This window comes from Streptantibioticus rubrisoli, assembly GCF_024436055.1.
Taxonomy (GTDB): Bacteria; Actinomycetota; Actinomycetes; order Streptomycetales; family Streptomycetaceae; genus Streptantibioticus_A; species Streptantibioticus_A rubrisoli.
In genome coordinates this window covers 1-56,902 of sequence record NZ_JANFNH010000032.1, presented here as the reverse complement: position 1 = coordinate 56,902, position 56,902 = coordinate 1, and the positions used below count along the sequence as shown (strand labels likewise).

The following is a 56,902-nucleotide window of genomic DNA, read 5'->3' as shown; positions in this document are numbered from 1 at the left end:
CGCGGCTGCGCCCGGACAACCGGGCGGTACTGATCTACGAACCGACCGGGCGCGAGGGCGCCCCGGAGGGACCCGAGGGCCCGACCGTCGGTCCCGTCGAGGAAGACGGCGAGGAAGCCCGATGACCAACGCCACCCAGTCCACCATGACGTTCCACCCGCAGCCGCAGGGCGGCCAGGCCAAGCCGTGGGCCTTCCCGGCCCCCGAGCGCGGCGCGCTGCCCAACGGCCTGACGGTGCTGCACTGCCACCGGCCCGGCCAGAAGGTGATCGCGGTCGAGGTGCTGCTGGACGCCCCGCTGGACGCCGAGCCCGCCGGTCTGGACGGCGTGGCCACCATCATGGCCAGGGCGTTCTCCGAGGGCACCGACACCCTCACCGCGGAGGAGTTCGCGGCCGAACTGGAGCGCTGCGGCGCCACGTTGGACGCGCACGCCGACCACCCGGGGGTACGGGTACAGCTCGAAGTACCGGCGTCCCGGCTGGAGAAGGCGCTCGGCCTGCTGGCCGACGCGCTGCGCGCGCCCGCCTTCCCCGACAGCGAGGTCGACCGGCTGGTGAAGAACCGGCTGGACGAGATCCCGCACGAGATGGCCAACCCGGCCCGCCGCGCCGCGGTCGCGCTGTCCGGCGAGCTGTTCCCGGCCGACTCCCGGATGTCCCGTCCACGGCAGGGCACCGAGGAGACGGTGGCCAACATCGACTCCGCGGCGGTGCGCGCCTTTTACACCGCACACGTCCGCCCGGCCACCGCGACCGCCGTCATCGTCGGCGATCTGACCGGAATCGATCTTGACGCGGTGCTCGCCAGGACACTCGGCGCCTGGAGCGGTGCCGCCGCGGCGCTCCGCCGGATGCCGCCGATCACCGCGGACGACACCGCCCGGGTGGTGATCGTGGACCGGCCGGGCGCGGTGCAGACCCAGATGCTCATCGGCCGCATCGGACCGGACCGGCACGACATGGTGTGGCCCGCGCAGGTGCTCGGCACGTACTGCCTGGGCGGCACGTTGACCTCGCGGCTCGACCGGGTGCTGCGCGAGGAGAAGGGCTACACCTACGGGGTGCGGGCTTTCGGCCAGGTGCTGCGCTCGGCGCCGGACGGATCGGGCGCCTCGCTGCTGGCGATCAGTGGTTCGGTCGCCACCGATGTGACGGCTCCGGCGCTCGCCGACACCTGGCAGGTGCTGCGCACCCTCGCCAAGGACGGGCTGACCGACGAGGAGCGGGACGTGGCGGTGCAGAACCTGGTCGGGGTGGCGCCGTTGAAGTACGAGACCGCCGCCGCGGTCGCCGACACCCTCGCGGACCAGGTCGAGCAGTACCTGCCGGACGACTTCCAGGCCCGGCTGTACGAGCGGCTGGCCGCGACCGGCACGGTGGAGGCGACGGCCGCCGCGGTCAACGCCTTCGCACCGGACCGCCTGGTGGTGGTGCTGGTCGGCGACGCTTCGGTGATCGAGGCTCCGGTACGGGAGTTGGGCATCGGCCCGGTCTGCGTGATCCGCGGCTAGCGCCGCTTGGCGCACCCGCCGTCCGACCTGCCCCGAGGGTGCGGGACGGCGGGTGCGAGAATTCGCCGAATTCATCCCGGCCGCCGGTGCCGCCGCCACTGTGGAATACAGTTTGGGAATGGTGACCGGCAAAACGCGATCGGAAGTGGACGGTACCGGTGAGGCGGTGCGGCGTATTTCCGCGCGCACGGTGTGCTCCGCGATCCGGGACGACATCGTCAGCGGGTTCTTCGCTCCCGGCGGCCGGCTGACCGAGGAGTTGCTGGCCAAGCGGTACGGGGTGTCCCGGGTGCCGGTGCGCGAGGCGCTGCGCACCCTGGAGTCGGAGGGCTTCGTGCGCACCCGCAGGCATGTGGGCGCCACCGTGGCCGAGCCCACCGAGCAGGAGGCGGGCGACCTGCTGGAAATGCGGGCGCTGCTTGAGCCGTTGGGCGCCGCGCGGGCCGCTCAGCGGCGTACCCAGCAGCAACTGCGGGTGCTGAGTGGGCTGGTGCGGCTGGGGCAGGAGCGTTGCAGGGAAGGGCAGTTGTCGGATCTGCCCGCGCTGGACGGCTGGTTCCACGAGACGCTGGCCCAGGCCTCCGGCAGCCCTGGACTCGCCTCGCTGCTCACCCAGTTACGGCGGAAGATCTCCTGGATGTACGCGGTGGAGCAGGCCGGGCGGGCCGCCTCCGGTTGGGAGGAGCACGCGGCGATCACCGACGCGGTGGCCCGTCGCGACGCGGCGCGGGCGCGCGAGACGGCCGCCGCGCACGTGGCCGGGGCGGCCGCCGCGCTCCGGCTGAAACGCGCTGTACACACAGGACGCGATCGCATTTAACAATCGTCCCGTATACAACTTCTGGGGAATTGCGCGACCGATGGTTTCCGGCTGCTTTCCGGTTTCCCCGTGGATATGCGAAGGGCGGTGCCGGGTATCCGAACGGATACCCGGCACCGCCGCGCCGCGCATTGGGCGGGGAAAATCTCAGACGGTTTCCGGCAGCTCGTCCAGGCCCTCGGCGACCAGCTTGGACAACCGGTCCAACGCCGCCTCCGCGCCCTCGGCGTCGGAGGCCAGCACGATCTCCTCGCCGCCCTGCGCGCCCAGCCCGAGCACGGCGAGCATGGAGGCGGCGTTGACCGGGGTGCCGTCGGCCTTGGCGATCGTGATCGGCACGCCGGCGGCGGTCGCGGCGCGGACGAAGATCGACGCGGGGCGGGCGTGCAGGCCCTCGGCCCAACCGACGTTGACGCGGCGCTCAGCCATGGTTCAACCCTTCTGATGACTCCGGTTGTCTAGACCAGTTAACCACGGCCGTGCGGATGCCGGACGCCTCCCCGGCGCGCCGTCTTCCCGATCGCCGGCCGCGGCGGCGCCGAACCGGGCCGATCGGCCTACCCTTGCGCCCATGGAGACCTCGCACACCCCGGCCTACCCCGTCCACTGGGAGGCGGACGTGGTGCTGCGCGACGGGGGGATCGCCCACATCCGGCCCATCACACCCGACGACGCACAGCGGCTGGTCAGCTTCTACGAGCAGGTTTCCGACGAGTCGAAGTACTACCGCTTCTTCGCCCCCTACCCCCGGCTTTCCGACCGGGACGTGCACCGCTTCACCCACCACGACTACGTCGACCGGGTGGGCCTGGCGGCCACGGTGGGCGGCGAGTTCATCGCCACCGTCCGCTACGACCGGCTGGACGACGGCGTGGCCGAGGTGGCGTTCCTGGTCCAGGACGCCCACCAGGGCCGAGGCGTCGCCTCCGCGCTGCTGGAGCACATCGCGGCGGTCGCCCGGGAGAACGGCATCCGCCGCTTCGACGCCGAAGTGCTGCCCGCCAACCGGAAGATGATCAAAGTCTTCACGGACGCGGGCTACACCGCCGAGCGCAGCTTCACCGACGGCGTGGTCCGCCTGGAACTCGACCTGGAGCCCACCGAGGCGTCGGTCGCGGTGATGCGCGCCCGCGAGCAGCGCGCCGAGGCCCGCTCCGTGCAGCGGCTGCTGGCCCCCCGCGCGGTCGCCGTGGTCGGCACCGGGCGGGCCGAGGGCGGGGTCGGCCGCGGCCTGTTGCGCAACCTGCTCGCCGCGGGCTTCACCGGCCGCCTGTACGCCGTCAACCGCAACTTCCCGCAGGGCATGGACACCCTGGAACCGGAAGGCGTCCCCGCGTACCGCTCGGTGGCCGCCATCGGCCAGCCGGTGGACCTGGCGGTCCTGGCGGTGCCCGCCCAGGCGGTGCCGGAGGCCGTGGCGGACTGCGGGGTACGCGGAGTGCAGGGACTGCTGGTGGTGGCAGGCGGCTACGCCGAGTCCGGCCCCGAGGGACGGGACCGGCAGCGCGCCCTGGTCCGCCAGGCCCGCTCCTACGGGATGCGGGTCATCGGGCCGAACGCGTTCGGCCTGCTCAACACCGCCCCCGCGGTACGGCTGAACGCGACCCTGTCACCGGAGGCGCCCGCCGCCGGGCGGCTGGGGCTGTTCACCCAGTCCGGCGCCATCGGCATCGCCCTGCTGTCCGGACTGCACCGGCGCGGCGCCGGACTCGGCGGCGTCTCCACCTTCGTCTCGGCGGGCAACCGCGCCGACGTGTCCGGAAACGACCTGCTCCAGTACTGGCACGACGACCCGGACACCGACGTGGCGCTGATGTACCTGGAATCCATCGGCAACCCGCGCAAGTTCACCCGGCTGGCGCGCCGCACCGCCGCCGTCAAACCCGTCGTCGTGGTCAAGGGCGCCCGGCACTCCGGCGCCCTTCCGTCCGGCCACACCGTCCCCGTCACCCGCATCCCGGACACCACCGTCTCAGCGCTGCTGCGGCAGGCCGGGATCATCCGGGTCGACACGGTGACCGAACTCCTGGACACCGGAGTGCTGTTGGCGCACCAGCCGCTGCCAGCGGGCGACCGGGTCGCCATCCTCGGCAACTCCGAGTCGCTGGGCCTGCTCGCCTACGACGCCTGCCTGAGCGCCGGACTGCGCCCGGCGCCACCGCGCGACCTGACCACCGCCGCCGCACCCGGGGACTTCCACGGCGCACTGACCCAGGCCCTGGCCGCCGACGACGTGGACGCCGTCGTGGTCACCGCCATCCCACGGGTCGGCGCGGTCGACGCCGACGACCCGGACTCGGGCGACGACCCGGCGCTGGCGGCGGCGCTGCGCACCGCCGCAGGGGGCGCGGGCAAGCCGGTGGCCGTGGTCCAGCTCGCCCTGGACCGGCTCGCCGACCGGCTGGGCGGGGCAGCGCCCCAGGGCACACCCGCCGCACCCCGGATCCCCGCCTACCCGGCCGCCGAGCGGGCGGTACGGGCACTGGCCGAGGCGGTGCGCTACGCACGCTGGCGCCGGGAGGACGCGATCCCCGGCCGGGTGCCCGAACTCGACGGCATCGACGAGGCGGCGGCCAGGGCGGACGTCGACCGGCTGCTGGATGCCACCGAGCCCGCGGGCGGCCGGGGCGTCACCCTGGACGACGCGGTCGGGCGCGCGCTGCTCGGCCGGTACGGCATCGAGGTACGGGCCGCGCTGCCCGCCCCCGACGCCGACGGCGCGGTCGAGGCGGCCCGGCTGCTGGGCTACCCGGTGGCGCTCAAGGCCACCGCCCCCCACCTGCGGCACCGCGCCGACCTCGGCGGGGTCCGGCTCGACCTCGCCGGGGAGGGCGAACTGCGGCGCGCCTACCAGGAGTTGACCCGGCGGCTGGGACGACCCGAGGAGGTGCTGCCGGTGGTGCAGTCCATGGCGCCGCGCGGCGTCGACACCGTGGTGCGGGCCGCCGTGGACCCGGCCGCTGGTTCGGTGCTCTCCTTCGGCCTCGCGGGCGCCGCCTCCGAGCTGCTCGGTGACCTCGCGCACCATCTGGTGCCGGTCACCGACCGGGACGCCGCTCAGCTGGTGCGCGGCATCAAGGCGGCGCCCATGCTGTTCGGCTGGCGCGGCGCGGAGCCCGCCGACACCGCCGCCCTGGAGGAGACGCTGCTGCGGGTCTCCCGGCTGGTCGACGACCTGCCCGAGGTGGTCTCGGTACACCTCGAACCCGTCGTCGTGGCCAGCCGCGGGCTCGGGGTCAGCGTGCTCGGCGCGACGGTACGGCTGGCGCACCCCCCGGCCCGTACCGACCTGGGGCCGCGCGCACTGTCGTCTCTGTGACGGTGCGGCCGACACTAAGATGGTGGCCATGGCGAAGACCGGTACGACGACTCAGGGGCTGCGCGCGGCGATCGAGCGCAGCGGCTACTACCCGGCGCTCGTGGCGGAGGCCGTGGAGGCCTCGGTCGGCGGGGAACCGGTGGTGGCGTACCTGGTCAACCAGGAAACCACGTTCGACGCCAACGAGGTGCGACGCCACGTCACCGTCCTCGTCCTGACCCCCACCCGCTTCCTGGTCAGCCACACCGACGAACAGGGCGCCGACGACAGCTCGCCCACCCCGTACGCCACCACCTCCACCGAGTCGGTGAAGATAGGCCGGATCTCGTCCGTGGTGGTCAGCCGGGTGGTGGCCAACCCCGAGTCGTACACCCCCGGCACGCTGCCACGCGAGGTGGTGCTCACCATAGGGTGGGGCGCCGTCAGCCGTCTGGATCTGGAGCCCGCCGCCTGCGGCGACCCCAACTGCGACGCGGACCACGGCTTCACCGGGTCCTCCACCGCCGACGACCTCTCGCTGCGGGTCAGCGAGGCGGGCGACGGACCGGAGGCGGTGCGCCAGACGCTCGCCTTCGCCCAGGCGCTTTCCGAGGCCACCGCCGCCACCAGTGCGGCGCAGCGCTGATGGCGCAGCCCGCCGCGACCGGCCAGCACGGTTACCCCGCGCCGCTCGACATCCGTACCGCCCCCGCACCCCGTTACGGCACGGCCGCCCTCGCCGACCTGCTGCCCGCACTGGCCCGCGGCCTTTCGGTGCCCGGCGTCCCGGCCACCGCCCTGGAGCTGACGCCCGCCGACCGGGTGTGCGTCTTCCTGGTGGACGGCATGGGCTGGGAGCTGCTGAAGGCCCACCCGGACGAGGCGCCCTTCCTGACCTCGCTGCTCGGCACCTCGCTGGGCGGCTCCGGAACGCCGCTCACCGCCGGTTTCCCGTCCACCACCGCCACCTCGCTGGCGTCGGTGGGCACCGGACTGCCCCCGGGCGCCCACGGCCTGGCCGGGTACACGGTCGCCGTACCCGGACAGCACCAGCTGATGAACCAGTTGCGCTGGCAGCCGTGGACCGACCCGTACCAGTGGCAGCCGTACCCCACGGTCTTCCAGCTCAGCGACGCCGCCGGGGTCGCCACCTGCCAGGTCTCCGCACCGGCGTTTGAGCACACCCCGCTGACCCAGATCGCGCTGTCCGGCGGAACGTTCCACGGCAGGCTCACCGGTGAGGAGCGGATGGACCTCGCCGCCGACCGGCTGGCCGCCGCGGACCGTGCGCTGGTCTACACGTACTACAGCGAACTCGACGGCATGGGGCACCGGCACGGTGTCGACTCCGACGCCTGGCGCGGCCAGTTGATGATGGTCGACCGCCTGGCGCAGCGGCTCGCCGAGCAACTCCCGCCGCGCTCCGCGCTGTACATCACCGCCGACCACGGAATGGTCGACATCCCCTTCGACCCCGAGTCGCGGATCGACTTCGACGAGGACTGGGAGCTGCGCGCGGGCGTCGAGCTGCTCGGCGGCGAGGCACGCGCCCGCCATGTCTACGCGGTGCCGGGCGCCGCCGCCGATGTGCACGCGGTGTGGAGCGAGGTGCTCGGCGACCGGATGTGGGTGGCCACCCGTGAACAGGCCATCGCCGCCGGGTGGTTCGGGCCGCGCGTCGACGAGCGGGTGCACGGCCGGATCGGCGACGTGGTGGCGGTGGCCCGGGACGACATCGCGGTGGTCGCCACCCGCAACGAGCCCGGGGAGTCCTCGATGGTCGGCCTGCACGGCTCGCTCGCGCCGGTGGAACAGCTCGTACCGCTCCTCGAAGTCCGCTCCTGATCCGGCGCCTCCCACCACGCGGACGGGGGCCGGGTCGGCTTCCCGCCAGGCCTCCTGCCCAGGCTCCGCCGACCCCTGCCAACCTCCTCTTCTCGAAAGGCTCGTGGCTGCTCCATGTCCGAACTGGTGTATTTCTGCGGGACCATGGACTGCGGCAAGAGCACGCTCGCGCTGCAGATCGAGCACAACCGCTCGGCGCGCGGTCTTGAGGGACTGATCTTCACCCGTGACGACCGCGCGGGCGCAGGGGTGCTCTCCTCCCGTCTGGGGCTGTCCACCAAGGCGGTTGAGGCCACCGACGACCTCGATTTCTACGGCTACGTGGTGGGTCGGCTGTCCGGCGGCGGGCGCGTCGACTACGTGATAGCCGACGAGGCGCAGTTCTTCACCCCCGAGCAGGTCGACCAACTCGCCCGGGTGGTGGACGACTTGGAGCTGGACGTCTACGCGTTCGGCATCGCCACCGACTTCCGCACCCGGCTCTTCCCGGGATCGCAGCGGTTGATGGAGCTCGCCGACCGGATCGAGGTGCTCCAGGTCGAGGCGCTGTGCTGGTGCGGCGCCCGGGCCACCCACAACGCCCGCACCGTGGACGGCCGGATGGTGGTGGAGGGCGCCCAGGTCGTGGTGGGCGATGTCAACCAGGCGTGCGGCGAGGTGGGTTACGAGGTGCTGTGCCGCCGTCACCACATTCGCCGGATGACGGCCGCCACGGCCCGCGCGGCGGCGTTGTCGCCGGACGTGCTGCCCGTGGAACAGGCGTAGCAGACCTCGGCGTTGGCGGGCGCGGCGGGCTCGGTGCCGCAGTACACGACACGGGCCAGCCTTACGGTTCGGTGGTCCTCACCACCGAGAACCACGCGCCCTGCGGGTCCTCGACGGTGGCCAGGCGGCCGTACGCCGCGTCGTGCGGGCCGCGCAGCACCCGTCCGCCCAACTCCACCACGCGGCGCGCCGCCTCGTCGGTGTCCGCCACCGCGAAGTAGGTCATCCAGTGCGGTCCGCGGTCGCGTGGCACCGCCTGGCCGACGCCGTGGATCCCGGCCACCGGACGGCCTTCCAGCAACAGTGTCGACCGGTCCAGGTCGGCGGAGACCAGGGTTCGCGACTCGTAGCCGAAGACCGCGGCGTAGAACTTGCCGACGGTGGACGACTCGCGGGTGATCAGCTCGTTCCAGGCCAGCGTCCCCGGCTCGCCCACCACCCCGACGCCCAGGTGGGTGTTGGGCTGCCAGACCCCGAACACCGCGCCGCTCGGGTCCGCGGCGATCGCCATCCGCCCCGCCTCGTCGTCGGCGTCCAACGGCCCGACGGCGACGGTGCCCCCGCAGCCGCGGATCAGTTCGCAGGTGGCGTCGGTGTCCCGCGAGCACAGGTAGGTGGTCCAGGCGACGGGCAGGTCACGGCCGACGGGACCCTCACCGATCCCGGCGACCAGGCGGCCCTCCCGTACCGCCCGGACGTACGGCCCGAAGTGCTTGGGGCCGGGCTGGAACTCCCAGTCGAACAGACTGCCGTAGAACTCCTCGGCCACGGGCAGGCTGCGCACCAACAGGCTGACCCAGCAGGGCGTGCCCTGGGGGCGCCGGGCCGATACGTCGGTCATCGGATTCTCTCCTCGCGCGACGGTTAGCGGGGGACGAGCCAGAGAAGATGCTGTCACCACTGGGCCCGTTGCGCGCCCCCACCGCGCCGCTACCGCGCCGTGCCGCACGGAGAATGACCGATTGGTCATCTCTTGTACGAGGCGCGACCGTTGCCGCCGTTCGACGGTTGGGCGCCCCGGCCGCGGGCCGGGGACAATGGCGGCATGGATGCCATCATCTCAGCGGCGGAGCTGCTCAGCGCCCTCGACGACCTGACGATCCTCGATGTGCGCTACCAGCTCGGCGGCCCGCCCGGACGGCCGCAGTACGAGGCGGGGCACATCCCCGGCGCCCGCTATGTCGACCTGGACGCCGAACTCGCCGGTCCGCCCGGGGCGCACGGCCGCCACCCGCTGCCGGACCTGGAGGTCTTCACCACCGCGATGCGCCGTGCCGGGGTGTCGGACGACCGGCCGGTCGTGGTCTACGACGGTGGGCAGGGCTGGGCGGCGGCCCGCGCCTGGTGGATGCTGCGTTGGGCCGGGCACCGGGACGTACGGGTGCTGGACGGCGGTCTGCCCGCCTGGACCGGTCCGCTGGAGACCGGCGAATCCCGGCCCGCCGGGGGCGACTTCACCGCCCGGCCGGGCGCGCTGCCGCTGCTGACCGCCGAGGACGCCGCGGCGCTGGCCAGCACCGGCGTGCTGCTCGACGCCCGGGCGGCGGAGCGGTACCGGGGTGAGGTCGAGCCGATCGACCCGGTGGCGGGGCACATCCCGGGGGCGGTGAGCGCCCCCACGGCCGAGAACATCGCCGAGGACGGCCGGTTCCGCTCACCCGACGAGCTGGTCAAGCGCTTCGCCGCCCTGGGCGTCGAGCAGGGCACCGAGGTGGGCGTCTACTGCGGCTCGGGCGTCTCAGCCGCCCAGCAGGTACTGGCCCTGGCGGTAGCGGGCATTCCGGCGGCCCTGTACGTGGGCTCCTGGAGCGAGTGGTGCCACGACCCCACCCGCCCGGTATCCACGGGCCCCACGCCGTAGCGGCCCCCAGTCACCGCCACGGCGGCACGCAATCGACCGCCCCTCGTCCTGTCCGGCCACGGCGGCGCGTTGTCCCCCTGCTCCGCCGCGACGGCGCGCAGCCACACACAAATGTGCCCGGCGGTATCGAACTATCCGCAACGCAACGGAAGATCCGCCGCCGTGGCGGGTAACGGGGCCGATGTCATGCCCCGATCCCGCCGCGACGGCGCGCAACCACACACAAACGTGCTCGGCGGTCTTGAACTACCCGCAGCCCAACGGAAGCCACCACGACGGCACGCAACCGGCCCGATACCGCCTATGCCGCCGGGGCTGCCGCGCAACCAGACGCGACCTGTCCGGCAAGCCGAACTACCCGCAGCCCAACGGAAGCCGCCACGCGGCACGCAACCGGCACCCGGTGACTAGCGCGCGCAAGGCGCGCGCTAGTCCTGCTTCTTGCGCCGACTGCCGAAGACGATCTCGTCCCAACTCGGCACCGTGGCCCGCCGTCCCGGACGCACCCCGTCCGCCTCTGCCTGGCGGTCGGTGGTGCCGACCAGCCGCTCGCGGTGACCGGCCACCGAACGCGGCATCAGCACGTCCGCGTAGGCGGAACCGGCGCCCGCGCTGGCCGCCGGTGCGGGCGGCGCCTCCTCCTCGGCCGCGGGCTCGTCCTCCTGCCCGGAGGCGGACGCCGCCTCGGAACCGGTGGACACGCCCGGCACCACCATGTCGCCGCGGAAGCTCGGCACCGCCTCCAGCAGGCTGGTCAGCGAGTCCTTGCCGTCCTCGGGGTGCTCCTCGGACTGCTCGGCGCGCTCCGCCGCCCGGTCGGCGCGGTCGATGCGCGGTGTGGCGCGGTCCAGCGGCCGGTCCCGGGGCAGCCGGGCGATGCGCGGGACGAACGGGAAGCTCGGCTCCGGCTGCTCCTGCACCGTCTCGCCGATCAGCGCCCGCGCCTCGTCGTCAACGGCCTGAACCAGTCGGCGGGGCGGATCGTATGTCCAGGTAGCCGAGTGCGGTTCACCCGCCACCCGGTAGACCAGCAGCACCTCCCAGGTGCCGTCGTCGCGCCGCCAGGAGTCCCACTGTGCGCTGTCCTTCTCCGCGCCGCGCAGCAGCAGTCGTTCGGCCACCGCCTCGCCCAACTGCGGTCCGGTGCTCTCGCCCTGTCGCCGTACCGGTGTCTTGCGGGCCCGCTCGGCCATGAACGCCCGCTCGGCCAGCACCGGTCCCTCGAACCGCCGAACGCGTTCGACGGGGATACCGGCGAGCTGCGCCACCTCCTCCGCGGAGGCGCCCGCTCGTATGCGGGCCTGGATGTCACGCGGGCGCAGATGGCTCTCGACCTCGATCTCGATCTGACCGAGGCGGGCCCTGTCGTTGCGCACGGCGGCGCGCAGCCGCTCATCGATGGGGAGGGTGTACTCCGTGTTGTCCGCAGCTTTGAGCACCAGTCGTGTGCCGTCGTTGCTGACGGCCACGACACGCAGATCGGGCATGGGGACCTCCCGGGTGGTGCCTGCCGACGTCACGTGCGTCGCTGCTCCCGATGAACGAGTGTGGCCTGCCCGACTCCGGCCTGCCACAACCTTGCCGACTTACCCGGCGTGTCGGGCACCTTCCCCAACGCGCCGTTATGGCACGGTTACCTATTCGCAACTGAAAGTGACGAGCTTCATCACTCCGCGTTACGAACTGTCGCGGATGCCGGTCCTGCTGGGCGGCGCCTGGTCGATGGCACCTTCGGGACCCCTCCCGCAGGATCCGGGCAGCCGGACGGGAAACCGGTGCACGGGCTGGCAACGGTACTCCATTCGGGCCACTTCGGTGCAGCACCGCGCCGCCGATGTTCCGGGGGAGTGGCGGGAGTTGGGCTGGACTCCGGGTGGGCGTCCGCTTTTCGGGTGGTGATGTTCACACAATCTTCAGAAATGGAACTGACGGCTTTGCTTGGCTGTCCCTCCTGTGTGCAAGGTGGATGAGACCGACAAACAAGGGACGGGGATGGATGTCAAGGCGAAAACCGGTACAGAACCTGGCAACAAGCGCATCGATCTCAGCCTGCCCCAAGTAGCCGGAAGTGGCGCCGCCGCCCTGGTGGCTGCCTACCTCGCGTCCTTTCTGGGTGTCTACGGAACGATCCTCGGCGCGGCCGTGGTCAGCGTGCTCGCCACCACCGGCGGCGCGATCTTCCAGCACCTCTTCCGCCGCACCGGTGAACAACTGCGCGACGCGACCGCCCCATTGGCCCGGTCGCAGAACCGGCGCACGAACCCCGCGGACGACGCCACCACGGTGCTCCCCGCGTACGCCAGGACGCGGGCGGATGACTCGACCGCCGTGGTGCCGAGGGCCGAGCCGGACACCGCGCTGCTGATGCCGAGGCTGCCGCACGACGAGTCGTACAACGAGTCGACCCTGCACGGCACCCGCTGGCGCGGCTGGCGCCGCTCGCTGCTGGCGGCCGGTGCCGTCTTCGGGTTGGCCATGGGAGTGTTCACCGGGATCGAACTGGCCACCGGGACCTCGCTGTCGCACACCGCGGTCGGCCAGGCGGTCCAGGGCGGCGGCACGCGCCATGCGCCGTCCACCCCCGGCCACCAGCAGAGCACGGTGCCCAGCGCCGACTCCAGCGAGCCCGGGGCAAACAGCGGTTCGATCCCGTCGCACGACCCGACGGCCGGAACCGGAACCAGTGGCTCGACGCCGTCGGAACGACCGAGCGCCACCCCGTCCCAGGGCGGCGGCGCGGTCGGCCCCAGCGCCTCGCCGTCGCAGGCCCCGTCGCCGGGACCGTCGCACGGCCCCGGCTCGGGCACCGGCGACAGCGGCGGCGCCGGTCAGGGCGCGGGCGGCGGTTCGGCCCGGCCGGGCGCTGCCCAGCAGGCCCCGGGCGGCGGCTCGGGTACCGGCGCCCAATGAGCCGCTGCTCCATGGGCGTTCACTCGCCCAGCACCCTGCGCAGGTAGTCGTTGGCGAACAGGCGCCGCGGGTCCAGCCGGTCCCGCAGCGCCTGGAACTCGGCGAACCGCGGGTAGACGCCCGCGAGGTACTCCGCGTCGCGCGAGTGCAGCTTGCCCCAGTGCGGGCGCCCCTCATGGGCGGTCATGATCCGCTCCACCGCGGTGAAGTACTCCTGGTGGCGGCTGCCCCGGTACATGTGCACCGCGACGTAGGCGGTGTCGCGGCCGGAGGCGGTGGACAGCGCGATGTCGTCAGCGGGGGCCACCCGTACCTCCACGGGGAAGCTGATCCGCAGCGCGGAGCGTTCGACCATGGCCTTCAGTTCGCGCAGCGCGCTGGTGGCCGCCTCCCGCGGAATCGCGTACTCCATCTCTATGAAGCGCACCCTGCGCGGGCTGGTGAACACCTTGTACGCGGTGTCGGTGTAGGTCCGCGCGGACAGCGCGCGGCTGGAGACCCTGGCGATGGTCGGGATGGTCGCCGGAACGGCCTTGCCCAGTGCGCAGACCGCTTGGAAGACGCCGTTGGAGAGCAACTCGTCGTCCAGCCAGCCGCGTACCGGATGCAGCGGGGCGGCCGGGCCAAGACTGCGGTTGTTGCGCTTGGTGTTGCAGTTGTCGGTGTGCGGGAACCAGTAGAACTCGAAGTGCTCGTTCTCGGCCACGAGTTGGTCGAACGAGTTCAACACCGCGTCGAACGGCATCGGTTCCTCGCGCGCGGTGAGCAGGAACGACGGCTCCACCCCGAAGGTGATCGCGCTGACCACGCCGAGCGCGCCCAGGCCGACCCGGGCGGCGGCGAACACCTCGGGGTTCTCGTCGGCTGAACAGGTCAGCACCGAGCCGTCCGCGAGGACCAGCTCAACTCCCTTGATCTGGGCGGATATCGACGCCGAGTCGCGTCCGGTGCCATGGGTTCCGGTGCTGGTGGCGCCAGCGACGGTCTGCTGCTGGATGTCTCCCATGTTGGTCAGCGACAACCCCGCGGAGTCCAGCAGCCGGTTCAACCGGTGCAGCGGCAGGCCCGCTTCGACCGTGACCGTGCCCGCCGCACGGTCCACCGCGCGCACCGCGGTCAGCCGTTCGGGACGGATCAGCAGCCCGTCGGTGGCGGCCACCGAGGTGAAGGAGTGCCCGGTGCCCACCGCCTTGACGGTCAGTCCGTCCTCACCGGCTTGGCGCACGGCGGCGGCGAGCTCGTCCACCGAGGCCGGAGAAACGATCCTGCGCGGTCGCGCGGTCACGTTCCCGGCCCAGTTACGCCACGTAGTCGTCTCGCTGGTGGTGCTCGTCGTGCTCGTCACGCTGCGGCCCCTCCCGCTCCGGCGCCGGACGCAGCCGGCGGTGCCCGAGGAACGCCGTCGCCGCGGCCAGTGCCCCGGCGGCGGCCGGTACCGCGTACCCCGCTCCGGCGCCGGACGCGTCCACGACCGACCCGGCGGCGGAGGAGCCGAGGGCCACCCCGACAGCGAGCCCGGTGCCCGTCCAGGTCATGCCCTCGGTCAGCTGCGCGCGCGGCACCAACTGCTCGACCAGCGCCATGGTGGTCACCATCGTCGGGGCGACTGACAGCCCGGCGACGAACAGCGCCACGGCCAGGACGGGCAGGTTCCCGACCAGTTGGAGGGGGATCATACTCACGGCCATCGCGCACACCCCCAAAAGGAAGCGGTGCGAAGCGCTGCCCTTGGGCCGCAGCAGCCCGAAAACCGCCCCGGCGCAACACGAGCCCAGCGCGTACACCGCCAGCACCACGCTCGCCGCCGCCTTGTTGCCCTGCTCCTGGGCGAACGCCACCGTGACCACGTCCACCGCGCCGAAGATCGCGCCGGTGGCGGTGAAGGTCGCCACCAGCACCTGGAGCCCGGGCGAGCGCAACGCCGAGCCGCCGGTGCGGTGCTCACCCGGTTGCGGCACCGGCTCGGTGCCCCGCTGGGCGGTCAGCCAGCAGACCCCGATCGCCAGGAAGAGCGCGGCCAGCAGTGGACCGGCCTCCGGGAACCAGGAGGTGCTCAGCCCGATGGACAGGATCGGCCCGAAGATGAAGCAGACCTCGTCGAGCACCGACTCGAATGAGTAGGCGGCGTGCAGTTGGGAGGCGTCGCGGTGGATCGCCGCCCAGCGCGCCCGCACCATCGCCCCCAGGCTCGGTGTGCCGCCCGCCGCCGTCACGCACACGAACAGCGCCCAGTCCGGCGCCCCGAGCCGGACGCACAGCAGCAGCGCGGCCACCGCGAGAACCGTCACCGCGGCGGCGGGCCGCAGCACCGCGCGCTGCCCGTACCGGTCGACGAGCCGGGATATCTGCGGGCCGATGGCCGCGGCGGCCAGCGCGAGCGTCGCCGTCAGCCCGCCCGCCAGCCCATAGCGGCCGTTGACCTGGGAGATCATCGTCACGATGCCGATGCCGAGCATGGACAGCGGCATCCGGCCGAGGAACCCGGCGGCCGAGAACCCCTTGGTGCCAGGGGCGGCGAATATCGCACGGTAGGGGGTGAGCACGGGTTCTCCAGCGGCTCAGTGAGCTGAGGGACGGACGGCGTAAGGCGCGTAGATGGCTTATACAGCTTACGAACTGCGCGCAAGGGGTTTTCCGGCACGATCGGCGCCCGCCTGACGTCTCGGCTGTCAGTGCCGGATGGCAGGATCGGAGCCATGGCCGATCAGCTGGACCCCAGTCCCTACGACGCCCTGCTGCTGCTGTCCTTCGGCGGCCCCGAGGGCCCCGACGACGTGGTGCCGTTCCTGGAGAACGTCACCGCCGGGCGCGGCATCCCGCGCGAGCGGCTGAAGGAGGTCGGGCAGCACTACTACCTGTTCGGCGGGGTCAGCCCGATCAACGCGCAGAACCGCGAGCTGCTGCAGGCGCTGCGCAAGGACTTCGCCGAGCACGGCCTGGACCTTCCGGTCTACTGGGGCAACCGCAACTGGGCGCCCTATCTGACCGACACCCTGCGCACCATGGCGGACGACGGCCACCGGCGCGTCCTGGTACTGGCCACCAGCGCCTACGCCTCGTACTCCGGCTGCCGCCAGTACCGCGAGAACCTCGCCGACGCGCTCGCCGCACTGGCCGCGGAGGGCCGCGAGCCGCCCCGGGTGGACAAGCTGCGGCACTACTTCAACCACCCCGGTTTCGTACGGCCGATGATCGACGCCGTGCTCGCCGCCCTCGCCGAACTGCCCTACGACGTACGGCCCGGCGCCCACCTGGCGTTCACCACGCACTCCATCCCGACCGCCGCCGCCGACACCTCGGGCCCGGTCGAGGCCCACGGCGACGGCGGCGCCTATGTCGCCGAGCACCTGGACACCGCGAAGGTGGTCGCCGACGCGGTACGGGAGGCGACGGGTGTGGAGCGGCCCTGGCGGCTCGTCTACCAGTCGCGCAGCGGCGCCCCGCACATCCCGTGGCTGGAGCCGGACATCTGCGACCACCTGGAGGCCGAACACGCCGCGGGCGCGCCCGCGGTGGTGATGGTGCCGATCGGGTTCGTCTCCGATCACATGGAGGTCAAGTACGACCTGGACACCGAAGCCGCCGCCAAGGCGGCCGAGTTGGGCCTGCCGGTCGCCCGCGCGGCCACCGTGGGCGCCGATCCCCGGTTCGCCGCCGCGGTGCGCGAACTGGTGCTGGAGCGGGCCGCGGTGGAGTGCGGCGAGACCGTACAGCGGTGCGCGCTGGGCGAGTTGGGGCCCAGCCACGACGTCTGCCCGATCGGCTGCTGCCCGGCCCGCAGCCCGCGCCCGGCCGCCGCGGGCCTTGACTGAGACCACCCGGCCCGATGCCGTACGAGAGGACCGTCGTGACAGACCTGGACCGTGAACTGCTGTCGATCGCGCTGGAGGCCGCCGAGCGCGCGGGCGCGCTGCTGCGCGACGGCAGGCCCGGCGACCTCGGGGTGGCCGCCACCAAGACCAGCCCGATCGACGTGGTGACCGAGATGGACATCGCCGCGGAGAAACTGATCACCGGCATCATCGCCGAACGGCGCCCGGACGACGGCCTGTTGGGGGAGGAGGGCGCCAGCGTCGAGGGCCGCAGCGGGGTGCGCTGGGTCATCGATCCGCTCGACGGCACCGTCAACTACCTTTACGGGCTTCCCTCTTGGGCGGTGAGCATCGCGGCGCAGCGCGACGGGCGTACCGTCGTCGGCGTGGTGGCCGCGCCGATGCGCCGGGAGACGTACCAGGCGGTGCTGGGCGGCGGCGCCCAGGTCAACGGCGCGCCGGTGCGGTGTCGTCCCGCGCCCGGGTTCGAGCAGGCGCTGATCGGCACCGGTTTCGGCTACCTCACCGAGCGCCGGGCCGCCCAGGCGGAGGTGGTGCGCGCCCTGCTGCCGCGGGTGCGGGACATCCGCCGGGGCGGGTCGGCCGCGATCGACCTGTGCGACGTGGGCTGCGGTCGGCTCGACGGCTACTACGAGCGAGGGCTGAACGCCTGGGACTACGCGGCGGGCGAGTTGTTCGCCCGGGAGGCCGGAGCGCTCACCGGGGGCAGGCCGGGCCAGCCGGCGGCCACCGAGTTGACGGTGGCCGCGCCGCCGGGGCTGTTCGAACCGCTCCAGGGGCTGCTGGACGAGCTCGGCGCCTGGCGCGACTGACCCGCGCCGGGCCGTAGCGCGACCGCGCCCCGGACTCCTCGGTGAGGCGTCCGGGGCGCGGCCTGTAGGTGATCCGGTCCCTAAAACAAAAAAGGCGCGAAGCCGCGCCTTCGCCTGGCGGAATCAGGCCACCTGGCGGTCGACCACGACACCGTGCTCGGCGGCGAGGCGGTGCAGGTCGTCCAGCTCGCCCTGCTCCACCTCGGCCAGGAACTCGTCTCCGGTCTCCAGGGCACGGTGCAGGTCGGACTCGGCATTCCGTATGCGCTGCATGATTCCGGTGGTGAATGCGTCCATGAGGCGCCCCCTCGTCGTCGTCGGTGGCACAAGGTGGTCTGTCTGCTCTGGGCGATCACTGTGAGCGCGAACGGGTACGCGCGAGGTGTGGGTCGTGACCGCGGGGTTGCCCTCGTCTTCCCCTGCCTCGGCGGAACGGAAACCTCCTCATGTCGGAGAAATTTGCCGAAGGCCTCACGGCCGCCCCGCCGGGCCTTCTCCCGCGCTCCCGCCATGGCCGCTTACCGGTGTTTTATGGGCATCCAAGGCAGGATGGAGGGACACCCAGTCTGTTTTCGTGGAAGGAACCTGCCCCGTGCGCGTACTCGTCGTCGAGGACGAGCAGCTGCTCGCCGATGCCGTGGCCACCGGCCTGCGCCGGGAGGCCATGGCCGTCGATGTCGTCTACGACGGCGCCGCCGCCCTTGAGCGCATCGGGGTCAACGACTACGACGTGGTGGTGCTCGACCGCGACCTGCCCGTGGTCCACGGCGACGAGGTGTGCCGCAAGCTGGTCGGCCTCGGGCTGCCCACCCGGGTCCTGATGCTGACCGCCGCGGGCGACGTCAGCGACCGGGTGGAGGGCCTGGAGCTCGGCGCCGACGACTACCTGCCCAAGCCGTTCGCGTTCAGCGAGCTGACCGCACGGGTGCGCGCCCTGGGCCGCCGCACCAGCGTGCCGCTGCCGCCGGTGCTGGAGCGGGCCGGGATCAAGCTGGACCCGAACCGGCGCGAGGTCTTCCGGGACGGCAAGGAGGTGCACCTGGCGCCCAAGGAATTCGCGGTGCTGGAGGTGCTGCTGCGCAGCGAGGGCTCGGTGGTCTCGGCCGAGCAGCTGCTGGAGAAGGCGTGGGACGAGAACACCGACCCGTTCACCAATGTGGTGCGGGTGACGGTGATGACGCTGCGCCGCAAACTCGGCGAGCCCGCCGTCATCGTGACGGTGCCCGGCTCCGGATACCGGATCTGATCAACCATGGCCGTCTCCTCCTCCCCCGCACCGGGGCCTGCGCCCGCGGCTCCGCCCAAGCCGACGTGGGCCCCCCGTCCGCCCGAGCAGCACAGGCCGCCCTGGCTGCGCCCGACCATCCGCATCCGGCTCACGGTGCTGTACGGCGGGATGTTCCTGATCGCGGGCATCCTGCTGCTGCTGATCAACTATCTGCTCGACGCCGAGGCGATGCACCAGGCCAGCTCGCTGCCGTTCCGGATCACCGCCGGAACCCTGCGGGTGACCACGGACGCCTGTCCCAACCTGCCCGTCAACGCGGGGCCCGACGAGTTCACCAACGCGCTCAACGACTGCATGCGGCAGCAGCGCGAGCTGGCCCTGACCCATCTGCTGCGGCAGTCGCTGCTGGCGCTGCTGGGCCTGACCGTGGTCGCGTTCGCCTTCGGCTATGTGATGGCCGGGCGGGTGCTGGCGCCGCTCGGCCGGATCATGCGTACCGCCCGCGCGGTGGCCGGCTCCGACCTGTCCCGGCGGATCGAGCTGGACGGCCCGGACGACGAGCTCAAGGAACTGGCCGACACCTTCGACGACATGCTCCAGCGGCTTGAGCGGTCCTTCGAGTCACAGCGCCGCTTCGTCTCCAACGCCTCCCACGAGCTGCGCACCCCGCTGGCGATCAACCGCACCCTGCTGGAGGTGCAGCTCGCCGACCCCGACGCCTCGCCCGATCTGCAACAGCTGGGCAAGACGCTGCTGGCCACCAATCTGCGCAGCGAGCAACTGGTGGAAGGGCTCTTGCTGCTCGCCCGCAGCGACAACGAGGTGGTGGAGCGCAAACCAGTCGATCTGGCCGAGGCGGCCTCCCAGGCGGTCGACCAGACCCGCGCCGAGGCCGTCACCAAGGGCGTGACCCTGCGCAGCGAGCACCTGGAGGCCGCGGTGGTGCGCGGCAGCGGCGTGCTGCTGGAGCGGATCGCGCTGAACCTGGTGCAGAACGCGGTGCGCTACAACGTGCCGGACGGCTGGGTGGAGGTCACCACGGGCACCGAGGACGGTCAGGCCGTGCTGACGGTCGCCAACACCGGCCCGGTGGTCCCGGCCTACGAGCTGGACAACATCTTCGAGCCGTTCCGCAGGCTGCGCACCGAGCGCACCCACAGCGACAAGGGCGTCGGTCTCGGCCTGTCGATCGTCCGCTCGGTGGCCCGGGCGCACGGCGGCGCGATCACCGCCACGCCCCGGGACGGCGGCGGGCTGGTGATGCGGGTCGCCATCCCGCTGGGATCTGCCGGGTGACCTGCGGGGTAACCCGTTCGGGCGGTACTGTGCGACGCGCCCGGAACCCGTTCGCTTCGGGCGGAATTTTCTGATCTGTCCGGCCGTTTGGGCCCCTGTGACCGATCGCACATGCGATTTCGGTCATGTATACGCTGAGTGATCACTTCACCTGCGTAAAAAGCCGAAAAATCCATGTTTCCGCAGGTCATGATCACGGGAAGTACACGTGACGGCGTGACTGAAGTGCGACATTCGGACCGTGTTCGGTCCTGATAGACAGCCCACCCGATCACCTCTTCGGGGGTGCGGTTGGGTGTCGATTGAGTAACAGGCCTTGATGTGAGGCAAAATCTCCGCCTCGGGTCGGGCACAAGACCGGCCCCTCGCGCGTTACGTGCGCTGGAGATACCGCAAACACCCAGAGGGGGAGAGCGCCATGGCAACCGACTACGACACGCCACGCAAGACCGATGACGACGTCAACGAAGACAGCATCGAGGAACTGAAGGCCCGGCGGAACGACAAGTCGACGTCCACCGTGGACATCGACGAGTTCGAGCAGGCCGAGGGCCTTGAACTGCCCGGCGCTGACCTCTCCAACGAGGAGCTCTCGGTGCGGGTGCTGCCGCGCCAGGCGGACGAGTTCACCTGCATGAGCTGCTTCCTGGTGCACCACCGCAGCCAGCTGGCCGAGGAGAAGAACGGCCAGCCGATCTGCCGCGACTGCGCGGCCTGACGGCCGGGGTAGCCGTGGCGGGCCCCGTACCGTTCCGGAAGAAGGGCAAGGTCGGCGCTCCGGCGGCACATGACGGCGAGCGAGGCTTCGCTGACCGGCGGCGCGCCGTGCCACCCGACAGGGCGGCGGTGAGCGCCCGGCGCGAGGCCTCGCTCGTGCGTCGCGTGGGCAGCGGCGCGCGGGCTGGCGCCACACTGCTCGCCGAGCGGCTGATCGACGTCGCGCCACGGATCCCGGTACGTGACCTGGCCACGCTGCGGGCCCAGTTCCCCGGCCTAGGCCCGGAGGAGATCGCCGACCGGCTGGTCGTCGGGGCGACCACCGGTACCGCCGCCGTCGGCGCGGGCGTCGGCGCCGCTGCGATGCTCCCGGTGCCGCCCGCCGTGACCGCCGAGCTGGCGGCCGAGACGCTGGCGGTGGCGGTCGTGGAGTTCAAGCTCATCGCCGAGTTGCACGAGGTCTACGGCGTGCCCGCGACCGGTACGGTCCGCCAGCGCGCCGCCGCCTACCTCGGCGCGTGGACCACGCAGCGCGGCATAGAGATCACCAGACCGTCCTCGGTCAATGTCGCGCTCAGCGGCCAGATGAAGCGCGAGTTGCGCCAGCGGATCGTCAAGCGCACCGCGCGCCACCTGCCTGCGATCACGCCCTTCATGATCGGCGCGACGGTGGGCGCCGTCCTGAACCGTCGCGACACCGGCAGGCTCGCCCAGCGGGTCCGCGCCGACCTACGGCAACGGCAGATCCCCTGGGACGCCATGGACACGCCTAGCGGGCCCTGACCGCCTCCAGCGCCGCGGCCAGCCGCTCCGGCGACCGGGTGGACAGATACAGGTACGGCGTCGGGTCCTGCGGATCGGTGACCTCGACCTTCAACGCGGTCGGCACATAGCTGCGCAGCAGCATGAAGGCCCGCATGTCGGCCTTGTACGTGCGCCACGCCCGGGCCTCCTCGGCGTCCAGCGCCACGGCCTCGCCCAGCGCCTCCACCGGAATCCTGGCATCCCCAGCCACCAGCGAACCGGCCACCACCCGGATCCGCGCCGAACCGTAGGAACTGACCAACGCCAGGAACAGCGCCGTCGCCCCGACGAAGACACCGAGCAGCGGCAGCGTCCCGAACGGCAGCGCGATCAGCGCGGCTCCGATCCCGCCGACCACGGCGAGGAACCACCAGGAGCGCGGCACGGTGAGGCGTTCGTCGTAAGGCTGCATGGCAACAGCTTGACATGCGCGGCTATGAACGCGTTCGGCCACTCTTGCCACCGCGGACGGGAACGCTCCGCTCCGGTACGCGATGGGCGATTCGATCTGCTGTGCGCACTGTACGGATTCCGCACCCGCAGGAGGGTAGGGTTCGGGCCGTGAGTGCAGCTACAGGATCCGACCGCGGCGTCGCCGCCGCGCTGGCGCCACCGCCCGACGCGACCCCACCGGTCCGCCACCCCGAGGCCCCCGCACCGGGCACGCTGCTCGGGGCGCACTACGACCAGTGCTTCGGCTGCGGCGAGGACCAGCCGCACGGACTGCACCTTCAGGCACGGGCCGGTGAGGGGGTCACCGTCACCGCCGAGTTCACCGTGCGCCCCGCCCACCAGGGCGCGCCCGGGCTCGCGCACGGCGGGGTGCTGACGCTGGCGCTGGACGAGACGCTGGGCTCGCTGAACTGGCTGCTGCGGGTCATCGCGGTCACCGGCCGCCTGGAGACCGACTTCCTGCGTCCTGTTCCGGTCGGCGCCACGCTGCACCTGCAGGCGCACTGCACGGGTGTGGCGGGCCGCAAGATCTACGGTTCCGCCGTCGGCCGGATAGGCGGCCCCGACGGGCCGGTGGCGGTACGCGCCGACGCCGTCTTCGTAGAGGTGAAGCTCGAGCACTTCACCAAGCACGGCCGCCCCCAGGAGATCAACGCCGCCCTCGCCGACCCCGACCAGGTCAAGGTCGCCCGCGCCTTCGAGGTGAACCCGTGAGCGCCGCCGCACGCCAGCCGGTGGACGTACTGATCCGCCGCGTCGACCCCGAGGTACCGATCCCGTCCTACGGCCACCCAGGCGACGCGGGCGTCGACCTGGTGACCACCGAGGCCGCCGAACTGGCCCCCGGCGAGCGGATGGTGCTGCCCACCGGCATCGCCATCGCGCTGCCCGACGGGTACGCCGCGTTCGTCCACCCGCGTTCGGGCCTCGCCGCCCGATGTGGTGTCTCCATGGTGAATACGCCCGGGACGGTGGATGCCGGGTACCGTGGGGAGATCAAGGTGATTGTGGTCAACCTGGACCCGCGCGAGAGCGTACGGTTCGAGCGGTTCGACCGGATCGCCCAGCTGGTCGTCCAGCAGGTCGAGAAGGTCCGCTTCCACGAGGTCGCGGAGCTGCCCGGCTCTGCGAGGGCCGATGGGGGCTTCGGTTCCACTGGGGGACATGCCTCGGTGGCGGGGTCGGCGGCTCGCACGACGGGTTCAACGATCGGTAAGGGCTACGCTTCGGTCGCCGCAGACCGGGAAGGACAGTGACCGTGTTCCGTCGTCGCCGCAAGGAGCGCGAAGACGCCCTCGACGGGCTCGCCGAAGAGGCGGGTCCGGACGAGACGACACAGGACGCCGACGCGTCAGAGGAGCCGGAGGAGTCCCGGCGCTACAACCTGCCGCCAGCCCCGCGTCCGGACGGACCGTGGGACATCAGCGAGGTCAGCAACCCCGCCGAGGGCAGGGTCGACCTCGGCGGGCTGTTCGTGCCCGGCGTGGAGGGCATGGAGCTGCGGGTGGAGGTGGCGGGCGACGCGATCGTCGCCGCGACCGTCGTGCTCCAGGACAGCGCCATCCAACTGCAGGCGTTCGCCGCGCCCAAGTCCGAGGGGATCTGGGGCGAGGTGCGCGATGAGATCGCTTCCGGGATCACCCAGCAGGGCGGGGTCATCGACGAGGTCGAGGGTCCGCTCGGCTGGGAGCTGCGGGCGCAGGTCCCGGTGCAGTTGCCGGACGGCACCAACGGTGTGCAGTTGGTGCGCTTCGTCGGCTGTGACGGTCCGCGCTGGTTCCTGCGCGGTGTGATCTCCGGTCAGGGCGCGGTGCACCCGCAGGCCGCCGGTGTGCTGGAGCAGATCTTCCGGGACACCGTGGTCAACCGCGGCGACTCGCCGATGGCGCCGCGCGACCCCGTCGTGCTGAAGCTGCCCGACGACGCCCAGATGATGCCGGAGGGGCTCCAGGACCACGCGGCCCAGGGCAAGTTCTCCGACGGCATCGACCCGATGCGGCGCGGTCCGGAGATCACGGAAGTCCGGTAGCCAGGGGGCGTTCGGGGGCTTGCCCCGAGGAAGAGGCACCCCCGCCTGCGGCCGCGAGGCCGCTGAGGATCGCGATTCAGACGCGGTTGGGTAACGCCTTCAAAACGCAAGAAAACCGGTGGTACGACCTGTGAAAACAGGTCCGGACCACCGGTTTTTCTTGTGCGTATGGAAGTCGTCAAGGGCGCGACGAAGGGCGTAAGGGAGACGTCAACGAGGCTCGCGTTCGAGGGATCCGCGGTTTCACTCGACGTTGTCCGAAATCCGATCCCGAAATAGGAGCACGCGATGGCCGACTTGGCCTTCGTCCTCACCACTCTCGCGACCTTCGCGCTGGTGGCTCTGGTCGCCAAGGGGGTTACGAAGCTGTGAGCGCCGAGAACATCACCGGCCTCATCGTGGCCGTCGCCCTGCTGGGTTACCTGGTCCTCGCCCTCATCTACCCGGAGAGGTTCTGAGCGTCCATATGAGCCCGATACTCGCAGACGTGCTCCAGGTCTCCGCGCTGATCGCGGCGCTCGCCCTGGTGTATGTGCCCCTCGGCGACTACATGGCCGGGGTCTACAGCTCCAAGAAGCACCTGCGCGTGGAGCGCTGGATCTACCGCTCCATCGGCGCCAACCCCGACACCGAGATGCGCTGGCCCGCCTATCTGCGCGGCGTCCTGGCGTTCTCGCTGGTCAGCGTCCTGTTCCTCTACCTGCTGCAGCGGGTCCAGAACCACCTGCCCGGGTCGCTCGGCTTCGCCGCCGTCACCCCGCAGCAGGCGTTCAACACCGCCGCCTCCTTCGTCACCAACACCAACTGGCAGTCGTACTCCGGCGAGACCACGATGGGCCACGTCGTGCAGACCGGTGGTCTGGCGGTGCAGAACTTCGTGTCCGCGGCCGTCGGCATCGCGGTGGCCGTCGCGCTGGTCCGGGGCTTCGCCCGGTCGCGCACCGGTGAACTGGGCAACTTCTGGTCCGACCTGGTGCGCACCACCGTGCGGATCCTGCTGCCGGGTGCGTTCATCGCCGCGATCGTGCTGGTTGCCTGCGGTGCCATCCAGGACTTCGGCAACTGGCACGCCATGACCACCCTCACCGGTGGCTCCCAGGGCATGCCGGTCGGCCAGGTCGCCTCGCAGGAGGCGATCAAGGAACTGGGCACCAACGGCGGTGGCTTCTTCAACGCCAACTCGGCCCACCCGTTCGAGAACCCGAACGCCTTCACCAACCTCTTCGAGATCTTCCTGATCCTGGTCATCCCGTTCGCGCTCACCCGCACCTTCGGCAAGCTGGTCGGCAGTGTGAAGCAGGGCTACGCGATCCTGGCCGCGATGTTCGTGATCTGGCTGGGCTTCGTGGTGCTGATGACCTGGTCGGAGTTCGCCCACCCGGGCGCCGCGCTGCATGCCGCGGGCGGTGCGATGGAGGGCAAGGAGCAGCGCTTCGGCGTCGGCGGCTCCTCGCTGTTCGCCGTCAGCACGACGCTGACCTCGACCGGTGCGGTGGACTCCTTCCACTCCTCGTTCAGCGCCTTCGGCGGCGGTATCGCGCTGCTGAGCATGATGCTGGGCGAGATCGCGCCGGGCGGTACCGGTTCCGGCCTCTACGGCATGCTGATCATGGCGATCATCGCGGTGTTCATCGCCGGTCTGATGGTCGGCCGCACCCCCGAGTACCTGGGGAAGAAGATCGGCGGCCGTGAGATCAAGTTCGCCGCGTGCTACATCCTGATCACCCCCGCGGTGGCACTGATCTTCACCGCGCTGGCGATGGCCCTGCCGACCCCCATCCACTCGGCGGCCAACCCGGGCCCGCACGGTTTCTCCGAGGTGCTGTACGCGTACACCTCCGCGGCCAACAACAACGGTTCGGCCTTCGCGGGCCTGAACGCCAACACCGACTGGTACAACACCACGACCGGCCTCGCGGTCATCCTGGGCCGCTTCCTGCCGATGGTGTTCGTCCTGGCGCTGGCCGGCTCGCTCGCCGAGCAGCGTCCGGTCCCGGAGACCGCTGGCACCCTGCGCACCGAGAAGCCGCTGTTCGCCGGGCTGCTGGTGGGCACGGTGATCATCGTCACCGGTCTGACGTACTTCCCGGCGCTGGCGCTGGGCCCGATCGCTGAGGGGCTGTCATGACCAGCGGCGACATAAAGACTTCTGTCGAGGAACCCATGTCCACTACCGCATCTTCCCAGGGGATACCCCCCGGACCCCCAGCCGAAGGGCCGGGCGAACCGCAACGCGGGCCGGAAGCCCAGGCCCAGAGCGAGTCCGGGGCGGGCCGCGTAGGAGCCGGTGCGTTCGAGCCGAAGGCGCTGCTGAAGTCGCTGCCGGACGCGATACGCAAGCTCGACCCGAGGGTGATGGTCAAGTCGCCCGTCATGTTCGTGGTCGAGATCGGCTCCGTGCTCACCACGATCCTGTCCATCGCCCACCCCGGCGACTGGTTCGGCTGGGCGATCGCCGCCTGGCTGTGGCTGACGGTGATCTTCGCCAACCTGGCGGAGGCGGTCGCCGAGGGCCGCGGCAAGGCGCAGGCCGACACCCTGCGCAAGGCCAAGACCGACACCGTCGCGCGCCGCCTCAACGGCGACGCCGAGGAGAGCGTCCCCGGCACCCAACTGCGCGTCGGCGACCTGGTCGTCTGCGAGGCGGGCGACATCATCCCCGGCGACGGTGACGTGGTCGAGGGCGTGGCCAGCGTCGACGAGTCGGCGATCACCGGTGAGTCGGCCCCGGTCATCCGTGAGTCGGGTGGTGACCGCTGCGCGGTCACCGGCGGTACCAAGGTGCTGTCCGACCGGATCGTCATCAAGATCACGACGAAGCCGGGCGAGACCTTCATCGACCGCATGATCAGCCTGGTCGAGGGCGCGGCGCGGCAGAAGACGCCGAACGAGATCGCGCTCAACATCCTGCTGGCCTCGCTGACCATCGTCTTCCTGCTGGCGGTCGTCACCCTCCAGCCCTTCGCGATCTACGCGAAGGCGGAGCAGTCGATGATCGTGCTGGTCGCCCTGCTGGTCTGCCTGATCCCGACCACCATCGGCGCGCTGCTGTCCGCGATCGGCATCGCGGGCATGGACCGACTGGTGCAGCGCAACGTACTGGCCATGTCCGGTAGGGCCGTTGAGGCCGCCGGTGACGTCTCCACGCTGCTGCTGGACAAGACCGGCACCATCACCTACGGCAACCGGCAGGCCGCCGAGTTCGTCCCCGTGCGCGGCACCACCGCGGCCGAGGTGGCGGACGCCGCCCAGCTCTCCTCGCTCGCCGACGAGACGCCCGAGGGTCGCTCGATCGTGGTGCTCGCCAAGGAGAAGTACGGGCTGCGCGAGCGCCACCAGGGCGAACTGGTCGGTGCGGAGTGGATCGAGTTCACCGCGCAGACCCGCATGTCCGGTGTGGACATCACCGACGCGGGCCATTCGCGCAAGGTCCGCAAGGGCGCGACCGGTTCGGTGATCGCCTGGGTCACCGAGCGCGGCGGCACCGTCGCCGAGGACGCCCAGCAGTTGACCGACACCATCTCCCAGGCGGGCGGCACCCCGCTGCTGGTGGCGGTCGAAGACGCCGAGGGCGCACGGGTGTTGGGCGTCATCCACCTCAAGGACGTGGTCAAGCACGGCATGCGCGAGCGCTTCGACGAGCTGCGCCGGATGGGCATCAAGACCGTGATGATCACCGGTGACAACCCGCTGACCGCCGCCGCGATCGCCGAGGAGGCGGGGGTGGACGACTTCCTCGCGGAGGCGACTCCCGAGGACAAGATGGCGCTGATCAAGCGGGAGCAGTCGGGCGGCAAGCTGGTCGCGATGACCGGTGACGGCACCAACGACGCGCCCGCGCTGGCCCAGGCCGATGTGGGCGTGGCGATGAACACCGGTACCTCGGCCGCCAAGGAGGCCGGGAACATGGTGGACCTGGACTCCAACCCCACCAAGCTCATCGAGATCGTGGAGATCGGCAAGCAACTGCTGATCACCCGGGGCGCGTTGACGACCTTCTCCATCGCCAACGACGTGGCGAAGTACTTCGCCATCATCCCCGCCATGTTCGCGGTCGCGTACCCGGGCCTGGACAAACTCAACATCATGGCGCTGCACAGCCCGCAGTCAGCGATCCTGTCGGCGATCATCTTCAACGCGCTGATCATCGTCGCCCTGGTGCCGCTCGCCCTCAAGGGCGTGCGGTACCGGCCGATGAGCGCCGACCGGATGCTCCGGCGGAACCTCGCCATCTACGGTGTCGGCGGCCTGATCGCCCCGTTCATCGGCATCAAGATCATCGACATGCTCATTACTCTGATCCCCGGGATCGGGTGACCCCGCCATGAACAACTCCTTCCGTAACAGCGCCCGGTTGGCATGGGCCGCGCTGCGCGCGCTGCTCGTACTGACCGTGGTGACCGGTGTGATCTACCCGCTCGCCGTGTGGGGCGTCGCCCAGGCCGCCTTCAACGGCAAGGCCAACGGCTCCCAGGTGAAGGTCGACGGCAAGGTCGTCGGCTCCAGCCTGCTCGGCCAGAACTTCAACCTGCCGAAGAAGAACCCCAGCGACGCCAACGAGACCGCCCAGCCGGACCCCAAGTGGTTCCAGCCACGGCCCTCGGCGGCCGGCACCGACGGCTACGACACCACCGCCTCCGGTGCCTCCAACCTCGGTCCGAGCAACCCGAAGTTGGTGCAGACGGTCAACGACCGGCGCAAGCAGGTCGCCGAGTTCAACGGGGTCTCGCCGTCCCAGGTTCCGGTCGACGCGGTGACCGCCAGCGGTTCGGGTCTGGATCCGGACATCTCGCCAGAATACGCCAAGCTCCAGGTCGACCGGGTCGCCAAGGCCCGCCACCTGGACCCGGCCAAGGTGGCCAAGCTGGTCGCCGACCACACCGACGGCCGCCAACTCGGCTTCCTCGGCGAGCCGACGGTCAACGTGCTGGAACTGAACATCGCCCTCCAGCAACTCGCGGGCTGACCACCCGTTTCACCCGAACCACCCGTGTGCCGAACTCGCGTCGGCCACCGGGTGGTTCGCTTTTTCTGTGCCGAACCGGTGTTTAGCGCGGAGGCGTTCGTTAATGGCGTGTCAGTAGCCTGTTATCGCGGCGTATGGGACATGCGGCGCTTGTTGTGCGGGGCGGCGCATGCCGATTGGATGGACGTTGTGAACAGCGGAATGCGCCATGATGACCGACCCCCGAGTACCGGGGCTGCGTCGGTCGCGCTCCGTTCGCATGTGACGCGCTGACGCGTCCTCAAGGCGCCCTGATGAGGCGTCGCCTTTCCCTTTCGTGACCGCCGCCCGTTACCGCGGCGGTGCTTTCCCGTACGCATGCCGTCGTGGCGCGTGGATCCGCGCGCTGTGTTGGTGTGCCCTGCCCATGGATTGGACCATGTCCGAAACCGCAAGCACGCCGTTCACCGGCCGCACGGCCCTCGTCACCGGAGCGACCTCCGGGATCGGCTGGGAGACCGCGCGGTCGCTCGCCGAACAGGGCTGCACCGTCATCGTGCACGCCCCCACGGCCGAGTCCGCCAGCGAGGCGATCGACCGGCTGGTCGCGGCGGGCGCCGAACCGCCCCGGCTCTGCCCGGCCGTCGCCGACTTCACCCGCCTAGAAGAGGTGGAGGCGATGGCCCGCCGGATCCGCGACAGCCACCCGCGGCTGGACGTGCTGGTCAACAACGCGGCGGTGGCCGCCCCCGAACGGCACACCCTCACCGCCGACGGCAACGAGATCGCCTTCCAGGTCAACTTCCTCGCCGCCTACCTGCTCACCCGGCGACTCGAAGGGCCGCTCAACGCCTCTCCCAACGGCAGGGTGGTCAACGTCTCCTCCGCGCTGCACCGCACCGCGTCGATCTCCTGGAGCGACCCCAACCGGGCCCGCCGCTACTCCCGGCTGGCCGCCTACGCCCAGTCGCAGCTCGCGCTCACCGTCTTCGCCGCCGACTCGGCGGTCAAGGCGGTCAGCGTGCACCCGGGCAACTGCGACACCGCGCTGCTGCCGCTGTACGCGCACGAGGGCGTCCCCGCGGCCGAGGGCGCGGCGCACGTGGTGCGGCTGTGCGACCCGGACACCGAGATCGTCAACGGCGCCTACTACGACCGCTCCGAGCGCGTCGAGCCCGCCTCGGCCGCCACCGAGGAGCGCACCGTCAAGCGCCTGAACAAGCTCGCCGACCAGCTTGTCGGCGCCCACACCTGAACAGGAGAGGCATGTCCAAGCGAGCCCGTAAGAGGAAGGCCCGTAGGAAGAAAGCCGCCAACCACGGCAAGAAGGCCGGTCAGCGCTGACCGGCGAGGCCGACGGCAAGGCCCCGGAGGCGCCGGTACCACGGCGCCTCCGGGGCTTTCGTCATGCGGGGATGACTATCCGAATGAGACTTCGCTCACAAGAGGTTTGACGTAACGAATACATAGATCGGCCAAAACTTTACGCATCCCTAACGCGCTTATCCCTCTTTCGGGTGACCACATGGCCGAATTCATGCCTAGGATCGCTGGCCGTGACAATGCTCCCCAAGCAGTTCCTGCTGGGCCGCCCGCTGCGCACCGCGCAGATGGGAGAGACGCTTCTGGCGAAGCGGCTGGCCCTTCCGGTCTTCTGCAGCGACCCGCTCTCCTCCGTCGCGTACGCCACCGAGGAGATCCTGATGGTGCTGGCGCTCGGCGGCGCCGCCCTGCTCCACCTCGCCTGGTGGGTGGGTGCCGCGATCGTCCTGCTGCTGGTCGTGGTCGTCGCCTCGTACCGGCAGACCTGCTACGCGTACCCAGGCGGTGGCGGCGCCTACGTCGTCAGCTCGGAGAACCTCGGCCCCACGGCGGCGTTGACCGCGGCCAGCGCGCTGATGGTCGACTACGTGCTGACCGTCGCGGTGTCGGTGGTGGCCGGTGTGGCCGCCATCACCTCCGCCTTCCCGGGGTTGAGCAAGCACGCGGTGCTGCTCCCGCTCGCCTTCGTCGCCCTGCTCACCGTGATGAACCTGCGCGGTATGAAGGAGTCGGGGCGCGCCTTCGCGATACCCACGTACGCCTTCGTGCTGAGCATCTACGTGATGTTCGCGTTCGCCGCCGCCCGCATGCTCATGGGGCACACCATCCGCGCGGAGTCGGCGCACCTTTCCATCCACGCCACCGGCACCTACGCCGGAATCGGCCTGCTCCTGCTGGGACTTCGGGCCTTCGCCTCCGGCTGTACCGCGCTCACCGGTGTCGAGGCGATCAGCAACGGCGTCCCGGCGTTCAAGAAGCCCAAGAGCCGCAACGCCGCCATGACGCTGCTCGTCATGGGCGTGCTGGCGATCACCATGTTCGTCGGCATCACCATCCTGGCGATGGTCTTCCAGGTGCACGTCGCCGATGACCCGACCCAACTCGGCCTGCCCGCGGGCACGTCCACGCCGACCGCGCTGGCGCAGATCGCCAAGGCGGCGTTCGGCAACGTCACCGTGCTGTTCTACTTCGTCCAGGCCGCCACCGCCGCGGTGCTGATCCTGGCCGCGAACACCGCGTTCAACGGCTTCCCGATGCTCGCCTCGATCCTCGCCCAGGACCGGTACCTGCCGCGGCAGTTGCACAACCGGGGCGACCGCCTGGTCTTCTCCAACGGCGTGGTGCTGCTGGCACTGGCCGCCGCGGGTCTGATCGTGGCCTTCGACGCCGACCTCAGCGAGATCATCCAGCTCTACATCATCGGCGTCTTCGTCTCCTTCACCCTGTCCCAGGCGGGCATGGTGCGGCACTGGGGCAGCAAGCTCACCGACGCCACCGACGGCCCGGGCCGCCGCCGGATCCGCAGGTCCCAGGCGATCAACGCGCTGGGCGCCGCGCTCACCGCGCTGGTCCTGGTGATCGTGCTGATCACCAAGTTCGCGCATGGCGCCTGGATCGTCTGCATCGCGATGCCCGCGCTGTTCCTGGCCATGAAGGCGGTGCGCAGGCACTACGAGCGGGTCGCCGAGGAGTTGAAGGTGACTCCCGACGCCCGCCCCGAGCGCCCGTCCCGCAACCACGCCGTGGTGCTGGTCTCCACCATCCACGCCCCCACACTGCGGGCGGTGGGCTACGCCCAGTCGATGCGCCCGGACACCCTGGAGGCGGTCACCGTGGCCGTCGACCCGGCAGCGGCGGAGCGGCTGAACGAGAAGTGGTCGGCGCACGAGATGGGCGTACCGCTGAAGGTGCTGGAGTCCCCGTACCGGGAGATCACCAGGCCGGTGATGGAGTACGTACGCGGCCTGCGCCGGGAGAGCCCGCGCGACGTGGTCACCGTGCTGATCCCGGAGTACGTGCTGGGCCGCTGGTGGGAGCACATCCTGCACAACCAGAGCGCGCTGCGCCTCAAGGCGCGGCTGCTGTTCACCTCCGGCGTGATGGTGATCAGCGTTCCCTACCTGCTGGACTCGGCCCTGCGCCGGGAGGAGCGGTTCGGCCGCACCGCCGCCGGTGAACCGGCTGCGGGGGAGTCGCTGACCAGCGTCTGAGCGGACAGGGGGCGGCCGGTCGGCGCGCGTCGTCAGAATCGCGTCAATACCGTGCCGGACGCCCCCACCTGTCCGTTATGTGGTGAACCCCAGCCGTAAGGTCAGGTGCCAGACCAGTTCACCGCATACGAAGATGGAGCCATGGCACGCGGCAAACTGCGCATCTACCTGGGGGCGGCCCCCGGTGTGGGCAAGACCTACGCGATGCTCTCCGAGGCGCACCGGCGCCTGGAGCGGGGCACGGACGTCGTGGTCGGCCTCGTCGAGCACCACGACCGCCCGCGCACCGAGGTGATGCTGCACGGCCTGGAGTTCGTGCCGCGCCGCGAGATCGAGTACCGCGGCGCCACGTTCACCGAGATGGACGTGGACGCGGTGCTGGCCCGGCGGCCGAAGGTCGCCCTCGTCGACGAGATGGCGCACACCAACATCCCCGGCAGCCGAAACGCCAAGCGGTGGCAGGACATCGAGGAGCTGCTGGAGGCGGGCATCGACGTCGTCTCCACCGTGAACATCCAGCACCTGGAATCACTCGGCGATGTCGTGGAGTCCATCACCGGGGTGCGCCAGCAGGAGACGCTGCCCGACGAGGTGGTGCGCAGGGCCGACCAGATCGAACTGGTCGACATGTCGCCGCAGGCGCTGCGCCGCCGCATGGCGCACGGCAACGTCTACAAGCCGGACAAGGTCGACGCGGCCCTGTCGAACTACTTCCGGCCTGGCAACCTCACCGCGCTGCGCGAACTGGCGCTGCTGTGGGTCGCCGACCGGGTGGACGAGTACCTGCGGCAGTACCGCGCCGAGCACCGGGTCTCCTCCATCTGGCAGGCCCGTGAGCGCATCGTCGTCGGTCTGACCGGCGGCCCCGAGGGCCGCACGCTGATACGCCGGGCCGCCCGGATGGCCGCCAAGGGCTCCGGCGGCGAGATCCTGGCGGTGTACGTCGCCCGGAGCGACGGCCTGGCGGCTGGCTCGCCCAAGGAGCTGGCGGTACAGCGCACCCTCGTGGAAGACCTCGGCGGATCGTTCCACCACGTGGTGGGCGACGACATCCCCACCGCGCTGCTCGACTTCGCCCGAGGCGTCAACGCCACCCAGATCGTGCTCGGCTCCAGCCGCCGCAAGAGCTGGCAGTACATCTTCGGCCCCGGCGTCGGCGCCACCGTGGCCCGCGACTCCGGTCCCGACCTCGACGTGCACATCGTCACCCACGAAGAGGTCGCCAAGGGCCGCGGCCTGCCGATGGCGCGCGGCGCCCGGCTGGGCAAGGGCCGCAAGGCACTGGGCTGGCTGGTCGGCTGCGGCGGCGCGGTACTGCTGACGCTGCTGCTGAACATGGTCCACCCCGGCCTCGGACTCGCCAACGACATGCTGCTGTACCTGTCCCTGACCGTGGCGGCGGCGCTGATCGGCGGCATGCTCCCGGCACTGGCCTCGGCGGCGAGCGGATCGCTGCTGCTGAACTACTACTTCACGCCGCCGATCCACACCCTGACCATCAACGACCCGCACAACATCGTCGCCGAGGTGGTCTTCGTCGCGGTGGCCATATCGGTCGCCTCGGTGGTCGACCTGGCCGCCCGCCGCACCCACCAGGCGGCCCGGCTGCGCGCGGAGGCGGAGATACTGTCGCTGCTCGCGGGCAGCGTGCTGCGCGGCGAGTCCTCGCTGGACGCGCTGCTGGAGCGGGTCAGGGAGACCTTCGCCATGGAGTCGGTGGCACTGCTGGAGCGGGCCGACGAGTACGGGCCGTGGACCTGCGCGGGCAGCGTCGGCCCGACCCCGTGCGGCCGACCGGACGACGCCGACGTCGAGGTGCCGGTCGGCGACCACATGTCGCTGGCGCTCACCGGCCGGGTGCTGCCCGCCGAGGACCGCCGACTTCTCTCCGCGTTCGCCGCGCAGGCCGCGGGCATCCTGGACCGCCAGCGCCTGCTGGGCGAGGCCGAGCAGGCCAGGGAGCTCGCCGAGGGCAACCGGATCCGCACCGCGCTGCTCGCCGCCGTCTCCCACGACCTGCGCACCCCGCTGGCCGCCATCAAGGCCGCCGTCTCCTCGCTGCGCTCCGACGACGTGGCCTGGTCGCCCGAGGACGAGGCCGAACTCCTCGAAGGCATCGAGGACGGCGCCGACAAACTCGACCACCTGGTCGGCAACCTGCTGGACATGTCCCGGCTGCAGACCGGCACCGTCACCCCGCTGATGCACGAGGTCGACCTGGACGAGGTCGTCCCGATGGCGCTCGGCGGCGTACCGCCGGAGTCGGTCACCCTGGACATCCCCGAGACGCTTCCGATGATCTTCGCCGACCCCGGGCTGCTGGAGCGGGTGGTCGCCAACGTGGTGGAGAACGCGGTCAAGTACAGCCCGCCCGACGAGCGCGTACTGGTCGCGGCCAGCGCCCTCGGCGGCCGGGTCGAACTGCGCGTCGTCGACCGGGGGCCCGGCGTTCCGGAACACGCCAAGGACAGGATCTTCGCGCCCTTCCAGCGGTACGGTGACGCTCCGCGCGGCGCCGGAGTGGGCCTCGGCCTCGCGGTGGCCCGCGGCTTCGCCGAGGCGATGGGCGGCACGCTCGTCGCCGACGACACTCCCGGTGGCGGCCTGACCATGGTCCTCACCCTCCAGGCGGCGGCCACCGCGCAGCCGACCGCCCCCCAGCTTCCGGCGGAGGCCACCTCATGAGTGGCCGCCTCATGACCCGAAAGGCAGGTTCCATGCCGCAGCCCTCCGGCGGGCAGACCCGGCCCCCCGTCAGGGTGCTCGTGGTTGACGACGAGCCGCAGATCGTCCGTGCGCTCGTGATCAACCTGCGGGCCCGCAAGTACGAAGTGGACGCCGCACCCGACGGCGCTACCGCGCTGCAACTGGCGGCGGCCCGCCATCCCGACGTGATCGTGCTCGACCTCGGTCTGCCCGACATGGACGGCGCCGAGGTCATCAAGGGCCTGCGCGGCTGGACCCGGGTGCCGATCATCGTGCTCTCCGCGCGGCAGGCCTCCGACGAGAAGGTCGAGGCGCTGGACGCCGGTGCGGACGACTACGTCACCAAGCCGTTCGGCATGGACGAGCTGCTGGCCCGGTTGCGCGCCGCGGTCCGCCGCTCCCAGCCCACCGGCGACGGGGACGAGGCGGTGCTGGTCGAGACCGACTCGTTCACCGTCGACCTGGCCGCGAAGAAGGTCAACCGGGACGGCGTCGACGTACGCCTCACCCCGACCGAGTGGCACCTGCTGGAGGTCCTGGTGCGCAGCACCGGGCGGCTGGTCAGCCAGAAGCAGCTGCTCCAGGAGGTGTGGGGACCGGCCTACGGCACCGAGACCAACTACCTGCGGGTCTACATGGCGCAGCTGCGCCGCAAGCTGGAGGCCGACCCGGCCCACCCCAAGCACTTCATCACGGAACCTGGGATGGGCTACCGCTTCGAGCCGTGAGTCCGCACCGGCGTCCCCCCGGAAGACCGGCTGCCGCTTCGAGCCGTGGCCGGTATCCAGGTGGCGACCGGTACCCTTCCTGTATGAGTGGAGCCACTCGTCCGGACCGGCCGGCCGGTCGCCTGCGCCGGATCTTCGGTCGTCTCGCCGCCTCCCAGGAGGACGAGCACGCCGAGGACCTGCGCAAGGACACGCCGCCGACCGAATGCACCCGGATAAGGGACTGTCAGGACCGCCAGATCGTCACCGTGGCCGGTACGCTGCGGACGGTCACGCTGCGACCGCGGGCCGGTGTGCCCGCGCTGGAGGCGGAGCTGTTCGACGGCACCGCCCCGCTCGATGTGGTGTGGCTGGGCCGCCGCAGCATCGCCGGGATAGAACCGGGGCGCAAGATCATCGCCTCCGGCCGGATCGCCCAGAACCGCGGTCGGCTGGTGCTGTTCAACCCCAAGTACGAGCTGCGTCCCGTCGGACAGGAGTAGCCGGTGGCGTTCACCAACAAGCGGACCGACCAGCAGGTAGACCAAGGGCAGCGTCCGCACGACGACGCCGCAGCGTCCAAGGCGGCGGCCGACGCGGCGCTGCTGGAGGCGTTCGGCGGCGTGTGGGGCATGGTGGACACCACCGTCCCCGGCCTGGTCTTCGTGGCGGTCTACACCGTCCGGCACGACATCACCGCCTCCGCGGTCGCGGCCCTCGGGCTCACCCTGGTGCTGGCCATCGCCCGGCTGGTCCGCAAGCAGACCCTCAAGCACGCGCTGAGCGGGGTGTTCGGGGTCGCGTTCGGCGCGTTCTTCGCGATGCTCTCCGGCGACGCCAAGAACTTCTACCTGCCGGGCATGCTCTACACGCTCGGCCTGGCGGTGGCGTACGTGGTCTCGGCGCTGGTCCGCTTCCCGCTGATCGGCGTGCTGCTCGGCCCGATCCTGCGGGAGAACCTGTCCTGGCGGACCCGCAACCCCGGCCGCTTCCGGGCGTACACCAAGGCCAGCTGGGCGTGGGGCGGCATCCTGCTGGCCAAGTCGGCGATCCTCTTCCCGCTGTACTGGTGGGGCAACGCCACCCAGCTCGGCTGGGTCAAGGTCGCCCTCGGTATCCCGCCGTTCCTGCTCGCGGTCTACCTGACCTGGATCTTCCTGGCCAAGGCGCCGCCGCCGATCGACGTGATCGCCGAACTGGAGGCGGAAGAGGCCGCCGAGCGCGCCAAGCGGGAGGGCAGGGCCGCCTGACTCGGCGCCCCGAGAGCGAACGGCCCGCAACGGCACCGGCCCCGCAGCGGCCCACCGCCCAGAACGCCGACGGCCGAAGCGCCCGCGCCCAGCACGAAGGGGGTCCGGAACCGAGTGGTTCCGGACCCCGTCGCCGTCTGTGGGCTCAGCCCGCGGTGTCCGTGCGGGAGACCGACAGCAACTGCTCCAACTGCTCCTCGCGGTCCTGCGCGGCCACGAACAGCAGCTCGTCACCGGCCTCCAGCGCGTCGTCCCTGGCGGGAGTGAGTACCCGGTGGCCGCGGATGATCGTCACCAGCGAGGTGTCGGTGGGCCAGTCGACATCGCCCACCCGGGTGCCCACCAGCGCCGCGTCCGGCGGAAGCGTCAGCTCCACCAGGTTGGCGTCGCCCTGGCTGAAGCGCAGCAGCCGCACCAGGTCGCCGACGCTGACCGCCTCCTCGACGAGCGCCGACATCAGCCGCGGCGTGGAGACGGCGACATCCACGCCCCACGCCTCGTTGAACAGCCACTCGTTCTTGGGGTTGTTGACCCGGGCCACCACCCGCGGCACCCCGTACTCGGTCTTGGCCAGCAGTGAGACGACCAGGTTGACCTTGTCGTCACCGGTGGCCGCGATGACCACGTTGCACCGCTGCAGTGCCGCCTCGTCCAGCGAGGTGATCTCGCAGGCGTCTGCCAGCAGCCACTCGGCCTGCGGCACCCGCTCCACCGAGATGGACGACGGGTTCTTGTCCACGAGCAGCACCTCGTGGCCGTTCTCCAGGAGCTCCCCGGCGATGGAACGCCCCACCGCGCCGGCTCCGGCGATCGCGACCCTCATGAACGACCCTCCTTGGGCCCCTCGGCGAACGCCGCCTCGACCTTCTCGACCTCGTCGGTGCGCATCATCACCTGCACCAGGTCGCCTTCCTGCAACACCGTGGACGCGGTCGGCAGCATCGCCTCGCCCAGCCGGGTGAGGAACGCCACCCGCACCCCGGTCTCCTCCTGGAGCTTGCTGATCCGCTGGCCCACCCACTTGGCGGAGGTGGGCACCTCCGCCAACTGCACTGCGCCGCTGGGGTCGCGCCACAGCGGCTCGGCGCCCGACGGCAGCAGACGCCGCAACATCTGGTCCGCGGTCCACCGCACCGTGGCCACCGTGGGAATGCCCAGCCGCTGGTAGACCTCGGCCCGCCGGGGATCGTAGATGCGGGCCGCGACGTTCTCCACGCCGAACATCTCGCGGGCCACACGGGCGGCGATGATGTTGGAGTTGTCGCCGCTGCTGACCGCGGCGAACGCCCCGGCCTCCTCGATCCCGGCCTCGCGCAAGGTGTCCTGGTCGAATCCGACCCCGGTCACCCGGCGCCCCGCGAACCCGGACCCGAGACGGCGGAACGCCGTCGGGTCCTGGTCGACCACGGCGACCGTATGACCCTGCTGTTCGAGGGTCTGGGCGAGCGTGGACCCCACTCGTCCGCAGCCCATGATTACGACGTGCACGCCGCCTGTCCTTCCGGCTGTGTTCATCTCGTCCGAGACCGTCCCAGCGTCTCAGACCGGGGCCAAAGCTACACACGGACGGTCCCCGCGGGGAGGCCACCCACGGCTCGGAAGCGTTCCTGCTCGGCACACGGGGACGGCGGTTGTCGAGCAATCTTGACGAACCTTTAACATCCTGGGGTGTCCAATCTGACCGACCTGCCGAAACGGATCCTGATCGGCCGGGCGCTGCGCAGCGACCGACTGGGCGAGACACTGCTCCCCAAGCGCATCGCCCTGCCGGTCTTCGCCTCCGACCCGCTGTCCTCCGTGGCCTACGCGCCCGGTGAGGTGCTGATCGTCCTGTCCATGGCGGGCCTGTCGGCTTACCACCTCAGCCCGTGGATCACCGCGGCCATCGTGGTGCTGATGTTCACGGTCGTCGCCTCCTACCGGCAGAACGTGCACGCCTACCCCAGCGGCGGCGGTGACTACGAGGTGGCCACCACCAACCTGGGCCAGCGCGCCGGGCTCACCGTCGCCAGCGCACTGCTGGTCGACTACGTGATGACGGTGGCCGTCTCGATCTCCTCGGGCATCGAGAACCTGGGCTCCGCCGTACCGTTCGTCATAGAGCACAAGGTGCTCTGCGCGCTCGCGGTGATCGCCCTGCTGACCCTGATGAACCTGCGCGGGGTCCGCGAGTCCGGCACGGTGTTCGCCATCCCGACCTACGCCTTCGTCGGCGGCGTCTGCCTCATGATCATCTGGGGCGCGGTACGGGCGCTGCTCCTCGGCGCGCACATGAAGGCGCCCACCGCCGACCTCACCATCCACGCCGAGACCAAGGGCATCGCCGGGTTCGCGATGGTCTTCCTGATGCTGCGCGCCTTCTCCTCCGGCTGCGCCGCGCTCACCGGCGTCGAGGCGATCAGCAACGGCGTACCCGCCTTCCGCAAGCCCAAGAGCCGCAACGCCGCCACGACACTGGCGCTGATGGGCGGCCTGGCGGTGGTGATGTTCGTCGGCATCATCACCCTGGCGCTCACCACCCATGTGCGGATGGCGGAGAACCCGGCCACCGACCTGCTGCGCGACGGACACCCGGTCGGTTCCGGCTTCACCCAGAACCCGGTGATCACCCAGGTCGCCGCGGCAGTGTTCGGCGACGGCTCGATCCCGTTCGTCTTCCTGTCCGCGGTCACCGCGCTGGTGCTGTTCCTCGCCGCCAACACCGCGTACAACGGCTTCCCCGTGCTCGGCTCGATCCTCGCCCAGGACCGCTATCTGCCGCGCCAGTTGCACACCCGCGGCGACCGGCTGGCGTTCAGCAACGGCATCGTGGCACTGGCCCTGTTCGCCGGGCTGCTGGTCTACCTGTACGGCGCCGACTCCACCCGGCTGCTCCAGCTCTACATCGTCGGCGTCTTCGTCTCGTTCACCCTCAGCCAGACCGGCATGGTCCGGCACTGGAACCGCCATCTGGCCACCGAGACCGACCCGGCGAAGCGCCGCCGGATGATCCGCTCCCGGGCGATCAACGCCTTCGGCGCGTGCCTGACCGCCCTGGTCCTGGCCATCGTGCTGCTCACCAAGTTCACCCACGGCGCCTGGGTCGCGGCGGTCGGCATGGCCATGTTCTACCTGCTCATGACCGGCATCCGGCGGCACTACGACAGCGTGGCCGAGGAACTGTCGGCCGCCGAGGAGCCGGACGACGACCAGGCGCCGTCCCGGGTGCACTCCATCATCCTGGTCTCCAAGCTGCACAAGCCGACGCTGCGCGCCTTGTCCTACGCCAGGCTGTTCCGCTGCGACACCCTCGAAGCGCTCAGCATCAACGTCGACCCCGCCGAGACCGAAGCCCTCCAGCGGGAGTGGGAGCGGCGCGGCCTCGACGTACCGCTGAAGGTCCTCGACTCGCCGTACCGCGAGATAACGCGGCCGATCGTGGAGTACGTGCGCGACGTGCGCCGCGACAGCCCGTGCGACGTGGTGAGCGTCTACATCCCCGAGTACGTCGTCGGCCGCTGGTACGAGCACCTGCTGCACAACCAGAGCGCGCTGCGGCTCAAGGGACGGCTGCTGTTCACCCCCGGCGTGATGGTCACCTCCGTACCGTGGCAGCTCGACTCCAGCGTCCGGGCGAAGAACCCCTCGCGCGGCTGGAGCGCCCCCGGTTCGGTGCGCCGCGGCCAGCTGACCGCCCCCCGCAGGCCAGACGAGCAGCGGCCGGTCAGCGGCGAGCGCAGCGGGACGTAGACTGAGGGGCTGTCGCCTCAACGGCAGGCATGGACCGTGCTCAGGAGCCCCCGCACCGTGAAGAACCGCACCCGTACCAACCGTACGCAGGACCAGGACACCGCGGGCGGCGGCTCGCTGGTGGGCGAGCGGTACGAGGTCGAGGTCGGCCCGGTCGCGCACGGCGGGCACTGCATCGCCCGCCACGAGGGCCGGGTGCTGTTCGTACGGCACGCGCTTCCCGGTGAGCGGGTGATCGCCGAGGTCACCGAGGGCGGCGAGGAGTCGCGGTTCCTGCGGGCCGACGCGGTCGAGGTGCTGCACGCCGCCAACGACCGGGTGGCGGCGCCCTGCCCGTTCTCCGGCCCCGGCAGGTGCGGCGGCTGCGACTGGCAGCACGTGGCGCCCGGCGCGCAACGGCGGCTGAAGGTCGCCGTCATCACCGAGCAGTTGTCGCGGCTCGCCGGGCTCACCCCCGAGGAGGCGGGCTGGGACGGCACCGTCGAGCCCGCCCCCGGCGACAAGGTGGCCAAGGGCCAGGTCCCGGCGTGGCGCACCCGGGTGCAGTACGCGGTGGACGCCGAGGGCCGGGCCGGACTGCGGCGGCACCGCTCGCACGAGGTCGAGCCGATCGACCGCTGTCTGATCGCCGCCCCGGGCGTCACCGAACTCGGCATCGAGTCCCGCGACTGGACCGGGGTCTCCGCCGTCGAGGCCATCGCGGCGACCGGCTCCTCGGACCGCCAGGTGATCGTCACCCCGGCCCCCGGCGGTCGGCTGCCCATCGTGGAACTCGACCGCCCGGTCTCCGTGATGCGGGTGGACGAGCAGGGCGGGGTGCACCGGGTGCACGGCCGCGGCTTCGTCCGCGAGCGGGCGATCGGCCGCACCTGGCGGGTCGGCTCCGGCGGCTTCTGGCAGGTCCACCCGCAGGCCGCGGACATCCTGGTGGGCGCGGTACTGGACGCACTGAAGCCGCGCAAGGGGGAGACCGCGCTCGACCTGTACTGCGGCGTCGGCCTGTTCGCGGGCGCGCTGCGCGAACGCCTCGGCGACCGCGGTGCGGTGCTCGCCATCGAGTCCAACAAGCGCGCGGTGGAGGACGCCCGCCACAACCTCGCCGACCTGGACCGGGTACGCATCGAACACGGCAAGGTCGAACAGGTCCTGCCCCGCACCGGCATCACCGAGACCGACCTCGTCGTCCTCGACCCGCCCCGGGTAGGCGCAGGCAAGCCCACCGTCCGCCACCTCGCCTCGCTGGCCCCCCGCCGCATCGCCTACGTCGCCTGCGACCCCGCGGCCCTCGCCCGCGACCTGTCCTACTTCGCGACCGAGGGCTACCGCCCGGTGTCCCTACGGGCGTTCGACCTGTTTCCGATGACGCATCATGTGGAGTGCGTGGCGATTTTGGAGCCTGTCGCTAAGGGCTCGTGACCTGCGGTTTTGCGCGGGCGCATTATGGCTGGGGTGGGCGGTATGGGCGGTGCCTTGACGCTGAAGTGGCGCTCCTGACGCCCTTTCTGATGGCGCGCCAGGCGCGTTTGTGGCCGCTGCTCCGCTCCCTGGCGGGTCCGCACGCCGCCCGGTGAGGGGGAGCTCACCCGGGCGGCGCGGTGTGGGATCGGGTTCAGTCTCATCGTCGCTTCAGTGCGGCGAGATCGTGGTTGAGCACGATGACATTGACGCGTCCTTGACCCAGGAACCCGAGGGTGCGGCCTTGGACGTGCTCGGCGACCAGCTTCCGTACCGCTGCCGGGTCCAGGCTGCGGGCCTTGGCCACCCGGTTGACCTGCTCGTAGGCGTACGCGGGTGAGATGTCCGGGTCGAGGCCGGAGCCGGAGGCGGTGAGCGCGTCGGGTGGGACGCTGCTCGGCGGCACGCGGTCGAAGGCGGCGACCGCGGTCCGCCGGTCCCTGACGGCCTTGACCAGTCCAGCGTTGTTGGGGCCGAGGTTGGAGGCGCCGGAGCTTTTCGGATCGTAGCCCGCGGGGCCGGCCGCGGAGGGACGGGGCTGGAACCACTTCGGGTCGGGAGAGCCGGAGGGCTGGCCCTTCTGGGACGGCAGGTTGAACCTCTGGCCGATGAGCGAGGAGGCGACCGGCCCTCCGCCGTCCTTGACCAACGACCCGTTGGCCTGGTGTGGGAAGACGGCCTGGGCGATTCCGGTCACCACCAGGGGATAGGCGATGCCTGTGATGACCGTGAACACCAGCAGCATCCGCAGCGCCGCCAGGTGGTGGCGGAGCAGCCGGGTGAGGGAGCCAGCCAAGGGAATCGCCTTCCTTGGTCAGTGCAGTCCGGGGACGAACTGGACGAGCAGGTCGATCAGTTTGATGCCGATGAACGGCAGCACCAGTCCGCCGAAGCCGTACAGCACGATGTTGCGGTTGAGCAGCGAGGACGCCGAGGAGGGCCGGTAGCGCACGCCACGCAGTGCGAGCGGGATCAGGGCGATGATGATCAGCGCGTTGAAGATGATCGCCGAGGAGATCGCCGATGTGGGGCTGTGCAGGCCCATGATGTTCAGTCGGTGCAGGCCCGGGTAGACGCTGGCGAACATGGCGGGGATGATGGCGAAGTACTTCGCCACGTCGTTGGCGATGGAGAAGGTCGTCAACGCGCCCCGGGTGATCAGCAGTTGCTTGCCGATCTCCACGATCTCGATGAGCTTGGTGGGGTTGGAGTCCAGGTCCACCATGTTCCCGGCCTCCTTGGCGGCCGAGGTACCGGTGTTCATCGCCACGCCCACATCGGCCTGGGCCAGCGCGGGCGCGTCGTTGGTGCCGTCACCGGTCATCGCGACCAGCTTGCCGCCCGACTGCTCCCGCTTGATCAGCGCCATCTTGTCCTCGGGAGTCGCCTCCGCGAGGAAGTCGTCCACCCCCGCCTCCTCGGCGATCGCGGCGGCGGTCAGCGGGTTGTCACCGGTGATCATCACGGTCTTGATGCCCATCCGGCGCAGCTCGTCGAAGCGCTCGCGGATGCCCTGCTTGACCACGTCCTTGAGGTGGATGACGCCGAGGATGCGGGCCGTGCTCGTGCCTTCCTGGCGGGTGACCTCGCCGACGACCAGTGGTGTGCCGCCGCTCGCGGAGATGCCGTCCACGATCGGGCCGACCTCCTCGGTGGGGTGTCCGCCGTGCTCTCTGACCCAGCGCATGACGGCGGTCGCCGCGCCCTTGCGCAGTGAGCGGCTGGTGTCCAGGTCCACCCCGGACATCCGGGTCTGTGCGGTGAACGGCACGAACTCGGCGTGCGCCAACTCCCCTTCGGTGCGCCCGCGTAGCGCGTACCGCTCCTTGGCCAGGACGACGATCGAGCGTCCCTCGGGCGTCTCGTCGGCCAGGGAGGACAACTGGGCGGCGTCCGCCAGTCCCTCCACCGGGACCCCGCTCACCGGCAGGAACTCGGCGGCCTGACGGTTGCCCAGAGTGATGGTGCCGGTCTTGTCCAGCAGCAGGGTGTTCACGTCTCCCGCCGCCTCAACGGCCCGGCCGGACATGGCCAGTACGTTGCGCTGCACCAGGCGGTCCATGCCCGCGATGCCGATCGCGGACAGCAGCGCGCCGATGGTGGTCGGGATCAGGGCCACCACCAGCGCCACCAGGATCACGATGCTTTGTTCGGCGCCCGCGAAGATGGCGAACGGCTGCAACGTCACGACTGCCACCAGAAAGATGATGGTGAGTGAGGCCAGCAGGATGTTCAGCGCGATCTCGTTGGGGGTCTTCTGCCGAGCCGCGCCCTCCACCAGGGCGATCATCCGGTCGATGAAGGTTTCCCCTGGTTTCGAGGTGATCCGCACGACGATCCGGTCGGAGAGCACCTTCGTGCCTCCGGTGACCGCCGAGCGGTCGCCGCCTGACTCACGGATGACCGGCGCCGACTCGCCGGTGATCGCTGACTCGTCGACGCTGGCGACACCTTCGACGACATCGCCGTCGCCGGGGATGATCTGGCCCGCCTCGACCACCACATGGTCGCCCAGCCGCAGTTCGGTCGCCGCAACCTCCGCTTCGGAAAGGCCGGTGGCGCCCGGCCGCCAGTCGGCGGGCAGCCGACGGGCCATGGTGGCGGTTTTCGCCCTGCGCAGCGTCTCGGCCTGTGCCTTGCCCCGCCCCTCGGCGACGGCCTCGGACAGGTTGGCGAAGACGACGGTCAGCCACAGCCATACGGTGATCACCCAGGCGAACACGCTGGGGTCCTTGATCGCCGAGAGCGTGGTCAGCACGGCGCCGACCTCCACGACGAACATCACGGGATTGCGGACCATGACCCGCGGATCGAGCTTGCGCAGCGCGTCGGGCAAGGAGGTCGCCAGCTGCCTGGGGTCGAGCATCCCACCGGAGACGCGGTGCGTGCTGGGTGGCAACGGGTCTTTGGACACCGGGCGATGTGCGGCGGCCGTGGGCATCAGCGCAACCCTTCCGCGAGTGGCCCGAGTGCGAGGGCGGGGAAGTAGGTGAGGCCGACGACGATGAGGAGCACGCCCGTGAGCAGGCCGACGAACTGCGGCCGGTGGGTGGGCAGGGTGCCCGCGGTGACCGGCACCGGCTGCTGCCGGGCGAGCGATCCGGACAGTGCGAGGACGAAGACCATGGGCAGGAAGCGGCCCAGGATCATCACCAGGCCGAGTGCGGTGTTGTACCAGGCGGTGTTGGCAGAAAGCCCCGCGAACGCCGAACCGTTGTTGTTGGCGGCCGAGGTGAACGCGTACAGCACCTCGGAGAAGCCGTGCTGGCCCGAGTTGAGCATCGCGGCCCGCTCTCCCGGCAGCGCCATCGCGAGGCCTGCCCCCACCAGCACCAGCCCCGGAGTGGTGAGGATGTACAGCGAGGCGAACTTCATCTCCCGCGCGCCGAGCTTCTTACCCAGGTACTCGGGGGTGCGGCCCACCATCAGCCCGGCGACGAAGACGGTGACGATGGCAAGGATCAGGATGCCGTAGAGCCCGGAGCCGGTGCCGCCGGGTGCGATCTCGCCCAGCATCATGTTGAAGATGGTCATCCCGCCGCCGCCCGGCGTGTACGAGTCGTGGAAGGAGTTGACCGCACCGCAGGAGGTGAGCGTGGTGGACACGGCGAACAGCGCGGAGGCCCAGATGCCGAACCGCTGCTCCTTGCCCTCCATCATTCCGCCCGCCGCGTGCCCGGCCGAACTGCTCACGCTGTGCAGTTCGTTGGCAGTGACGATCGCCACCGAGGCCGCCCAGACAAGCCCCATCACGGCGACGATCGCGTAGCCCTGACGGTTGTCGCCGACCATCCTTCCGAAGGTGCGCGGTAGTGAGAATCCGATCACCAACAGCAGGTAGATCTCCAGCCAGTTGGTGAACGGGTTGGGGTTCTCGAAGGGGTGCGTGGAGTTGGCGTTGTAGAAGCCGCCGCCGTTGGTGCCCAGTTCCTTGATGGCCTCCTGTGAGGCGACCGGTCCGCCGGTGATGCTCTGGTGGTCGCCCGCGATCGTCGTGATCGACTGGATGCCGTGGAAGTTCTGGATCGTGCCACCGGCGACCAGCACGATCGCCATCACGAAGGAGATCGGCAGCAGCACCCGCAGCACGATCCTGGTGAGGTCCACCCAGAAGTTGCCGACCCGGTCGGTCTTCTTCCGGGTGAAGCCGCGAATCAGGGCGGCCACCACGGCGATGCCCACGGCGGCGGAGACGAAGTTCTGTACCGCCAGACCCGCCATCTGTACCAGATGGCCCATGGCCGACTCGCCGGAGTAGCTCTGCCAGTTGGTGTTGGTGACGAACGACGCCGCCGTGTTGAAGGCGAGGTCCGGGGCCACCGGCTTCGTGCCGACCGAGAGCAGCAGATGGTTCTGCAACCGCTGGAAGGCGTACAGGAACAGCACCGACACCGCGGAGAACGCCAGTAGGCCGCGTAGATAGGCGGGCCAGGGCTGGTCGGCGTCCCCCCGCACACCACCGACCCGGTAGACCAGCCGCTCCACCCGCCAGTGCCGCGGGCAGGTAAGGACATGGGCCAGGTAGTCGCCCAGCGGCCGGAAGGACAGGGCCAGCGCGCCCACCAGGGCGAGGATCTGCAGCCAGCCCGCCAGAGTTTCGTTCATGGGGAACATCTCCGGTTGCGGGAGCCGGCTAGAACTTCTCGGGGAAGATCAGGCAGAGCACCAGATAGAGGACCAGGCCGATGGCGACGACCAGCCCCACGATGTTCTCGACGCTCACAGTCGCCGCACTCCCTTGGCGGCCAGCCCGATGAGGGCGAAGACCACGATGGTGAGGGCGACGTAGACAAGGTCCGACATGCGCGACACCCCGCGGAGCAGACGACGGAAGGGACCGCTCGGCCGCGGCGTGAAGACGTGGGGCGCTCAAGCCGAGGGCGGTGCCGACTCAAACCGGCCCTCGCGGACAAGGGCTACCAGTCCCCGCCGACGACCCCCGTCAGCGGAGTTCTGACGTTATCGAGCAGCGCATGGATGAGCGTTTGACACGCCGCGGCCAAATGAGTGGTCCGGGCCGACGAAAGGAGACTGACCACGCTGTTCGACGGCTGAGGCGATCCTGTGGCTTACGGACACGCGGCATGGCTCGAACACCGCCTCGTAGCGGCCTCGGGGCACCATGGGAGTGGGGCGTGACGAGTCGGCGGGAGCGACGCCAATGGCGCGTGGGCGGTTGCGCATCTACCTCGGGGCCGCACCCGGGGTCGGCAAGACCTACGCCATGCTCAAGGAGGGCCAGCGGCTGCGCTCCCAGGGCACCGACGTGGTGATCGGACTGTTCGAACCGCACGGCCGACGGCCGACGATGGTCCTGGCCGAGGGCCTGGAGACCGTACCCCGCCGCCCCCTGGCCTACCGGGGCTCGCACTTCACCGAGATGGACCTGGACGCGGTGCTGGCCCGCCGTCCGCAGGTCGCCCTGGTCGACGAGCTGGCCCACACCAACGTGCCGGGATCGCGCAACGCCAAGCGGTGGCAGGACGTGGAGGAACTGCTGGCGGCGGGCATCGACGTGGTCACCACGCTGAACGTGCAACACCTGGAGTCCCTCAACGACGTGGTCGAGCAGATCACCGGAGTCAGGCAGCAGGAGACGCTGCCGGACGAGGTGGCCCGGCGGGCCGACCAGATCGAGTTGGTGGACCTGCCGCCCGAGGTGGTGCGCCGCCGGTTGGCACACGGGGACATCTACCCGCCGGACCGCATCGAGGCCGCGCTCACCCACTACTTCCGGGTCGGCAACCTCACCGCGCTGCGCGAGCTGGCACTGCTGTGGCTGGCCGACCGGGTGGAGGAGGGGTTGCAGCGGTATCGAGCGGAGCACGGGATCGCCGCGCCCTGGGAGACCCGGGAGCGGATCCTGGTCGGTCTGACGGGCGGCCCGGAGAGCGAGACGCTGATCCGCCGCGCCGCCCGGATCACCGCCAAAACGCCGGGCAGCGAACTGCTGGCCGTGCACGTCGTCCCCAGCGACGGTCTGGCCGACGCCGACCCGGCGGCGCTGGACCAGCAGCGGACGCTGGTCGAGGCGCTGGGCGGCAGCTACCACCAGACCACGGGCGAGGACGTCGTCGAGGCGCTGTTGCAGTTCGCGGAGGCGGAGAACGTCACCCAGATCGTGCTGGGCGCCAGCCGCCGGGGGCGGCTGCGCTCACTGCTGCGGGCGGGCGTGGGCAAGCGCACCATCGATGGTTCGGGCCCCATCGACGTGCACATCGTCACCCATGAGCAGGCCGCGGGTGCCGCTACCCCGCTGCTGCGGTTGCCGCACCCGATTCGCGGCATCGGCTCGCGCCGGTACTGGTCGGCGATGGCCGCCGCGGCGCTGCTGCTGCCCGCGCTGACCGCCGTGCTGGTAGTGCTGCGCGGCCACCTCGGCCTCGCCAGCGACCTCGTGCTCTACATGCTGGCGATCGTGGTGATCGCCCTTGTCGGCGGCGTGTACCCGGCGCTGGTCGTCGCGGTCGCCGCCGGGCTGCTGACCGACTACTTCTTCACCCGACCCCTTCACTCGCTGAACATCGAGCACCTCAGCGACATCCTGGCGCTGGTGGTCTTCATCGCCACCGCTGTCCTCGTCGGCACCGCGGCCGGGACCGCCGCCCGGCGTACCTACCAGGCCCTGCGAGCGACCACGGAGGCGCGCGCCCTGACCCGGCTGGCGACCGCCATGATGCACGGGCAGAACCTGCCCGCCCTGCTGGAACTGGTACGGGAGTACTTCGGCCTGGCCGCGGTCAGCCTCCTGGAACGCGACCGGGCACAGGGCTCGCGACCCCACTGGTATGTCATCGCCAGCGCGGGCGAACTCCCCCCTGAGCGGCCCTACGAGGCGGACGTGGAGAGCCCGATCGACGACGACCTCACACTGGCCGCCCGCGGCCGGGCGCTGAGCGCCGATGACCAGCGGGTGCTCACCGCGTGCGCGGCCCAGTTGGGGCTGGCGCACGCGCACGGCCGACTGGCCCGGCGCGCCGCCGAGACGGACAGCCTCGCCGCCGCCGAACGCACCCGCGCCTCGCTGCTGCTGACCGCGGGGCGCGATCTGCGCGCCCCGCTGCACTCGGCGGAGGCGGCGCTGGATCGGCTACGGCAGCCCGGCACCTCGGCCCAGGAGCGGGACCGGTGGCTCAACTCCGCCCGCACGGCGGTGCGTCGGGCCGTTCAACTCGTCGCCGACCTGGACCGGTTGGGCCGACTGCACGCCGGAGCGCTGGACCTGTACATGCGCCCGGTCGACCTGGACGAGGTGCTGGCCGCGACCCTGGACGACCTGGGTCCCGGCGGGCACACCATCCTGCTCCGGCTGCCGCCGCGGATGCCCGACGTCATCGCCGACGCGGCCGCGCTGACCCGCATCCTCACCGCGCTCAGCGCGGACGCCCTACGGCACAGCCCGCAGGACCGGCCCCCCACCCTGACCGCCGAGGTGCTGCCCGACCGGCTGCTGGTCCGGCTCACCGACGGCACGGCGGACACCACGTCCCCGGGCACGGTCCCTGACTCGCGACCAGACAGCCTGGAGTTGCGGCTGTCGCGTGACCTCGCGGAGGCGATGGGCGGCACCCTGGAACACACCATGAACGGCTCCGCCTTCTCGGTGACGCTGACCTTCCCGACCTCGGCGCACCGCTGAGCGATGAGACAGGCATACCGGGCGGCACCAACCCCGATGGCGAAACGGGCACCGCTCGCGGATCACGCTCTCAGCCCGTTGGTGACAGCTCCCAGCGGACGGCCTGTACGCCGGGTTCGAGCCATACGTGGGTGAGCACCCGGGCCATTGGTGCGGCGGCCGGGCCGTTGACGGTGACGCTCGCCTCCAGTGTGGCCGAACCATCCATCGTCGTACGGGAGTTGATGGGCACTGGCACGCCAGGGCCGCTGAGGGCTTGGGTGAGCAGGGTGCGTACGTGGGCCTCTGCCTGGGCGTCGCAGACGGTGTGCACCGTGACCTGCACGGGGAAGTCGGCGGAGGCTGAAGGGGTGCGGTCGACCAGGCGCTCCACGGAGCCCAGCAGCAGGCGGTCGAGTACGTACATGGGTACCTCCCTTCGTGGCGCTGGTGAAGCCCGAGCCGGTGTGGTGAGTTGGTCAGGCGAGGGGTTGGAGGAATTCGAGGCGGTTGCCGACCGGGTCGGTGCTGTAGAAGCGGCGGTGGCCGGGCAGGTTGTCGTCCCACACCACCGGGGCGCCGTGCGAGGCGATGCGTTCGGCGAAGGCGTCGATGCCGGTGACGCGCAGCCCGGGGTGGGCTTTGAGCGCCGGGCGGAAGGGGTCTTCGACGCCGAGGTGGAGCTGGACTGTGCCGTCGGGGGTGGCGAACCAGCAGCCGCCGCGAGCGGCCAGTACCGGTGGCTTGGGGATCTCGGTCATGCCCAACGCGCCGATGTAGAAGGCGCGCAGGAGTTCCTCGCTGCCGGGCGGGGTGGCGAGTTGTACGTGGTCGAGTGCGGCGAGCATGGCGGACGTGCCTCCGTCGAGAGGTGGCGTGGTCTGTGATCCGAAGGCTGTCCGGGGTACCGGGGCGGCGCCCCGGACAGCGCTGGTGCTCAGTGACCGAGGGCGACTTCCACGATCTTGAGGACGACCAGGACCATGGCGACCAGGAGGTATCCGCGCAGCGCGCCCATGCCGACCTTGCGGGCGGTGGACATGGTCGGCTGGGTGAGCGTCTCCAGCGGGGGCATCCGCCAGGTGTCGCGTCCGGTGCGGTCGATGGGGTCTTCCTTGGTTGCGGTGCGGCGGCGGGTCAGGGCCCAGCCGACGGCCAGGACTCCCACCACGCCGCAGGCGGCCATGATGTCGAGGATCGCGTTCGCGGTGATGTTCGGGAAGAGGACCGAGGCGGTGAGGATGATCGAGAGCATCACCAGCACACCGACGACCGCGGTGGTGAAGGCATTGGTCTTCGGCCCGTTGACCCACGGACCGAGGACGGCCTTGTCGTTGCACAGCAGCAGCAGGAAGACCGACGCGGACGGCAGCAGCACACCGGCGAGGGTCTGCACGCCCTCGGTCAGCAGCCCCAGCGGCGAGCCCGGGAGCAGCACGATCGCGGCAGCGGCGGCCACCAGTCCGGCGTAGACGGCGTAGAAGCCCTTGGCGCCCTTGACCCCGCGGTGCAGCGAGTGCTTCATCCCGAAGACGTCGCCGATGGCGTAGGCGGTGGACAGCGAGACCGCGAACGCGCCGATGATCGAGGCGTCCAGCAACGCGACGGCGAACAGCACCCCGACGAGCTTGCCCGCGTGGGCCTCAAGGCCGGTGGCGATCCCGCCCGCGTCACCGAAGTTGCCGAAGCCCTTGGTCCCGGCGAACGCGGCGGCGGTGAAACCCATCATGGCGGCGGCACCGATGACCACCACGGCGATGCCGATCCACAGGTCGACCTTCTCGTACTTCATGAACCGCGGGGTGATCCGCTTGTCGATGACGTACGACTGCTGGAAGAACAGCTGCCAGGGCGCCACCGTGGTGCCGACGATGCCGATGATCAGCAGCATGACGGTGGCCAACTCGCCCGAACCACCAGGCATGGTGGGCACCACGAAGTCGTGGGCCATCTGCGAGGTGGCCGGGTGGACCATGAAGTAGATCGGCACCAGCAGCAGCGAGGCCGCGCACAGCGCGATCGCGATCCGCTCGAAGCGCTGGAAGGAGCCGGTGAACGCCGAGGCGATGATGATCGCCGCGGCCAGCACGACGGATGCCGCCTTGGGCAGCCCCAGGTATCCGGCGGCCAGCGTGATGCCGATGAACTCCGTCACCAGCGTCAGGCCGTTGAGCAGGAAAAGGTCGATGACGGAGAACGCGCCCCAGAACTTGCCGAACCGCTCAAGGATCAGCCGGGCGTGCCCGACACCGGTGACCGCGCCGAGCCGCAGCACCATCTCCTGGTTGACGTACAGCACGGGGATGAGCAGCAGCAGCGTCCACAGCAGCTTGGTGCCGTAGTTCTGCCCGGCCTGCCCGTAGGTGGCGAAGGCACCGGCGTCGTTGTCGCCGACCATCACGATCAGGCCGGGACCGACGATCGCCAACAGCGTCTTCAGCTTGGCCGACAGGCCGGTGCGCGGCGCGGTGTCATCCAGCCTGATCGTGCCGAGCGCACCACGGATGTCACCGACGTGCGCGTCGTCCAGCACCGCGGCACGCGCAGGGGCGACGGTCGCCTCAACGGTGGTGTTGGTCATGACGTACCTCCCAATCCCCCCTCATCGGGGAGGTCAGGGGCACGCGGCAGTCATCCGCCCTGCGCGCAGGCGCGCACGGTGTGCCGCCGGTAGGCGTACCACACCAGGGCATCGCGCGGTCGGGGCCGCGCAGGGAAGGTGGTTACCGCGTGCCGGAAGAATGCGAGAACACGGGGATGAAGGGCCGACTGTGGCCCGGACTACTGCTACTGCAATCCATGTCTCTCGCCTCCTTCCGGCCGGGACGCGATCGGTCGCGTCAGCGTCGACTCGGCAAGGAGCGGACCAGCCCGCACAAGCGGCCGGTTCACCCCAACTCGTCAGAGCTTTGGCACTCCACGGCGTGTCCCGCCAGAAGCGGGAAGCCACTTGGGGTCACCCCTTAGCCCGGGGAGACCTGTCCTGATCCGGAGCGTCTCTCGACGGGTGGGATCAGTGGCCTGTGTCCGTGAAGACGCCTCACCGAACGAGGTGCCTTTCAAAAACCCTATTAACTGTAGCCCTGGCACGCATGTGCTCACGACCGTATTGCCGATTCTTGACCGTGCTCCGTGCTCCGTGCTCCGTGCCCGGCGGGTGGCTCAGGCGGTCTGGCCCGAGGCGTCGCACAGTGCCTGCTGGACCCGGCCGATGACGAACGGCAGGGTCAGCTGCGCGAGCGCTCCAGCGCCTGCGGCACTGGCGGCGCTGCTCGCCACGGGCTCCGCGTAGGCCAGTGCGCGCCGCGCGACCGCGGGCGTCCACGCCTGGTGCGCGTGACGGAGCGCGGGCCGCAGCAGCTCGCGAGCGGGAAGGGCGGGCACGGGGACGGTCAGCGTCCGGTCGGCGGCGCCGTGGCGCGGCCAGGTCAGTTCGATGCGCATGGCTGACTCCTTCGCGAGGAGAGCCTGATCGCGGGACCACGGTTGGTATCGCCTCAGCGCCCACCACCACCCTCGCCCCGGCGAGGAGCCGAAGGGGGGTGAGCCGGTGGGTTCAGCGGGCGCGCGGGCCGCGATCAAGCGGGGACGGATGAGCATGCCCGGAGTCGGGCTCTGGACTGGACCAAGGACTCATGTCCCTCACCTCCTCGCGGCCAGGACACACACGGGTGTCATCGAACAGGGCCGAGGAGCCCCCGCCATGGGAGGGCACCTCTCTCGTCCGGGCTTCAGCACTGCGCGGCGTACTCCCGGCCTGGCGGCCGGAGAGCCACTTGGGCTCACCCCTTGTGCCGAGGTGAGCTGTCCTGACCTGGGGCGTCTCTCGACGTTCGAGGTCAGTGGCCTGTGTCCACGCAGAAGCCTCGCCTAACGAGGTGCTGACACACTCAACGGTCACGCACCCGCCCTGTTCCGTCAAACTGCGAATCCGTGCGAGAGGGGTGAAACCGGCCACATTCGCGGTGGCCCTCTGCGGCTGTCGCGGACGACGCCTGCGGAAAGCGCCGGACCCGCTCGGGGAGGGGTTGGCGAGACTTCGGCACTCGGGAGCAATGGTGACGGCGGCAGCGCACAGGCGCGGGGGTGGCTGACTTCGTTCGTGGGCTCAGGGGGCGATGAGGAAGGGCGTGTGGGTGGTGCGGGCGAGGGAGCAGCCGACGCGGTCGGAGAACAGGCGGTGCCAGCCCTTCCCCGAGGATCCGACGACGATGAGGTCGGCGTGGTAGCGGTGGGCCGAGTCGGACAGTGCCTGGGTGGGTTCCGCGTCGCTGATTCCCAGCCGCCACCGGGTTCCCAAACCGGCGAGCTGCTCTTCGGCGCGGGCTAACAGGGCGCGTATGCGGCGTGTCCGACGGGCCGCGTGGGTGGGCCACAGGGCCGGGTCTTCGCCCGCGACCATGAGCAGTAGTTCGGCACCCATGCGTGTGGCCTGGCCGACGGCGTAGGCGAGTGCGCGGTCGCCGTGCGGGGTGCCGTTGTACCCGACCAGGATGAGCGGGGCGTGATCGACCATGGGTTTACCTCCCTACGTGATGCGGTGCGGGGGAGCGGAGGGCCGTCGCTGTCGCCATCACCAGCGTCGCCGCCAACTCGGCCTAGGCGTCGACGAGTTGATTCTCCCAAGGCTTCGCCAACCGGCCTCCACCTGGTGCGGTGGCCGGTCCGTTTCCGGCCACCGCACCACGATTGATCAGCTGCCCGCCGCCAGTTGGGCGATCTTGACGATGACCAGGATCACGGCCAGGAGCAGGTAGCCGCGCAGGGTGATCAGGCCCGCCTTGCGCAGCGGGGGAGAACTTCGGCCGCTCCAGCGTGGCCAGGTTGGGCGTGCGCCAGACCATGCGGTCGGCGTCGAGCTTCGCCTTGCGTTCGGCCGCCCCCGGTCCGGTCCGGCGAGCCCGGTCGCATCCGAGGCGTCCGTCGAAGTGCCCTCTCGCGCCGCGGCTGCCCTGGTCGTGGCGCGGGACCGAAGGGCGACGAAGGCTCCGCCGACGATGCCGACAACCGTGCCGATGCCGAAGCCGAGTTCCAGCTGGGCGGTGGTCAGGTCGGGGAAGAACGTGGCCGCGGTCAACGCGAGCGAGAGCAGCACGAGAGCCCAGACGATGATTCCGGCGACGATGTTCTGCCTGACACTGTTCACCCACGGCCCCGGTACGGGGCGGTCGTTGCACAGCAGGACGAGGAAGACGGTCGCCGACGGGAGCAACACGCCTGCCAATGCCTGGACGCCCTGTGTGATGAGCCCCTGTACGTGGTCGTTGGAGACGAGGGTGATAGTGGCGGAGATGCCGATCAAGGCGGCGTAGCCGACGTAGAACACCGGGGCCTCGGAGATCTTCCAGTGCAGCGAGTGACGCTTCTTGACCGTGTCGCCGAGGGTGTAGGTGGTGGCGAGGGCAACGGCGTTCGCGCCCACGAGGGCGGCGTCCAGCAGGAGCGGGCATGCCGAGGACGGCCGCAGGGCCGGTGAGCGTGGTTCGTCAAGGCGCGCAGGGAGCCTGCGAGCAGCACGAAGTACGGTGTGGCTACCTCGCCAACTCCCAGAAGTCAGCGGTCAGTTCACGCACCCGTGCGCATCGAGTGAGCGCGTGGTACCGAGTGGGGTCAGGCGCGCACGCCGAAACAGGTGGAAAGATCGTGGGGGCGCCTACTACTGCCAGAACTCATCTGACCACCTCCCCCGACTCAGCGCACGCCGGTGCGCTCCGCACAAGGGCAGCGCGGACCACGCCACCCTTGGTACGGACACCCCCCACGTAAGAGCTTCGGCACTGCACGGCGTATCCCCACCCGGGTTGGGCGGGAAGCCACGATGCGGGACGCGCGGAGAAGAAGACACACCCATGGCTGAGCAGCCTGGCCGACGAACTCATCAAGACGCGTCAACCGAGCAGGGAGGTTCTGCCAGCCAGTTCCGGAGTGGCCTTGTCCAGCATCATCCGGGCCGCTGTGCCCAAAGTGGAATCGGCCACCGCGTAGACGTGGTAGCGGCCTTCGGTGCGAACGCGTACCGCTCCGGCGAGTTTGAGCTTGGCCAGGTGCTGGCTGACGGCCTGCGGCGTCGCGCCCACGCGCAGCGCCAACTGCGAGACGTCGCTTTCACGCTCGGCGAGGACCAAGACGATGTGCAGCCGCAGGGGGGAGGCGAGAAGGCCGAACGTCTGAGCCGCCAGACTCATCGTCCGCGCCGAGGGATCTTCGCGCCCCGTCCCCGCCGCCATCGCTGTGGGCCCCTTCCCCGGCTTTGTTCACGTCACCGTTCCCCGTGACGCTGTGCCCGGCATTGCCTCCAGGCGCCTGGACAGCTTAGCCTCCATGCTTGCTACATTGCGCAAGCATGCAACCAGAGGTCGGTGTGCGGTGTCTTCACGGCCGGGGGACGAGGCCCTACACCCCCCGCGGGGCAGGACAAGCGATGCCGGACCGACGCGTCGGCCCACGGACGAGGAACGCGAATGACAGGCCACAGCGCCGAAGCCCCCAGTGGGTCCACGTACCTCTCGCGCGACACGGCGCGGCGATCACGCCGCGTGCCGGGTCCGCGCGGCCGAGCGGCGGAAGGCTCGCGCAGAGCGGGCGTGGGGGAGGCTTCCGGCCGCGCCTCACGGTCCAGGAAGAACGAACGCGGCGCAATGCCGACTGGCGGGATCGTCCTGCTGGCGTTGGCGCTGCCGGTGGCTGGTGCCTTCGTGGACGAGCTGTTGGGGTCAGCGCTGGGCTGGGCCTTCGCGATCGCGGCGGTGCTCGCGGCGGTGCTGGTCGCGATGAA

General features: G+C 70.8%; 52 protein-coding genes and 2 riboswitches (1 of these 54 cut by a window edge). Of the genes, 32 read left to right on the top strand and 20 right to left on the bottom strand.

Annotated features, from left to right (window positions below):
• The 3 genes from NON19_RS23040 to NON19_RS23030 all read left to right on the top strand — a co-directional run.
• On the top strand, positions 1 to 125 hold the 3' portion of the coding sequence (locus NON19_RS23040; RefSeq protein WP_255930838.1) for a M16 family metallopeptidase. The gene continues 1,246 nt to the left of window position 1, outside the view; 125 of the gene's 1,371 nt are visible here — the last part of the coding sequence; the start codon falls outside the window, past its left edge; the stop codon is at positions 123 to 125.
• On the top strand, positions 122 to 1,513 hold the full coding sequence (locus tag NON19_RS23035) for a M16 family metallopeptidase (RefSeq protein WP_255930836.1): 1,392 nt from the start codon (positions 122 to 124) through the stop codon (positions 1,511 to 1,513). The genes NON19_RS23040 and NON19_RS23035 overlap by 4 nt, the downstream gene beginning before the upstream one ends.
• 118 nt (positions 1,514 to 1,631) lie before the next feature.
• Positions 1,632 to 2,333, top strand: a complete 702-nt coding sequence (locus NON19_RS23030) for a GntR family transcriptional regulator (protein WP_255930834.1) — start codon at positions 1,632 to 1,634, stop codon at positions 2,331 to 2,333.
• A 147-nt stretch (positions 2,334 to 2,480) separates the two neighbouring features.
• Here the strand turns inward: NON19_RS23030 and NON19_RS23025 are convergent, their stop codons facing one another.
• Positions 2,481 to 2,762, bottom strand: coding sequence for an HPr family phosphocarrier protein (locus tag NON19_RS23025; protein ID WP_255930833.1), 282 nt, complete (start codon positions 2,760 to 2,762; stop codon positions 2,481 to 2,483).
• A gap of 142 nt (positions 2,763 to 2,904) precedes the next feature.
• Between NON19_RS23025 and NON19_RS23020 the strand changes: the two genes are divergently transcribed.
• The 4 genes from NON19_RS23020 to NON19_RS23005 all read left to right on the top strand — a co-directional run bounded on the left by NON19_RS23020 (position 2,905) and on the right by NON19_RS23005 (position 8,241).
• Positions 2,905 to 5,652, top strand: coding sequence for a bifunctional acetate--CoA ligase family protein/GNAT family N-acetyltransferase (locus tag NON19_RS23020; protein ID WP_255930831.1), 2,748 nt, complete (start codon positions 2,905 to 2,907; stop codon positions 5,650 to 5,652).
• A gap of 28 nt (positions 5,653 to 5,680) precedes the next feature.
• A complete protein-coding gene (locus tag NON19_RS23015) occupies positions 5,681 to 6,277 on the top strand; it encodes a DUF5998 family protein (RefSeq protein ID WP_255930829.1) in 597 nt (198 codons plus the stop codon).
• On the top strand, positions 6,277 to 7,476 hold the full coding sequence (locus NON19_RS23010; RefSeq protein ID WP_255930827.1) for an alkaline phosphatase family protein: 1,200 nt from the start codon (positions 6,277 to 6,279) through the stop codon (positions 7,474 to 7,476). Before NON19_RS23015 ends, NON19_RS23010 begins: the two co-directional genes overlap by 1 nt.
• Positions 7,477 to 7,590: 114 nt before the next feature.
• Positions 7,591 to 8,241, top strand: coding sequence for a thymidine kinase (locus tag NON19_RS23005; RefSeq protein WP_255930825.1), 651 nt, complete (start codon positions 7,591 to 7,593; stop codon positions 8,239 to 8,241).
• Between the two features lie 61 nt (positions 8,242 to 8,302).
• On the opposite strand, the gene NON19_RS23000 is transcribed toward NON19_RS23005, so the two are convergent.
• Positions 8,303 to 9,082, bottom strand: a complete 780-nt coding sequence (locus NON19_RS23000) for a VOC family protein (RefSeq protein WP_255930823.1) — start codon at positions 9,080 to 9,082, stop codon at positions 8,303 to 8,305.
• Positions 9,083 to 9,286: 204 nt separating this feature from the next.
• Between NON19_RS23000 and NON19_RS22995 the strand changes: the two genes are divergently transcribed.
• Complete coding sequence (locus NON19_RS22995) at positions 9,287 to 10,102, top strand: sulfurtransferase (protein WP_255930821.1); 816 nt, start codon at positions 9,287 to 9,289, stop codon at positions 10,100 to 10,102.
• Between the two features lie 428 nt (positions 10,103 to 10,530).
• Here NON19_RS22995 and sepH read toward each other — a convergent pair whose 3' ends face one another.
• The gene (sepH, locus tag NON19_RS22990) at positions 10,531 to 11,622 is read right to left on the bottom strand and encodes a septation protein SepH (protein ID WP_255930819.1); all 1,092 of its coding nucleotides are present in this window, start codon (positions 11,620 to 11,622) and stop codon (positions 10,531 to 10,533) included.
• A 472-nt stretch (positions 11,623 to 12,094) separates the two neighbouring features.
• Between sepH and NON19_RS22985 the strand changes: the two genes are divergently transcribed.
• Entirely contained in the window at positions 12,095 to 13,012 is a 918-nt protein-coding gene (locus tag NON19_RS22985) for a hypothetical protein (protein WP_255930817.1), read from the top strand.
• Positions 13,013 to 13,031: 19 nt separating this feature from the next.
• On the opposite strand, the gene NON19_RS22980 is transcribed toward NON19_RS22985, so the two are convergent.
• Positions 13,032 to 14,357 carry a D-arabinono-1,4-lactone oxidase gene (locus NON19_RS22980; protein WP_255930815.1) on the bottom strand — a complete coding sequence of 442 codons (1,326 nt, stop codon included), beginning with the start codon at positions 14,355 to 14,357 and terminating at the stop codon, positions 13,032 to 13,034.
• Positions 14,311 to 15,555, bottom strand: coding sequence for an MFS transporter (locus NON19_RS22975; protein WP_255930813.1), 1,245 nt, complete (start codon positions 15,553 to 15,555; stop codon positions 14,311 to 14,313). Before NON19_RS22975 ends, NON19_RS22980 begins: the two co-directional genes overlap by 47 nt.
• A 153-nt stretch (positions 15,556 to 15,708) precedes the next feature.
• Between NON19_RS22975 and NON19_RS22970 the strand changes: the two genes are divergently transcribed.
• Positions 15,709 to 16,824 (top strand): ferrochelatase, encoded by a 1,116-nt coding sequence (locus NON19_RS22970; RefSeq protein WP_255930811.1) that lies wholly within the window; start codon positions 15,709 to 15,711, stop codon positions 16,822 to 16,824.
• 35 nt (positions 16,825 to 16,859) lie between these two features.
• Positions 16,860 to 17,657: an inositol monophosphatase family protein gene (locus NON19_RS22965; protein WP_255930810.1), complete on the top strand. Its 798-nt coding sequence runs from the start codon at positions 16,860 to 16,862 to the stop codon at positions 17,655 to 17,657.
• A gap of 123 nt (positions 17,658 to 17,780) precedes the next feature.
• Here the strand turns inward: NON19_RS22965 and NON19_RS22960 are convergent, their stop codons facing one another.
• Positions 17,781 to 17,954: a hypothetical protein gene (locus NON19_RS22960; protein ID WP_255930809.1), complete on the bottom strand. Its 174-nt coding sequence runs from the start codon at positions 17,952 to 17,954 to the stop codon at positions 17,781 to 17,783.
• 295 nt (positions 17,955 to 18,249) lie between these two features.
• Between NON19_RS22960 and NON19_RS22955 the strand changes: the two genes are divergently transcribed.
• From NON19_RS22955 to NON19_RS22940, 4 genes are all read left to right on the top strand, one after another.
• Positions 18,250 to 18,903, top strand: coding sequence for a response regulator transcription factor (locus NON19_RS22955; RefSeq protein ID WP_255930808.1), 654 nt, complete (start codon positions 18,250 to 18,252; stop codon positions 18,901 to 18,903).
• A 6-nt stretch (positions 18,904 to 18,909) separates the two neighbouring features.
• A complete protein-coding gene (locus NON19_RS22950; RefSeq protein ID WP_255930807.1) occupies positions 18,910 to 20,181 on the top strand; it encodes a sensor histidine kinase in 1,272 nt (423 codons plus the stop codon).
• Between the two features lie 418 nt (positions 20,182 to 20,599).
• Positions 20,600 to 20,899, top strand: a complete 300-nt coding sequence (locus tag NON19_RS22945) for a DUF4193 domain-containing protein (protein ID WP_255930806.1) — start codon at positions 20,600 to 20,602, stop codon at positions 20,897 to 20,899.
• A 14-nt stretch (positions 20,900 to 20,913) separates the two neighbouring features.
• Entirely contained in the window at positions 20,914 to 21,681 is a 768-nt protein-coding gene (locus NON19_RS22940; protein WP_255930805.1) for a hypothetical protein, read from the top strand.
• Here NON19_RS22940 and NON19_RS22935 read toward each other — a convergent pair.
• Positions 21,668 to 22,114 carry a DUF3093 domain-containing protein gene (locus tag NON19_RS22935; protein WP_255930804.1) on the bottom strand — a complete coding sequence of 149 codons (447 nt, stop codon included), beginning with the start codon at positions 22,112 to 22,114 and terminating at the stop codon, positions 21,668 to 21,670. The genes NON19_RS22940 and NON19_RS22935 overlap by 14 nt on opposite strands.
• Positions 22,115 to 22,263: 149 nt before the next feature.
• On the opposite strand from NON19_RS22935, the gene NON19_RS22930 reads away from it, so the two are divergent.
• The 14 genes from NON19_RS22930 to NON19_RS22870 all read left to right on the top strand — a co-directional run bounded on the left by NON19_RS22930 (position 22,264) and on the right by NON19_RS22870 (position 37,325).
• Positions 22,264 to 22,869: a PaaI family thioesterase gene (locus NON19_RS22930; protein WP_255930803.1), complete on the top strand. Its 606-nt coding sequence runs from the start codon at positions 22,264 to 22,266 to the stop codon at positions 22,867 to 22,869.
• Positions 22,866 to 23,411 carry a dUTP diphosphatase gene (dut, locus tag NON19_RS22925; RefSeq protein WP_255930802.1) on the top strand — a complete coding sequence of 182 codons (546 nt, stop codon included), beginning with the start codon at positions 22,866 to 22,868 and terminating at the stop codon, positions 23,409 to 23,411. Before NON19_RS22930 ends, dut begins: the two co-directional genes overlap by 4 nt.
• 2 nt (positions 23,412 to 23,413) lie before the next feature.
• On the top strand, positions 23,414 to 24,184 hold the full coding sequence (locus NON19_RS22920) for a DUF3710 domain-containing protein (protein WP_255930801.1): 771 nt from the start codon (positions 23,414 to 23,416) through the stop codon (positions 24,182 to 24,184).
• Positions 24,185 to 24,552: 368 nt separating this feature from the next.
• Positions 24,553 to 24,642 carry a K(+)-transporting ATPase subunit F gene (gene kdpF, locus NON19_RS22915; protein WP_255930800.1) on the top strand — a complete coding sequence of 30 codons (90 nt, stop codon included), beginning with the start codon at positions 24,553 to 24,555 and terminating at the stop codon, positions 24,640 to 24,642.
• 8 nt (positions 24,643 to 24,650) lie between these two features.
• Complete coding sequence (gene kdpA, locus NON19_RS22910) at positions 24,651 to 26,312, top strand: potassium-transporting ATPase subunit KdpA (RefSeq protein ID WP_255930798.1); 1,662 nt, start codon at positions 24,651 to 24,653, stop codon at positions 26,310 to 26,312.
• Positions 26,313 to 26,347: 35 nt separating this feature from the next.
• The gene (gene kdpB, locus NON19_RS22905) at positions 26,348 to 28,501 is read left to right on the top strand and encodes a potassium-transporting ATPase subunit KdpB (RefSeq protein WP_255930796.1); all 2,154 of its coding nucleotides are present in this window, start codon (positions 26,348 to 26,350) and stop codon (positions 28,499 to 28,501) included.
• Positions 28,502 to 28,508: 7 nt separating this feature from the next.
• Positions 28,509 to 29,150, top strand: a complete 642-nt coding sequence (gene kdpC, locus NON19_RS22900) for a potassium-transporting ATPase subunit KdpC (protein WP_255930794.1) — start codon at positions 28,509 to 28,511, stop codon at positions 29,148 to 29,150.
• A gap of 418 nt (positions 29,151 to 29,568) precedes the next feature.
• Positions 29,569 to 30,384 carry an SDR family NAD(P)-dependent oxidoreductase gene (locus NON19_RS22895; RefSeq protein ID WP_255930792.1) on the top strand — a complete coding sequence of 272 codons (816 nt, stop codon included), beginning with the start codon at positions 29,569 to 29,571 and terminating at the stop codon, positions 30,382 to 30,384.
• An 11-nt stretch (positions 30,385 to 30,395) separates the two neighbouring features.
• On the top strand, positions 30,396 to 30,473 hold the full coding sequence (locus tag NON19_RS33775; protein WP_372514240.1) for a 50S ribosomal protein bL37: 78 nt from the start codon (positions 30,396 to 30,398) through the stop codon (positions 30,471 to 30,473).
• Between the two features lie 218 nt (positions 30,474 to 30,691).
• Positions 30,692 to 32,662 (top strand): APC family permease, encoded by a 1,971-nt coding sequence (locus NON19_RS22890; protein WP_255930858.1) that lies wholly within the window; start codon positions 30,692 to 30,694, stop codon positions 32,660 to 32,662.
• Positions 32,663 to 32,803: 141 nt separating this feature from the next.
• Positions 32,804 to 35,347 carry a DUF4118 domain-containing protein gene (locus NON19_RS22885; RefSeq protein ID WP_255930790.1) on the top strand — a complete coding sequence of 848 codons (2,544 nt, stop codon included), beginning with the start codon at positions 32,804 to 32,806 and terminating at the stop codon, positions 35,345 to 35,347.
• Between the two features lie 32 nt (positions 35,348 to 35,379).
• Positions 35,380 to 36,096, top strand: a complete 717-nt coding sequence (locus NON19_RS22880) for a response regulator (RefSeq protein WP_255930857.1) — start codon at positions 35,380 to 35,382, stop codon at positions 36,094 to 36,096.
• A gap of 83 nt (positions 36,097 to 36,179) precedes the next feature.
• Positions 36,180 to 36,578: an OB-fold nucleic acid binding domain-containing protein gene (locus NON19_RS22875; RefSeq protein WP_255930788.1), complete on the top strand. Its 399-nt coding sequence runs from the start codon at positions 36,180 to 36,182 to the stop codon at positions 36,576 to 36,578.
• Between the two features lie 3 nt (positions 36,579 to 36,581).
• Entirely contained in the window at positions 36,582 to 37,325 is a 744-nt protein-coding gene (locus NON19_RS22870; RefSeq protein WP_255930786.1) for a DUF3159 domain-containing protein, read from the top strand.
• Positions 37,326 to 37,470: 145 nt separating this feature from the next.
• Here NON19_RS22870 and NON19_RS22865 read toward each other — a convergent pair whose 3' ends face one another.
• Positions 37,471 to 38,148 carry a potassium channel family protein gene (locus NON19_RS22865; RefSeq protein ID WP_255930784.1) on the bottom strand — a complete coding sequence of 226 codons (678 nt, stop codon included), beginning with the start codon at positions 38,146 to 38,148 and terminating at the stop codon, positions 37,471 to 37,473.
• Positions 38,145 to 38,813, bottom strand: coding sequence for a potassium channel family protein (locus NON19_RS22860; protein WP_255930782.1), 669 nt, complete (start codon positions 38,811 to 38,813; stop codon positions 38,145 to 38,147). Before NON19_RS22860 ends, NON19_RS22865 begins: the two co-directional genes overlap by 4 nt.
• 180 nt (positions 38,814 to 38,993) lie before the next feature.
• Here NON19_RS22860 and NON19_RS22855 point away from each other — a divergent pair, with 180 nt between their 5' ends.
• Both NON19_RS22855 and NON19_RS22850 read left to right on the top strand, forming a co-directional pair.
• Entirely contained in the window at positions 38,994 to 41,054 is a 2,061-nt protein-coding gene (locus NON19_RS22855; protein WP_255930780.1) for an APC family permease, read from the top strand.
• Between the two features lie 57 nt (positions 41,055 to 41,111).
• Entirely contained in the window at positions 41,112 to 42,470 is a 1,359-nt protein-coding gene (locus NON19_RS22850; protein WP_255930778.1) for a class I SAM-dependent RNA methyltransferase, read from the top strand.
• Between the two features lie 199 nt (positions 42,471 to 42,669).
• On the opposite strand, the gene kdpC (NON19_RS22845) is transcribed toward NON19_RS22850, so the two are convergent.
• From kdpC (NON19_RS22845) to kdpF (NON19_RS22830), 4 genes are read right to left on the bottom strand one after another with little or no spacing between them, the layout of a single operon-like run.
• The gene (kdpC, locus tag NON19_RS22845) at positions 42,670 to 43,305 is read right to left on the bottom strand and encodes a potassium-transporting ATPase subunit KdpC (RefSeq protein ID WP_255930777.1); all 636 of its coding nucleotides are present in this window, start codon (positions 43,303 to 43,305) and stop codon (positions 42,670 to 42,672) included.
• 18 nt (positions 43,306 to 43,323) lie between these two features.
• Positions 43,324 to 45,450 (bottom strand): potassium-transporting ATPase subunit KdpB, encoded by a 2,127-nt coding sequence (gene kdpB / locus NON19_RS22840; RefSeq protein WP_303654189.1) that lies wholly within the window; start codon positions 45,448 to 45,450, stop codon positions 43,324 to 43,326.
• Positions 45,450 to 47,114, bottom strand: a complete 1,665-nt coding sequence (gene kdpA / locus NON19_RS22835; RefSeq protein ID WP_255930776.1) for a potassium-transporting ATPase subunit KdpA — start codon at positions 47,112 to 47,114, stop codon at positions 45,450 to 45,452. Before kdpA (NON19_RS22835) ends, kdpB (NON19_RS22840) begins: the two co-directional genes overlap by 1 nt.
• 28 nt (positions 47,115 to 47,142) lie before the next feature.
• Positions 47,143 to 47,232 carry a K(+)-transporting ATPase subunit F gene (kdpF, locus tag NON19_RS22830; protein ID WP_255930775.1) on the bottom strand — a complete coding sequence of 30 codons (90 nt, stop codon included), beginning with the start codon at positions 47,230 to 47,232 and terminating at the stop codon, positions 47,143 to 47,145.
• 438 nt (positions 47,233 to 47,670) lie between these two features.
• On the opposite strand from kdpF (NON19_RS22830), the gene NON19_RS22825 reads away from it, so the two are divergent.
• Complete coding sequence (locus tag NON19_RS22825; RefSeq protein ID WP_255930774.1) at positions 47,671 to 50,148, top strand: sensor histidine kinase; 2,478 nt, start codon at positions 47,671 to 47,673, stop codon at positions 50,146 to 50,148.
• Positions 50,149 to 50,218: 70 nt separating this feature from the next.
• Here NON19_RS22825 and NON19_RS22820 read toward each other — a convergent pair whose 3' ends face one another.
• The 7 genes from NON19_RS22820 to NON19_RS22790 all read right to left on the bottom strand — a co-directional run bounded on the left by NON19_RS22820 (position 50,219) and on the right by NON19_RS22790 (position 56,354).
• Positions 50,219 to 50,554, bottom strand: a complete 336-nt coding sequence (locus NON19_RS22820; protein ID WP_255930773.1) for a hypothetical protein — start codon at positions 50,552 to 50,554, stop codon at positions 50,219 to 50,221.
• 52 nt (positions 50,555 to 50,606) lie between these two features.
• Complete coding sequence (locus NON19_RS22815) at positions 50,607 to 50,975, bottom strand: VOC family protein (RefSeq protein ID WP_255930772.1); 369 nt, start codon at positions 50,973 to 50,975, stop codon at positions 50,607 to 50,609.
• Positions 50,976 to 51,064: 89 nt separating this feature from the next.
• Positions 51,065 to 52,708, bottom strand: coding sequence for an NRAMP family divalent metal transporter (locus NON19_RS22810; protein WP_255930771.1), 1,644 nt, complete (start codon positions 52,706 to 52,708; stop codon positions 51,065 to 51,067).
• A 304-nt stretch (positions 52,709 to 53,012) separates the two neighbouring features.
• Positions 53,013 to 53,186: riboswitch (M-box (ykoK) riboswitch) on the bottom strand.
• 103 nt (positions 53,187 to 53,289) lie between these two features.
• Positions 53,290 to 53,571 (bottom strand): hypothetical protein, encoded by a 282-nt coding sequence (locus NON19_RS22805; RefSeq protein WP_255930770.1) that lies wholly within the window; start codon positions 53,569 to 53,571, stop codon positions 53,290 to 53,292.
• 264 nt (positions 53,572 to 53,835) lie between these two features.
• Positions 53,836 to 54,012, bottom strand: a riboswitch (M-box (ykoK) riboswitch).
• Between the two features lie 223 nt (positions 54,013 to 54,235).
• Positions 54,236 to 54,643, bottom strand: a complete 408-nt coding sequence (locus NON19_RS22800; RefSeq protein WP_255930769.1) for a universal stress protein — start codon at positions 54,641 to 54,643, stop codon at positions 54,236 to 54,238.
• Between the two features lie 177 nt (positions 54,644 to 54,820).
• Positions 54,821 to 55,564, bottom strand: coding sequence for a divalent metal cation transporter (locus NON19_RS22795; protein ID WP_255930855.1), 744 nt, complete (start codon positions 55,562 to 55,564; stop codon positions 54,821 to 54,823).
• A gap of 451 nt (positions 55,565 to 56,015) precedes the next feature.
• Positions 56,016 to 56,354: an ArsR/SmtB family transcription factor gene (locus NON19_RS22790; RefSeq protein WP_255930768.1), complete on the bottom strand. Its 339-nt coding sequence runs from the start codon at positions 56,352 to 56,354 to the stop codon at positions 56,016 to 56,018.
• Positions 56,355 to 56,902 lie beyond the last annotated feature (548 nt).

Excerpts from the sequence above, each read along its gene's own strand:
- kdpB (WP_255930796.1), top strand. The coding sequence starts at position 26,348 with ATGTCCACTACCGCATCTTCCCAGGGGATACCCCCCGGACCCCCAGCC.
- NON19_RS23010 (WP_255930827.1), top strand. The coding sequence starts at position 6,277 with ATGGCGCAGCCCGCCGCGACCGGCCAGCACGGTTACCCCGCGCCGCTC.
- NON19_RS23015 (WP_255930829.1), top strand. The coding sequence starts at position 5,681 with ATGGCGAAGACCGGTACGACGACTCAGGGGCTGCGCGCGGCGATCGAG.
- NON19_RS22995 (WP_255930821.1), top strand. The coding sequence starts at position 9,287 with ATGGATGCCATCATCTCAGCGGCGGAGCTGCTCAGCGCCCTCGACGAC.
- NON19_RS23030 (WP_255930834.1), top strand. The coding sequence starts at position 1,632 with ATGGTGACCGGCAAAACGCGATCGGAAGTGGACGGTACCGGTGAGGCG.
- NON19_RS22880 (WP_255930857.1), top strand. The coding sequence starts at position 35,380 with ATGCCGCAGCCCTCCGGCGGGCAGACCCGGCCCCCCGTCAGGGTGCTC.
- NON19_RS22865 (WP_255930784.1), bottom strand. The coding sequence starts at position 38,148 with ATGAGGGTCGCGATCGCCGGAGCCGGCGCGGTGGGGCGTTCCATCGCC.
- NON19_RS22810 (WP_255930771.1), bottom strand. The coding sequence starts at position 52,708 with ATGACCAACACCACCGTTGAGGCGACCGTCGCCCCTGCGCGTGCCGCG.
- NON19_RS23020 (WP_255930831.1), top strand. The coding sequence starts at position 2,905 with ATGGAGACCTCGCACACCCCGGCCTACCCCGTCCACTGGGAGGCGGAC.
- NON19_RS22945 (WP_255930806.1), top strand. The coding sequence starts at position 20,600 with ATGGCAACCGACTACGACACGCCACGCAAGACCGATGACGACGTCAAC.
- NON19_RS22950 (WP_255930807.1), top strand. The coding sequence starts at position 18,910 with ATGGCCGTCTCCTCCTCCCCCGCACCGGGGCCTGCGCCCGCGGCTCCG.
- NON19_RS23035 (WP_255930836.1), top strand. The coding sequence starts at position 122 with ATGACCAACGCCACCCAGTCCACCATGACGTTCCACCCGCAGCCGCAG.
- NON19_RS22885 (WP_255930790.1), top strand. The coding sequence starts at position 32,804 with ATGGCACGCGGCAAACTGCGCATCTACCTGGGGGCGGCCCCCGGTGTG.
- kdpA (WP_255930798.1), top strand. The coding sequence starts at position 24,651 with ATGAGCCCGATACTCGCAGACGTGCTCCAGGTCTCCGCGCTGATCGCG.
- NON19_RS23025 (WP_255930833.1), bottom strand. The coding sequence starts at position 2,762 with ATGGCTGAGCGCCGCGTCAACGTCGGTTGGGCCGAGGGCCTGCACGCC.
- NON19_RS22820 (WP_255930773.1), bottom strand. The coding sequence starts at position 50,554 with ATGTACGTACTCGACCGCCTGCTGCTGGGCTCCGTGGAGCGCCTGGTC.
- kdpB (WP_303654189.1), bottom strand. The coding sequence starts at position 45,450 with ATGCCCACGGCCGCCGCACATCGCCCGGTGTCCAAAGACCCGTTGCCA.
- NON19_RS22935 (WP_255930804.1), bottom strand. The coding sequence starts at position 22,114 with ATGCAGCCTTACGACGAACGCCTCACCGTGCCGCGCTCCTGGTGGTTC.
- kdpC (WP_255930794.1), top strand. The coding sequence starts at position 28,509 with ATGAACAACTCCTTCCGTAACAGCGCCCGGTTGGCATGGGCCGCGCTG.
- NON19_RS22960 (WP_255930809.1), bottom strand. The coding sequence starts at position 17,954 with ATGGACGCATTCACCACCGGAATCATGCAGCGCATACGGAATGCCGAG.
- kdpA (WP_255930776.1), bottom strand. The coding sequence starts at position 47,114 with ATGAACGAAACTCTGGCGGGCTGGCTGCAGATCCTCGCCCTGGTGGGC.
- NON19_RS22790 (WP_255930768.1), bottom strand. The coding sequence starts at position 56,354 with ATGGCGGCGGGGACGGGGCGCGAAGATCCCTCGGCGCGGACGATGAGT.
- NON19_RS22815 (WP_255930772.1), bottom strand. The coding sequence starts at position 50,975 with ATGCTCGCCGCACTCGACCACGTACAACTCGCCACCCCGCCCGGCAGC.
- NON19_RS22970 (WP_255930811.1), top strand. The coding sequence starts at position 15,709 with ATGGCCGATCAGCTGGACCCCAGTCCCTACGACGCCCTGCTGCTGCTG.
- NON19_RS22825 (WP_255930774.1), top strand. The coding sequence starts at position 47,671 with ATGGCGCGTGGGCGGTTGCGCATCTACCTCGGGGCCGCACCCGGGGTC.
- NON19_RS22985 (WP_255930817.1), top strand. The coding sequence starts at position 12,095 with ATGGATGTCAAGGCGAAAACCGGTACAGAACCTGGCAACAAGCGCATC.
- NON19_RS23000 (WP_255930823.1), bottom strand. The coding sequence starts at position 9,082 with ATGACCGACGTATCGGCCCGGCGCCCCCAGGGCACGCCCTGCTGGGTC.
- NON19_RS22875 (WP_255930788.1), top strand. The coding sequence starts at position 36,180 with ATGAGTGGAGCCACTCGTCCGGACCGGCCGGCCGGTCGCCTGCGCCGG.
- NON19_RS22805 (WP_255930770.1), bottom strand. The coding sequence starts at position 53,571 with ATGCGCATCGAACTGACCTGGCCGCGCCACGGCGCCGCCGACCGGACG.
- NON19_RS22890 (WP_255930858.1), top strand. The coding sequence starts at position 30,692 with ATGCTCCCCAAGCAGTTCCTGCTGGGCCGCCCGCTGCGCACCGCGCAG.
- NON19_RS22800 (WP_255930769.1), bottom strand. The coding sequence starts at position 54,643 with ATGGTCGATCACGCCCCGCTCATCCTGGTCGGGTACAACGGCACCCCG.
- NON19_RS22895 (WP_255930792.1), top strand. The coding sequence starts at position 29,569 with ATGTCCGAAACCGCAAGCACGCCGTTCACCGGCCGCACGGCCCTCGTC.
- NON19_RS23005 (WP_255930825.1), top strand. The coding sequence starts at position 7,591 with ATGTCCGAACTGGTGTATTTCTGCGGGACCATGGACTGCGGCAAGAGC.
- NON19_RS33775 (WP_372514240.1), top strand. The coding sequence starts at position 30,396 with ATGTCCAAGCGAGCCCGTAAGAGGAAGGCCCGTAGGAAGAAAGCCGCC.